General features: G+C 45.4%; 56 protein-coding genes, 1 tRNA gene and 1 pseudogene (1 of these 58 running past the window's edge). 5 read left to right on the top strand and 53 right to left on the bottom strand.

What is annotated here, in order from left to right; translation table 11 throughout:
• The 6 genes from ABGT54_RS06520 to ABGT54_RS06495 form a co-directional block, all read right to left on the bottom strand.
• Positions 1-60 carry the 5' end (the start) of a DUF1846 domain-containing protein gene (locus tag ABGT54_RS06520; protein WP_346663343.1) on the bottom strand. 1,434 nt of this gene lie to the left of the window's left edge, so 60 of the gene's 1,494 nt are visible here — the first part of the coding sequence; it begins with the start codon at positions 58-60; the stop codon falls past the left edge of the window.
• 255 nt (positions 61-315) lie between these two features.
• Entirely contained in the window at positions 316-1,245 is a 930-nt protein-coding gene (locus ABGT54_RS06515; RefSeq protein ID WP_346662884.1) for a DDE-type integrase/transposase/recombinase, read from the bottom strand.
• A 92-nt stretch (positions 1,246-1,337) separates the two neighbouring features.
• Positions 1,338-2,489: a UDP-galactopyranose mutase gene (gene glf, locus ABGT54_RS06510; RefSeq protein ID WP_346663342.1), complete on the bottom strand. Its 1,152-nt coding sequence runs from the start codon at positions 2,487-2,489 to the stop codon at positions 1,338-1,340.
• Between the two features lie 13 nt (positions 2,490-2,502).
• Complete coding sequence (locus tag ABGT54_RS06505; protein WP_346663341.1) at positions 2,503-5,652, bottom strand: SbcC/MukB-like Walker B domain-containing protein; 3,150 nt, start codon at positions 5,650-5,652, stop codon at positions 2,503-2,505.
• The gene (locus ABGT54_RS06500) at positions 5,649-6,800 is read right to left on the bottom strand and encodes an exonuclease SbcCD subunit D (RefSeq protein WP_346663340.1); all 1,152 of its coding nucleotides are present in this window, start codon (positions 6,798-6,800) and stop codon (positions 5,649-5,651) included. The genes ABGT54_RS06505 and ABGT54_RS06500 overlap by 4 nt, the downstream gene beginning before the upstream one ends.
• 22 nt (positions 6,801-6,822) lie before the next feature.
• A complete protein-coding gene (locus ABGT54_RS06495; RefSeq protein ID WP_346663339.1) occupies positions 6,823-10,035 on the bottom strand; it encodes a S8 family serine peptidase in 3,213 nt (1,070 codons plus the stop codon).
• Positions 10,036-10,188: 153 nt separating this feature from the next.
• Between ABGT54_RS06495 and ABGT54_RS06490 the strand changes: the two genes are divergently transcribed.
• Positions 10,189-10,836, top strand: coding sequence for a YkgJ family cysteine cluster protein (locus tag ABGT54_RS06490; protein ID WP_346663338.1), 648 nt, complete (start codon positions 10,189-10,191; stop codon positions 10,834-10,836).
• Positions 10,833-11,837 (top strand): asparaginase, encoded by a 1,005-nt coding sequence (locus ABGT54_RS06485; RefSeq protein ID WP_346663337.1) that lies wholly within the window; start codon positions 10,833-10,835, stop codon positions 11,835-11,837. Before ABGT54_RS06490 ends, ABGT54_RS06485 begins: the two co-directional genes overlap by 4 nt.
• On the opposite strand, the gene ABGT54_RS06480 is transcribed toward ABGT54_RS06485, so the two are convergent.
• The 33 genes from ABGT54_RS06480 to ABGT54_RS06320 form a co-directional block, all read right to left on the bottom strand.
• Positions 11,834-12,376 (bottom strand): ATP-binding protein, encoded by a 543-nt coding sequence (locus tag ABGT54_RS06480; protein WP_346663444.1) that lies wholly within the window; start codon positions 12,374-12,376, stop codon positions 11,834-11,836. The genes ABGT54_RS06485 and ABGT54_RS06480 overlap by 4 nt on opposite strands.
• Positions 12,328-12,846, bottom strand: a complete 519-nt coding sequence (locus ABGT54_RS06475) for a hypothetical protein (protein WP_346663336.1) — start codon at positions 12,844-12,846, stop codon at positions 12,328-12,330. The genes ABGT54_RS06480 and ABGT54_RS06475 overlap by 49 nt, the downstream gene beginning before the upstream one ends.
• A complete protein-coding gene (locus ABGT54_RS06470; RefSeq protein ID WP_346663335.1) occupies positions 12,843-13,082 on the bottom strand; it encodes an ATP-binding protein in 240 nt (79 codons plus the stop codon). Before ABGT54_RS06470 ends, ABGT54_RS06475 begins: the two co-directional genes overlap by 4 nt.
• A gap of 105 nt (positions 13,083-13,187) precedes the next feature.
• Complete coding sequence (locus ABGT54_RS06465; protein ID WP_346663334.1) at positions 13,188-14,201, bottom strand: PD-(D/E)XK nuclease family transposase; 1,014 nt, start codon at positions 14,199-14,201, stop codon at positions 13,188-13,190.
• 27 nt (positions 14,202-14,228) lie between these two features.
• Complete coding sequence (gene wecB / locus ABGT54_RS06460; protein ID WP_346663333.1) at positions 14,229-15,350, bottom strand: UDP-N-acetylglucosamine 2-epimerase (non-hydrolyzing); 1,122 nt, start codon at positions 15,348-15,350, stop codon at positions 14,229-14,231.
• Positions 15,351-15,446: 96 nt separating this feature from the next.
• On the bottom strand, positions 15,447-16,556 hold the full coding sequence (locus ABGT54_RS06455) for a DegT/DnrJ/EryC1/StrS family aminotransferase (RefSeq protein ID WP_346663332.1): 1,110 nt from the start codon (positions 16,554-16,556) through the stop codon (positions 15,447-15,449).
• A gap of 23 nt (positions 16,557-16,579) precedes the next feature.
• Positions 16,580-17,713, bottom strand: coding sequence for a tyramine oxidase subunit B (locus tag ABGT54_RS06450; protein WP_346663331.1), 1,134 nt, complete (start codon positions 17,711-17,713; stop codon positions 16,580-16,582).
• A gap of 11 nt (positions 17,714-17,724) precedes the next feature.
• Positions 17,725-19,086: an MmgE/PrpD family protein gene (locus ABGT54_RS06445; protein ID WP_346663330.1), complete on the bottom strand. Its 1,362-nt coding sequence runs from the start codon at positions 19,084-19,086 to the stop codon at positions 17,725-17,727.
• Between the two features lie 13 nt (positions 19,087-19,099).
• Entirely contained in the window at positions 19,100-20,353 is a 1,254-nt protein-coding gene (locus ABGT54_RS06440) for a hypothetical protein (protein ID WP_346663329.1), read from the bottom strand.
• 73 nt (positions 20,354-20,426) lie between these two features.
• Positions 20,427-21,533, bottom strand: coding sequence for a sugar-transfer associated ATP-grasp domain-containing protein (locus tag ABGT54_RS06435; protein ID WP_346663328.1), 1,107 nt, complete (start codon positions 21,531-21,533; stop codon positions 20,427-20,429).
• Positions 21,511-23,016 carry a lipopolysaccharide biosynthesis protein gene (locus ABGT54_RS06430; RefSeq protein ID WP_346663327.1) on the bottom strand — a complete coding sequence of 502 codons (1,506 nt, stop codon included), beginning with the start codon at positions 23,014-23,016 and terminating at the stop codon, positions 21,511-21,513. Before ABGT54_RS06430 ends, ABGT54_RS06435 begins: the two co-directional genes overlap by 23 nt.
• Positions 23,017-23,070: 54 nt before the next feature.
• Complete coding sequence (locus ABGT54_RS06425) at positions 23,071-24,030, bottom strand: glycosyltransferase (RefSeq protein WP_346663326.1); 960 nt, start codon at positions 24,028-24,030, stop codon at positions 23,071-23,073.
• Positions 24,031-24,049: 19 nt separating this feature from the next.
• The gene (locus ABGT54_RS06420; RefSeq protein WP_346663325.1) at positions 24,050-25,270 is read right to left on the bottom strand and encodes a nucleotide sugar dehydrogenase; all 1,221 of its coding nucleotides are present in this window, start codon (positions 25,268-25,270) and stop codon (positions 24,050-24,052) included.
• A gap of 89 nt (positions 25,271-25,359) precedes the next feature.
• Positions 25,360-26,598, bottom strand: coding sequence for an O-antigen ligase family protein (locus tag ABGT54_RS06415; protein WP_346663324.1), 1,239 nt, complete (start codon positions 26,596-26,598; stop codon positions 25,360-25,362).
• A 66-nt stretch (positions 26,599-26,664) separates the two neighbouring features.
• Positions 26,665-27,810, bottom strand: a complete 1,146-nt coding sequence (locus ABGT54_RS06410) for a hypothetical protein (RefSeq protein ID WP_346663323.1) — start codon at positions 27,808-27,810, stop codon at positions 26,665-26,667.
• 14 nt (positions 27,811-27,824) lie between these two features.
• Entirely contained in the window at positions 27,825-28,892 is a 1,068-nt protein-coding gene (locus tag ABGT54_RS06405) for a glycosyltransferase family 2 protein (protein ID WP_346663322.1), read from the bottom strand.
• Between the two features lie 24 nt (positions 28,893-28,916).
• The gene (locus ABGT54_RS06400) at positions 28,917-29,798 is read right to left on the bottom strand and encodes a beta-1,6-N-acetylglucosaminyltransferase (RefSeq protein ID WP_346663321.1); all 882 of its coding nucleotides are present in this window, start codon (positions 29,796-29,798) and stop codon (positions 28,917-28,919) included.
• Positions 29,799-29,836: 38 nt separating this feature from the next.
• On the bottom strand, positions 29,837-30,478 hold the full coding sequence (locus tag ABGT54_RS06395) for an HAD family hydrolase (RefSeq protein WP_346663320.1): 642 nt from the start codon (positions 30,476-30,478) through the stop codon (positions 29,837-29,839).
• 31 nt (positions 30,479-30,509) lie between these two features.
• Positions 30,510-31,484, bottom strand: a complete 975-nt coding sequence (locus ABGT54_RS06390) for an ATP-grasp domain-containing protein (protein ID WP_346663319.1) — start codon at positions 31,482-31,484, stop codon at positions 30,510-30,512.
• A gap of 21 nt (positions 31,485-31,505) precedes the next feature.
• Entirely contained in the window at positions 31,506-32,171 is a 666-nt protein-coding gene (locus ABGT54_RS06385; RefSeq protein WP_346663318.1) for a PIG-L deacetylase family protein, read from the bottom strand.
• Positions 32,168-32,821, bottom strand: coding sequence for a sugar transferase (locus ABGT54_RS06380; protein WP_346663317.1), 654 nt, complete (start codon positions 32,819-32,821; stop codon positions 32,168-32,170). The genes ABGT54_RS06385 and ABGT54_RS06380 overlap by 4 nt, the downstream gene beginning before the upstream one ends.
• Positions 32,822-32,847: 26 nt before the next feature.
• Positions 32,848-33,732, bottom strand: coding sequence for a DapH/DapD/GlmU-related protein (locus ABGT54_RS06375; protein ID WP_346663316.1), 885 nt, complete (start codon positions 33,730-33,732; stop codon positions 32,848-32,850).
• A gap of 3 nt (positions 33,733-33,735) precedes the next feature.
• Positions 33,736-34,986 (bottom strand): acetyl-CoA acetyltransferase, encoded by a 1,251-nt coding sequence (locus ABGT54_RS06370; protein ID WP_346663315.1) that lies wholly within the window; start codon positions 34,984-34,986, stop codon positions 33,736-33,738.
• 2 nt (positions 34,987-34,988) lie between these two features.
• The gene (locus ABGT54_RS06365) at positions 34,989-36,293 is read right to left on the bottom strand and encodes a 3-hydroxyacyl-CoA dehydrogenase family protein (RefSeq protein WP_346663314.1); all 1,305 of its coding nucleotides are present in this window, start codon (positions 36,291-36,293) and stop codon (positions 34,989-34,991) included.
• 26 nt (positions 36,294-36,319) lie between these two features.
• Positions 36,320-37,525, bottom strand: a complete 1,206-nt coding sequence (locus tag ABGT54_RS06360) for an aminotransferase class I/II-fold pyridoxal phosphate-dependent enzyme (RefSeq protein WP_346663443.1) — start codon at positions 37,523-37,525, stop codon at positions 36,320-36,322.
• A gap of 144 nt (positions 37,526-37,669) precedes the next feature.
• On the bottom strand, positions 37,670-38,176 hold the full coding sequence (gene loaP, locus ABGT54_RS06355) for an antiterminator LoaP (RefSeq protein ID WP_346663313.1): 507 nt from the start codon (positions 38,174-38,176) through the stop codon (positions 37,670-37,672).
• 209 nt (positions 38,177-38,385) lie between these two features.
• A complete protein-coding gene (locus ABGT54_RS06350; RefSeq protein WP_346663312.1) occupies positions 38,386-40,257 on the bottom strand; it encodes a nucleoside-diphosphate sugar epimerase/dehydratase in 1,872 nt (623 codons plus the stop codon).
• A complete protein-coding gene (locus tag ABGT54_RS06345) occupies positions 40,250-40,405 on the bottom strand; it encodes a hypothetical protein (protein WP_346663311.1) in 156 nt (51 codons plus the stop codon). The genes ABGT54_RS06350 and ABGT54_RS06345 overlap by 8 nt, the downstream gene beginning before the upstream one ends.
• Positions 40,406-40,463: 58 nt before the next feature.
• On the bottom strand, positions 40,464-41,918 hold the full coding sequence (locus ABGT54_RS06340) for an LCP family protein (protein ID WP_346663310.1): 1,455 nt from the start codon (positions 41,916-41,918) through the stop codon (positions 40,464-40,466).
• Positions 41,919-41,934: 16 nt separating this feature from the next.
• A complete protein-coding gene (locus ABGT54_RS06335; protein WP_346663309.1) occupies positions 41,935-42,654 on the bottom strand; it encodes an immunoglobulin-like domain-containing protein in 720 nt (239 codons plus the stop codon).
• A gap of 15 nt (positions 42,655-42,669) precedes the next feature.
• The gene (locus ABGT54_RS06330; protein WP_346663308.1) at positions 42,670-43,356 is read right to left on the bottom strand and encodes a CpsD/CapB family tyrosine-protein kinase; all 687 of its coding nucleotides are present in this window, start codon (positions 43,354-43,356) and stop codon (positions 42,670-42,672) included.
• Positions 43,357-43,390: 34 nt separating this feature from the next.
• Entirely contained in the window at positions 43,391-44,164 is a 774-nt protein-coding gene (locus tag ABGT54_RS06325) for a Wzz/FepE/Etk N-terminal domain-containing protein (protein WP_346663307.1), read from the bottom strand.
• Position 44,165: 1 nt separating this feature from the next.
• The gene (locus ABGT54_RS06320; RefSeq protein WP_346663306.1) at positions 44,166-44,888 is read right to left on the bottom strand and encodes a CpsB/CapC family capsule biosynthesis tyrosine phosphatase; all 723 of its coding nucleotides are present in this window, start codon (positions 44,886-44,888) and stop codon (positions 44,166-44,168) included.
• Positions 44,889-45,105: 217 nt separating this feature from the next.
• On the opposite strand from ABGT54_RS06320, the gene ABGT54_RS06315 reads away from it, so the two are divergent.
• The gene (locus ABGT54_RS06315; RefSeq protein ID WP_346663305.1) at positions 45,106-45,387 is read left to right on the top strand and encodes a helix-turn-helix transcriptional regulator; all 282 of its coding nucleotides are present in this window, start codon (positions 45,106-45,108) and stop codon (positions 45,385-45,387) included.
• A gap of 27 nt (positions 45,388-45,414) precedes the next feature.
• Here the strand turns inward: ABGT54_RS06315 and ABGT54_RS06310 are convergent, their stop codons facing one another.
• From ABGT54_RS06310 to ABGT54_RS06265, 10 genes are all read right to left on the bottom strand, one after another.
• Positions 45,415-46,728, bottom strand: a complete 1,314-nt coding sequence (locus ABGT54_RS06310) for an ATP-binding protein (protein WP_346663442.1) — start codon at positions 46,726-46,728, stop codon at positions 45,415-45,417.
• A 30-nt stretch (positions 46,729-46,758) separates the two neighbouring features.
• The gene (locus ABGT54_RS06305) at positions 46,759-47,433 is read right to left on the bottom strand and encodes a response regulator transcription factor (protein WP_204908961.1); all 675 of its coding nucleotides are present in this window, start codon (positions 47,431-47,433) and stop codon (positions 46,759-46,761) included.
• A 21-nt stretch (positions 47,434-47,454) separates the two neighbouring features.
• Positions 47,455-48,108 carry a phosphate signaling complex protein PhoU gene (gene phoU, locus ABGT54_RS06300; protein WP_346663304.1) on the bottom strand — a complete coding sequence of 218 codons (654 nt, stop codon included), beginning with the start codon at positions 48,106-48,108 and terminating at the stop codon, positions 47,455-47,457.
• Between the two features lie 3 nt (positions 48,109-48,111).
• A complete protein-coding gene (gene pstB / locus ABGT54_RS06295; protein ID WP_204908963.1) occupies positions 48,112-48,861 on the bottom strand; it encodes a phosphate ABC transporter ATP-binding protein PstB in 750 nt (249 codons plus the stop codon).
• Positions 48,862-48,873: 12 nt separating this feature from the next.
• On the bottom strand, positions 48,874-49,665 hold the full coding sequence (pstA, locus tag ABGT54_RS06290) for a phosphate ABC transporter permease PstA (protein WP_243416427.1): 792 nt from the start codon (positions 49,663-49,665) through the stop codon (positions 48,874-48,876).
• 94 nt (positions 49,666-49,759) lie between these two features.
• A complete protein-coding gene (gene pstC, locus ABGT54_RS06285) occupies positions 49,760-50,638 on the bottom strand; it encodes a phosphate ABC transporter permease subunit PstC (RefSeq protein WP_346663303.1) in 879 nt (292 codons plus the stop codon).
• A gap of 1 nt (position 50,639) precedes the next feature.
• The gene (locus tag ABGT54_RS06280) at positions 50,640-51,572 is read right to left on the bottom strand and encodes a substrate-binding domain-containing protein (RefSeq protein ID WP_346663302.1); all 933 of its coding nucleotides are present in this window, start codon (positions 51,570-51,572) and stop codon (positions 50,640-50,642) included.
• 195 nt (positions 51,573-51,767) lie between these two features.
• Positions 51,768-52,655: a YitT family protein gene (locus ABGT54_RS06275; RefSeq protein WP_346663301.1), complete on the bottom strand. Its 888-nt coding sequence runs from the start codon at positions 52,653-52,655 to the stop codon at positions 51,768-51,770.
• 113 nt (positions 52,656-52,768) lie between these two features.
• On the bottom strand, positions 52,769-53,449 hold the full coding sequence (locus tag ABGT54_RS06270) for a GTP pyrophosphokinase family protein (RefSeq protein ID WP_346663441.1): 681 nt from the start codon (positions 53,447-53,449) through the stop codon (positions 52,769-52,771).
• Positions 53,450-53,610: 161 nt separating this feature from the next.
• Positions 53,611-54,135, bottom strand: coding sequence for a cob(I)yrinic acid a,c-diamide adenosyltransferase (locus ABGT54_RS06265; RefSeq protein WP_346663300.1), 525 nt, complete (start codon positions 54,133-54,135; stop codon positions 53,611-53,613).
• 188 nt (positions 54,136-54,323) lie between these two features.
• Here ABGT54_RS06265 and ABGT54_RS06260 point away from each other — a divergent pair, with 188 nt between their 5' ends.
• The gene (locus tag ABGT54_RS06260) at positions 54,324-54,587 is read left to right on the top strand and encodes a hypothetical protein (RefSeq protein WP_346663299.1); all 264 of its coding nucleotides are present in this window, start codon (positions 54,324-54,326) and stop codon (positions 54,585-54,587) included.
• Positions 54,588-54,689: 102 nt separating this feature from the next.
• Here ABGT54_RS06260 and ABGT54_RS06255 read toward each other — a convergent pair.
• From ABGT54_RS06255 to ABGT54_RS06245, 3 genes are all read right to left on the bottom strand, one after another.
• Positions 54,690-54,760 (bottom strand) — tRNA-Gly (locus ABGT54_RS06255).
• 102 nt (positions 54,761-54,862) lie between these two features.
• Positions 54,863-55,192, bottom strand: a complete 330-nt coding sequence (locus ABGT54_RS06250; RefSeq protein ID WP_346663298.1) for an OadG family protein — start codon at positions 55,190-55,192, stop codon at positions 54,863-54,865.
• A 5-nt stretch (positions 55,193-55,197) separates the two neighbouring features.
• A complete protein-coding gene (locus ABGT54_RS06245) occupies positions 55,198-55,698 on the bottom strand; it encodes a helix-turn-helix transcriptional regulator (RefSeq protein ID WP_346663297.1) in 501 nt (166 codons plus the stop codon).
• A gap of 185 nt (positions 55,699-55,883) precedes the next feature.
• Here ABGT54_RS06245 and ABGT54_RS06240 point away from each other — a divergent pair, with 185 nt between their 5' ends.
• A complete protein-coding gene (locus tag ABGT54_RS06240) occupies positions 55,884-56,174 on the top strand; it encodes a GNAT family acetyltransferase (RefSeq protein ID WP_346663296.1) in 291 nt (96 codons plus the stop codon).
• Here ABGT54_RS06240 and ABGT54_RS06235 read toward each other — a convergent pair.
• Positions 56,171-57,671, bottom strand: a pseudogene (locus tag ABGT54_RS06235) (Na/Pi cotransporter family protein); the annotation flags it as partial. The gene ABGT54_RS06240 and the pseudogene ABGT54_RS06235 sit on opposite strands and share 4 nt — an antisense overlap.

The raw sequence follows: 57,671 nt of genomic DNA, 5'->3' as shown, positions 1-57,671 counted from the left end.
TTCCCGGATATGAGAAGACTGCATTTGTAAGTATTTGTCATTATCAAATCCTGTTTTCATAAATACCTCATTCCTCTGCTTATTTTTTATCACCAATATACCAAGTATACTACAAGACCAGTGGATTTTACAATCATTTCGTCAGGTTTTCTTGTGCCGCTTTGTATAGGTGTCAATGATTGGTAACACTTCACCCCGAAAGGAATGTCAAGGGTAAGGTGGAGATTCCCGCAGGGAATACTACCTGACCTTGACATTCCTTTGTGATATAATGGTGTGCGGCGGCAGCATCCTTTGCTGTCGCCCTTGTCTGCTTTAAAACATAACTCCCTGATACATTCTTACTATCGTATTCGGACTTCTCATTCCTAAACAGGTTTTGATATAAGTGTTTGATTTCTTCTGATATACGGCTAGCTGTTTTCTCCCATCTTCCAGATTATACATACGCATTTTTTTATAGAACCTTGCTTCATCTGTTCGATGCTGCCGTTCCACTTTCCCGTTGTGTCGCGGCGTTGCGATCTGAATCCGGTGATACAGGATTTCCAACTCCTTAAGTGCCTCTTCAAACATTGTTAAATGCGTACTTTTAATTACCAACAGCCGATTGGTGAACTCCGATCCGTTATCCGTCTGCACTTCCCGGATTGGAAAAGGGGCATGTTTGATTAGCTTCACCAGGAAATCTCTGGAACTATAGGTACTGTGTTCATCATACATTTCCCGATAAGTCCATCTGCTACATTCGTCTACCGCTGTATATTGATAGTATTTCCTGCCATCTGTCACGCAATAGGAAGGAACATACTTCACATCTATCTGTATTTTCTGCCCTGGGTAATCTGCACGCTGATAAGGCTTGATCTTTCGTTTCTTTTTCTTCTTTTTCACTGGTTTCAAGGCTTTCAGCCGGGCAGCGACTCGTTTAAATCCCCCGTAGCTGCGCCTATACCCATCTTTTTCTACCAGTTCCTGATATGCCAGGATCAGGTCTGTCCATTTATATTTTTTTAGGCGGCGCCGGATTTGCCGTAGTTCCAGCTCTGTATGACTTTTTGGCGATGTTTTAGGCCTGTGGCTGCGATCTTCCAGACTGGCTGTTGTCCCATCGTATCGAGAAAGCCATTTGTAGACCGTTTTTCGGCTTACTTTATAACGGATCGCCGTTTCTGTTACAGAATGATTCTGAGCATATTTAACAATACGTTGACGCTGATATTTGGGGTGTGATAAACTCGACATACAAGGATTCTCCTTTTGATCGGACTATTGGTTTCTCGACAATTCCAATATATCACATCAAGGTGGGTCCTTGTTTTTATTTTGTTACCTATCTATTGTACCCCAACATTCGTCAGGTTTTCTTGTGCCGCTTTCAGAGCCGCTCTCACCACCTGGTGCATGTCAAAATATTGATACATTCCCAGACGGCCGCCAAAGATCACATGCTCTTCTTTCTTTGCCAGCGTCCTGTATTTTTCATACAAGGCATTATTTTTCTCATCATTCATGGGATAATAAGGTTCTTTTCCCCTGCTCCAGGAAGCCGGATATTCCCTTGTGATCACCGTTTTCTCAGACACACCGGATCCGCTGCCGCCATAACCGCCCTGGCAGCCGTACTCAAAATGCTTATGTTCGATGATGCGGGTATACGGGATCTCATACTCTGTGTAATTCACCACCGCATTCCCCTGGTAATTCTCCATGTCCAGCACCTCTGTCTCAAACCGCAGGCTCCGGTACTCCAGTTCCCCGTAACAATAATCATAGTATGCGTCGATCATACCGGTAAACAGCAGATTTTCAGCCTCTTTCATCAATTCCTCTCTCTGGGTGAAAAAGTCCGTGTTCAGCCGGACCTGCACGCCATCCAGCATTTTTTCAATGATCCGGGTATAGCCGCCCACAGGGATTCCCTGATATTTGTCGTTAAAATAATTATTATCGTAGACAAACCGCACAGGAAGCCGTTTGATGATGAAGCTGGGAAGCTCTGTAGCCCTGCGGCCCCACTGCTTTTCCGTATACCCTTTTACCAGCTTTTCATAAATATCTTTTCCAACCAGAGAAATGGCCTGTTCTTCCAGATTCTGCGGTTCCCGGATGCCGGCTTCTGCGATCTGATTTTCTATGATTTCCTTTGCCTGGGCAGGCGTGTGGATCCCCCACATCCGGCTGAAAGTATTCATATTAAAGGGCAGGTTGTAGACCTCATCCTGGTAACGGGCCACCGGACTGTTGGTGTAACGGTTAAACTCTGCAAACTGCTGCATATAGTCCCAGACCTCCCGGTCCGAAGTGTGGAAAATATGCGCGCCATACTGGTGGACCTGGATCCCTTCGACCTCTCTGGTATAAATATTTCCACCGATATGGTCTCTCTTATCAATCACCAGAACCTTCTTTCCGGCCTTTTTTGCTTCATGGGCAAACACCGCTCCAAACAGGCCGGCTCCCACGATCAGATAATCATATGTTTTCATGATGGCTCTCCTCTCATTTTTCCCAACGGACCGTACTTCCCTGCTCCGTCTTTGTAATGACCAGCTTCCGGTCGATCTGTTCTTTCAGTTCATTGACATGGGAAATGACCCCTACCAGGCGCTCTTCTCCTGCCAGGTCTGTCAGCACCCGGATGGCCTGTCCTCTGGCCTCATCATCCAGAGCGCCGAATCCCTCGTCCACAAACATGGTGTCTATAGAGACCGCTCCGGCTGTGCGCTGCACAACATCCGAAAGCCCCAGTGCCATAGACAGGGACGCCATAAACGCCTCGCCTCCGGAAAGGGTCCGCACATCCCGGACTGCCTCGCCTGCCAGGTGGTATACGTCCAGATCCAGCCCGGCCTGCCCCTGACTGCCCAGATCGCCGATCTCCCTGCACTGCAGAAGAAATTCCCCTCCGGTCATCCGGATCAGTCTCTGATTGGCCGCCCGGATGATCTTTTTAAAATACTGGCGCTGGACATAGGTTTCAAAATCCAGCTTTGCCGTCCCGCTTAGCGTGCCGTTGGCAGTTTTGCTTAAGCGGCTCATGGTTTCATATTCCTTCCGGAGACTCTCCCCTGTGCTCTCGCAGCGGCGGATCGCTTCCAGAGCTTCCTGGTTTTTCTGATTGTCCCCGTACAGTTTCAGATGCTCCCTCTGCACCTTCTGTGAAAGTTCCTTTGCAGCCAGGATCTCTGACTTTATGCTCTCCAGATCTGCCGGTTTCCTTCCTTCCAGCTGTTCCCGAAGACTTTGGATCCTGCCTTCGGCTTCCCTGCAGTTTTGCCTGTAATCCGCAAGGCGCCTCTCCCACGCTTCCTTCTCTGTTCCGGTACATCGCGCGTCCTGATATGCCGCTTCATCCGCAAATCCCAGAGACCGGAGAGTTCTCTGATAAGCTTCCTCCTGCCGGTTCTCTTCCTCCTGCTGCCGCAGGACCATTTCCTCCAGCCTGTGGATCTGCCCTTTCAGATTGCTCTTTCGCCCTTCTGCTTTCTGCCAGACTCTTTCTGCCTCTGCAGCGGCGTCTGCGGCCTCTTTGATGGCGTGTTCCATGCGGGTCAGGGTCTCCCTGGCCACAGATTCTTCGGGAACCGGAAGTCCCTGTGATCTGGCCTTGCAGGCTGCGGCCAGCTCCCGGATCTTCAGCCGCAGCGTCTCCGTCTCGCCGCGAAGTTCTTCTTCCTCTTTTTGAAGCAGTTTCCCTCTCTCCTCTGCCTCTTTTTCTTCCCTGCAGGCCTTCCGGTACTGCTCCAGCTCGTTCCTGGCCTGATCTTCTTCCTCTGTTAGCCGGGCCGCTTCCTGTCTGCCTTTTGCTTCTTCTTTAAGCAGCGCTTCTTCGGCCTCCTCCTTATTAACTTCCATTCCGGGAAAAAACCTTTCCCAATCACTCTGGAAAACCTCCTCCAGGGTGCGAAGGCCGGACAGCGCCTGCTGGTAATCCTCTGCCGCCCGGTTTCGGACTTCTTCCGCCTCATCCCGGCTTATTTTTGCTTCCTCCACCTCCTGCTGGGCCGGCGCCTTCTCCTCTCGCAGGCAGGGCGACGGATGATGGACCGAACCGCATACCGGACAGGGAACGCCTTCCTTCAACCCTTCTGCCAGGATGCCTGCCTGTCCGTTAAAAAACGCCCGGTAAAGGTCCTCATAAGCATCGTGCAGGCTCCGGTAGCTTCTGGTTTTATCCTCCAGCTTCCGGTGTTTTTCCAGACAGTCCCTTTCCCGCAGGCAGATTTCCTCACGCCGCGCCTTCAGATCCCGGATCCCGGACCTTCGTTCCTCCAGTCTTTTCCTCCGGGCGTCCAGCATCTCCAGGACAGCTTCCCGGTTGCCATAAGCTTCCCGGATCTTTCCTGCCTCCTCCAGCTGTTTTTCCAGCGCTTCTTTGCTCTTCAAGACCTGATCCAGATGGTTCTGCCGCTCTTCCAGCTCGCTTTCTTTTTCCTTTCTCTCCCGGAGAAGAGCTTCCACTTCCCGATAAAGCGGCAGGGCATTCCGGTACCGGATCACTTCTTCTGCACAGGCCTCTTCGGTACGCTGCCTTTTCTCCCTGGCTTCCCGGAGGGCTTCCAGCGACTCCTTTGTTTCCCGCTCCGCCGTCGCAGCGCTTTCCCTCACCTCTGTAAGCTCCCTATCGCTCTCCCTCAGCCGTCCGGCCGCCTGCCGGAACTTTTCTTCTTCCACAACAACTTTTTCTGCCTTCCCGGCAAGAGCAATTTTCTCCTCCAGTTCCCGGTAAACTTCCGCCTGCCCTTCGTACACCCGCTTCTTTTCCAGCTCCTTTTCCAGCGCCCGGGAAAGGATCTCATACGTCTCGGCACTTTGCCGGACTGCTTCCAGTTCCCGGATCTTCTCCTCCTGGGACCCCAGACAGCTTAGAAGCTCCTGTTCCTTTCTGCGTCCTTCTCCCAGTATCTCTTCCAGCTCCTCTGTCACATCCTGCCAGGGTGGAAGTTCCATCCTCTTAAGCTCTTCCCATCTTTCCATAGCATGGAATGTATTTTCCACCCGTTCCATCTCGCTTTTCAGCCTTTTCTGATTCTCCTCCAGACCATCGTAAAGCCCGGTCACCCGCCTTTTTAACGTTTCCTGCGCCCTGGCGCAGACGCCGGTCTGAAAGATTCTGGAAAAGATTTTTTTTCGGTCTTTGGATTCTGCCAGCAGCAATTTGAGGAAATCTCCCTGCGCGATCATGGCCGTCTGCGTGAACTGCTCCGCCGTAAGCCCCAGGATATCGGTAATCTTCTGGTCTGTTTCCCGTTTTTTCCCCCGGAACACCTGTCCGTCCGGGAGCGTCAGCTCCACGCCGGCAGTCTCCTTTACCATGCGGATCTCCCCGTCCTTTGAGCGCCGCCTGGACGCCCGCAGGTACTCCGGATTTCTCCGGACCTGGTAAATCTCTCCCCTGTAAGAAAAGGTGTAGTCTACATAGGTGTCCGCGTCCTCTTTTGCATACTGGCTCCGCATCATCTGACCGTCTCTTCGGCCCCCGCTGGTACGGTCGTAAAGAGCGTAAGTAATGGCATCAAAAATCGTCGTCTTTCCCGATCCGGTGTCTCCGGTGACCAAAAAAAGCCCGCCTGACAGATCCGAAAAATCAATCGTCGTCTTCCCGGCATAAGATCCAAACGCCGACATTTCCAGCCTGACCGGCCTCATAGTTCTTCCTCCCTTGCCTGTTCAAATACTTCCTTCATGATCAACTGCTCCTCTTCTGTCAGTTCTCTTCCCTGCATCTCCCTGTAGAAATCCCCGAACACCTCCGGCGGGCTCTTGACCGTCAGCTCTTCCCCCATCCCTTCCAGGGCTCTTCTGGTACGGCTGTTCTCCACCCGCACCTCCAAAATGCGGTGGTATACCTGCTGCAGCTGCTCCTTTGGCTTATAGAGCTCTTCTTCGTCTGTCAGCGTCAGGCTGATATAGGACTCCCGCTCTTTTTCCGTGGCATGTTCCAGTAGCCCGGACAGAGAACCTTCTTTCTTACAGACATCCCTTAGGGGCGTAAGCTCCAGAAGGTCGATCTGCGGCGGCGTCCCTTTTTCTCCCAGGGTTACCAGGTGGAGGGCTTTCTTCTGGCCCGCCTCACTGACCGAATATTTTAACAGCGTCCCGCAGTACCGATACGCCTCGTCTCCCACCGCCTGGGCGCTGTGCAGATGTCCGAAAGCGCCGTAGTCAAAGCCACGGACCACCGAGACGTCCGCCTGATCCAGCCCGCCCACAGAAAACACTTCCGAATCACAGGTAAGGGGTTCGCCGCTTCCCCGGTAAAACTGATGGGAAACCAGTACATTTCTTTTATTTATAAAATCAATCTCTTCCCGGTCGATCAGCTTCTTCAACGCATCCGTGTAGGTTTCCGGCGGATCTTCCGAAAAGAGATGCCGGACATGGGACGGCTTCACAAAGGGAAGCAGATAAAAAACCACTTCCCCATATTCATCCTCCAAAGTCACCTTCTGTAAATGCTCGTCTCCCACGTCCCCGGCAAGATAGATCTGCTGGTTCTTCAGAAGCGCCGCGGCATACTGCAGACGTTCTGCAGAATCGTGGTTTCCACTGATGATCAGGACCGGGATCCTGGGACGGATCTCGGAAAGACCGGTAAGGAACTCATCCCACAGCGTTACCGCCTCTGCAGAGGGCACCGTTTTATCGTACACGTCTCCTGCGATCACCACGGCGTCCGGATGGATTTCCTCTGCATAGCGGATCACCTGTCCCAGGATGTGGATCTGATCCTCCCGCAGATTATAATGATGAAGCTGCTTCCCGATATGCAAGTCTGACAAGTGGAAAAATTTCATGAAAACAACCCTTTCTACTTTTTTACGATTCGTATAACTCCATAAACCGCATCATAATGGTAGCACATTCCGCACGGCTGGCATGGCCCCCCGGATCCAGCATGGTCTGGTCATATTTCCCGCTGATGATGCCGGTGCCCACTGCCCACTGCATGGCCTCTCTGGCAAACCGGCTGACTCTGGAAGCATCCTTATACCCGCTGAAATCTGCTCTTGCAGAGATATCATATCCTTTATATCCTGCATAGCGATACATCATCACCGCCATCTGTTCCCGGTTGATCGGATCTCCGGGGCCGAAATTGCCATTGGAATATCCGGTTACCACTCCGGTCTGCGCTGCCCAGAGAATCGCGTCTGTATACCAGATGCCGGCTCCCACATCTTTAAATTTCGCAGTATAGTTTACTGCCGGAGCATCATTCAGCCGATGGAGGATCACGGCAAACTGCGCGCGGGGCAGTGTTTCCAGCGGTCCAAACACATTCGAGTTCAGTCCGGTCATAATCCCCCTTGCATAGACGTACTCTACCGCATCCCAGTACCAGTCAGGCGTTGCCACGTCCCCATACGGACGATCCACTGATATATAAAATTCTTTGCTCGCCTCTGTCCCAAGTTCATCCTTTACCCAGAGCGTCATGGTATATCCGTTGATGTACATCGGGCGCCACTCCAGTTTATTATTGATGCTGTATTCCTGCAGAGTTACGACTTCGCCCCCAAATGGCATCACCGTAAATTTATACTGATAAGTTCCAAGTCCACCTTCCGCCGCAAACTCTACCGGGCAGGCTTCGCCAAGATCAACCCTGTCCGGACAGGTCAGATACAGTCTGATTGCTCCGGGCCCGACATTGATATAAACACTGTCAGAAACCGTTTCTCCACTGGAATCGGTAAGATAGACTGTGAAAACATAAGCGCCGGGAGCATCCAGCCATTCGTAGGTACGTCCTAACTCATTCTCAACAATCTCGGTCTCTACCCCGTTATAAGTATAAGTGAATCTGTAGCTATAGTCATCTTCTGTTCCGCCGCTGGCTTCCGCCTCCATATAATAACTTTTTCCGGAAACAACCTCTTCCCCTTCATCCAGGAAGTTCAGCTTCACTTTCAGAGGCGGTCGTTCTACTACTTCATACTCCATCTCATCGGACACGATGAGATAATTTCCCTCGTCTCTGTCCCGGCCTTCTGCATATACTCGCAGCGTATAGGTTCCCACCTTATCCGGAATCCACTCTACTTCATTTTCATACAGCGCAAAATCCGATATGATCTGCTCTTCCCCGCCTTCATAGCTCTGAGTGAATTTATAATCCGGCGCAAGAAAATTAGACTCTGCATATAAAGTAATCACTTCTCCCTTGCTCTGCGGAGCCTCAAGATCCGCTGTAAAGCTGGTAATCATATACTGACACTTTGTAATTTCGTATTCCAGGTCACAGTATGTCTCCTGCCCGCCTTCATCCTTTGCATAGACACGTAGGGTATAGATCCCTGCTTTTGTGCCGACCCATGTTGTGTCCGCCTTCTCATCATAATCCCGGATTATTGTCTCTCTGCCGTCAAAAATATAAGCAAATTTATAGCTCATATTTCCGCTTCCGCCGATCGTCTCTGCATAGAGCGTGATCCAGGTAGAATTGTCCTGCGGCGCGGAAAGACTGGTAAACAGTTTCACCTCCAGCGGTTCGTCCTGGATCACATAACTGATCTCCCGGGAAACCTCACTTCCGACCTCATCTTTTGCATACACACAGAGCGTATAGGCGCCGCCGCTCTCTGGCAGCCAGAGCGCTACATTGTCCCCATAGTCCTGGATCACTTCTGTGCTGCCCTTTGTAGCCGTAAATTTATAGCTGACCGTTCCAACGCCGCCTGCCGTCTGCGCCGTCAGACTGATCGTTGAGCCGTTGGGCTGTGGAGACGCTTTATCTGTAGTAAAAGAAAGCAGTTCCAGAGGTTCCGCCCCCGGAGTACCCTGCGCCTGTGCCACCGCCTTATCCAGCTGGATCAGGCCATATCCGTATGTATGATCTCTTCCGGACGCCCCCAGATCCCGCGTCGTATCCATCAGGATCTTTTCCACCTGCTCCACGGACAGATCCTGGTTCACATACCGGATCACGGCCGCCGCTCCGGCTGTGATAGGCGATGAGAAAGAAGTGCCGTTTGCCCAGCTGTATCCACCCTGATTATTTGTGGTATAGACCTCCTGTCCAGGCGCACACAAGTCCACCATGGAGTTGCGGTTAGAAAAATTGGCGGCAATATCGTTTTCTGTAGTTGCCCCGACAGATAGCACCCCTTCAAAAGACGCCGGATAATTATAGCTGGTATCTCCATCATTTCCTGCAGAGGCCACCAGCACCACGCCTGCGTCCCTGGCTTTCTGAATCGCGGCCTGTTCTACCGTGCTGCCTGAACTGGATCCATAACTCATATTTACCACCTGGATATCACCTCTTTGAACCACGTCCATAAGAGCAGACATGGCATAATCCAGACGGATCCCTCTGTCCGTAGAAGTTATGCCGCCGGTACGATAGGCAACCACCTTAATATCTGCAGCTCCAACCACGCCGGGAAATCCAATCCCGTTATTTGCTGTGGCGGCGATCGTTCCGGCCACCAGGGTTCCGTGACCTGCCACGTCACGCATAGACGCCCCGGTATCCGCCACATAATCATAACCAATCTCACATCGTCCGCGCAGATCCTCATGATTCATATTTACGCCCGTATCGATCACGGCTACCTTCACTGTCTTATGCGCCCCCAGCTGATTCCACACTTTATCCGCGCCGATCTTCTGGAACTGCCAGGCTTTGCTTACCCCTGGATCATTTGGCAGCGCGTCCACTTCCATGATCTTGTTTCTAGACGCCGCGGCTACTCCCGGTGTCTCTTCCAGCTCCTGAATCAGCGCGTCTGTATCCACTCCCTCCTCCGGCGTGATCACATCTACACTATCGCTGACAGACTCGCCTTCGGCAATCTCTTCCTCATCCAGACCAAGCGCTTTTACATTATTTTCCTCCGGTTCCTCATACAAGATAACAATCTGATCTTCAACCGGCGTCTCATCCGAGATATCCGGCACCTCGTCAAGACTGCGGACCACATCGCCCTCTGTCTCTTCCGGCTCCGCGGCCATCACAACTTCTGCCCCAAAGGTCTGAACCAAGAGCACGCCTGCCAGAAATACCGCCCACATTTTCTTTTTCATAACCATCCCTCCATTCCAAAATGTTTCAGGCGCGTTTTCAGGATCCAAAATATAACTTTTTGCTTTACATTTGAATCTATCTTACACTATAATCTTCTTAGCTATCAAGAGATATTCGCAGGAAATCTCTGTACCGGAAAGGATTTTATCATTATGCTTCGTGAGATAGATTTTGCAGAAGTTTCAGACGGAAAATTTTATCAGCCTGGCGACATGGTGAAGGCGGACTGCCAGGGATGTGAAGGCTGCTGCGACTGCTGCCGCGGCATGGGGACTTCCATTGTCCTGGATCCTCTGGATGTCCACCGGATCTCCACTGGCCTGGGGAAATCTTTTGAAGAACTTCTGGGCCCCCACCTGGAACTGCAGGTCGTAGACGGGATCATCCTTCCCAATCTTCGTATGGCAGGGCCAGACGAAGCCTGTACTTTTCTGAACAGCAGCGGACGCTGTTCCATCCATCCCTTCCGCCCCGGCATCTGCAGGATCTTTCCTCTGGGCCGCTACTATGACGGAAAAGGATTCCAATATTTTCTGCAGGTTCACGAATGTCCTAAGCCAAACAAGACGAAAGTTAAGGTCCGCAAATGGATCGACACTCCGGACGTCAAACGCTACGACGCCTACATTTCCGACTGGCATTATTATCTGAAAGGCCTGCAGGAACAGGCGGCAGCTTCCGAAGGACCAGAAACCATCAAACAACTAAGCATGTCCGTACTGACTGCATTTTATGTACGCCCCTTCCGGGCAGACCGGGATTTTTACGAACAATTTTACGAGAGGTTGAATGAACAATGAAGAAAATACTAATGATCGCAACCGGAGGCACCATTGCCTCCAAGGAAGGAGGAGACGGGCTGACTCCCGCCATGACAGGGGAAGAACTGGCGGCGAATGTGCCCGGCATTGAAGAGAAATGCGACCTGACTGTCCTTCAGTTAATGAACATTGACAGTACCAATATGCGTCCCAGGCAGTGGATCATGATCAGTGATACAATCCTGTCCCATTACGACAGCTTTGACGGCTTTGTGGTTCTTCATGGGACAGATACCATGGCCTACACTGCGGCCGCCCTGTCCTATCTGATCCAGGACTCCAGGAAACCCATCGTACTGACCGGTTCCCAGAAACCCATGGGCGACCCCTATACTGACGCAAAACTAAATATTTACCAGAGCATCCTCTATGCCCTGGACGACAACTCCTGCAGGGTCTCTATTGTATTTAACGGCAAGGCCGTGATCGGCACCCGGGCAAGGAAACAGCGCACCCGCAGCTTCGACGCCTTTGAAAGCATGAACTTCCCGCCCCTTGCCATCATCCACGACGACCGGATCATCCGCCACTACACCGGCCTGATCCCCGAACCTTCCGATCTGAAAGCATACCACCACCTGGACGACCGGGTATTCGTGCTGAAGCTGACCCCGGAGGTCAAAGCAAATATTTTCTATCTGCTAAAAGAAGATTATGACGCCATCATCCTGGAGACCTTTGGCATCGGCGGCATCCCGGAATATGACGACTCCTTCCAGAAAGCCATCTTTGACTGGGTGGATTCTGGAAAGACTCTGGCTGTTACCACGCAGGTGCCGGAAGAAGGCTGCGACCTTCAGGTCTACCAGGTGGGCAAAAAATACAGCGACTATCCGGGCATCCTTCAGGCCGGAGACATGACCACAGAAGCCATTGTGGCCAAGATCATGTGGGTGCTGGGGCAGACCCGTGACCGGGAGGAAATCCAGGATCTGTTTGAGAAAGTCATCAACCTGGACCGCCAGGAAGATATCCGTTAATCGAATAGCTTAAAACTGTCGGGCGCAGGATCGGGTATCTTTTCCCATCCTGTACCCGGCAGTTTTACAATCCATTGTCCTGATTTGCGGCTACCAATACGCTCTATTATCCCTTTTTCTCTCAGTTCTTTTATAACTCTTCTTATTTGCCTGTCAGAACGATTTAATTTTGTGGCAAGCTGCGCCTGCGTTATATGAGAATTTTCTTTTATTGCTGATAATACTATTTTCTCTAAAGAATTATCTAATAGGACATTTAATGGGTCTTTTATTAGGACATTTTGATCTTTTAAAATGTTCTGCTGTCCTAAAGGTGTAAATTTCATCATAATATCTTCTAAATGAAGCGTATATTCCGGCATTGGAACACCATGCTTTTTACAGGCTTCACATATTTTTTCTATCCCGCGCCCCCACGTTTCCACGTATCCTGCCCAGAAAAATCCATTAGCAATATTGGGATTATAGGGCTGCGACCTATGACGCTCCATCAATGTTTCCACAGTCCATCCGACCGGAAAAACGCAGTCATTACTGATATATACCGCGTCCTCATGTATCCGGATCTGTATCGGAACCAGCGCGGATAAGTCTCAATTCTGGTAACGTTATCGTAAGATATCATTGCTTTCATATATCTTAGATATATCAGTTCTATAACTCTATCTGCCTGGATAAACAGAGAACCATGAATCTCATCCTGATAACGCAGATCAGAGCCCTCGCCAAAATATCCGATTTTGATATATGCCCCCGTAACCCACTTTTCCGGATTTCGATGAAACAAGAGAATTGCTGCTCGTTTCAGCTTGCCATGTTCAAGAAGGCCGAGGTTATCCAAAAGCTGCTCGTTACTCATATTCAGATCTTTTTCTGTCATACGACCACTTCGCAGAGCTTCTCGCCGGAAAATGTCAAAACTCTCTTTGTCCAGATCGTCAACTGTAACGCCATCCACCGGAACTGCATCCCAGCTATATCCTGTTTTAGACAATAAAAACTCTGTCAAAGCAGCTCCTCTGAGAAGTTGCTTTGTACTGCCGCTGCGATAATACCAAGAATATCCCGCACTTTATTAGGGATATCTTCCAACAGCTTTTTACTATCCTTCACACCAATGACATTTCCATTGTCATCGGTTCCAATATATATCTTGCCGCCTTGAGCATTTGCAAAACCACAGATCCATTTCAGATACTCATCTCGCCAGGATTCTTTCCATTCTGTGTTTTGGTTTTCTGACATACATTTCCTCCCCGATTTAATTTTGAACTCTTATTTTTCACCCATTACTGTTTCCATGTATAATTGCTGCATATTTTCTCCAAAACACTTAGCAAGCTTTAAACTCTAGCCATTCTCCGTCTCGCCGGCCAGCCACTGCTGCACCACCGCAGCAGTCTCTCCCACCGCCTGGGCAATCTTATCTACTGTCATCCCCATACTGGCAAGATTGAAAGCAACTCTCTGCCTGCCACGAACTTCTCCTCTGGCTTCTCCACGAGCTTCTCCCCTGGCTTCTCCTCTGGCCTCTCCTCTTCTCTCAATTGCTTCTGTTAATTCACACATATATTCTATGCCCCCTTCCTCGCACTTCAGGTAATGGACTCTCCTGGACAGATCCCCCTGGCTGTCATCCTCCGGATCTGCCGTTTTAAAATACTTCATCAACGCCGCGATCTCCGACCCGTCGTCCACCTCGGTATTCACATAGGTGACACTGCTGCCGTCGTCATATGCCAGTCCCTCATCTCCCAGGTACTTCCGTACCGGATAAACTGTCTGAAATGCTTTCCAGATGTCTTTCTCACTGACGTAATAGATCTGCAGGCCGGGCAGTTCCTGGAATGTCCGTCCCTTATCCAGGAACTGACTGTCCGCCATAGCCCCGTAAAACCGGGTCCGGCGGGGCGGGTCCTTCTCTTTTCTGCGTTGGATCTCCACCACATAAAACTTCCCCTCTAGGTCCTCTGCAAATACATCCAGTCTTGCGCCTCTTCCCGCGCCTTTTTCTATCGTATATTGGGTCTTTATCTGCTTCAAAACAAGGTCTTTGTCTCCGCTTAAGATCCGCAGCACATGCTGGGCCGCCTTCCGATCCTCCAGCGCTACGGATAAAAAAGCATCGCTCAACAGCGTAAACTGCAGATTCTCCCGTATCCGTTCCTCTTTCGTAAGCTGTCGTGGTATTCTGCTGCTTCTGTTAATGATCTGATCCCTCTCTTTTATCGGTAAGTTGTAAACGGTTGCTCTTTGATTCCTATCATTGCCGGCAAATGATCTTACTGGTATTATGTCATATAACAGCGAAAAAGTAAAGGTGTGTTTATAAAAAATCGTCACTTCATTTGAAGTGACGATCATATTTTCAGTCAGCTATATGTAAAAGAGCTATTTTTTCGCTTCCCACGGTGTATACACGCCATTTCCCAGTATATCTGCAATTCTCTCACAGGCATGTCCGTCTCCATAGGGATTGCATGCATGAGACATCTTTTCGTACTCTTCCCTGTTTTCAAGGAGCAGCTTAAATGTACGGTAAATCTCCTCTTCATCTGTACCAACAAGTTTCAGCGTTCCCGCCTCTACACCTTCCGGACGCTCTGTTGTATCTCTCATCACAAGTACCGGGACGCCATAGCTTGGACATTCCTCCTGGATCCCACCGGAATCAGTCAGACAAAGATAACTGCGCGCCTCAAAATTATGACAGTCAAAAACTTCTATCGGTTCAATGATATGAATTCTGTCACAATCACCCAGCTCCTCATCGGCCGCCTGACGCACCACCGGATTCATATGGATCGGATAGACAGCTTTGCATTCTTGATGCTCATCCAGCACGCGTCGTATCGCCCGAAACATATGGTGCATCGGCTCTCCCAGATTCTCCCTGCGATGTGCCGTGATAAAAATAAGTTTACTGTCCCCTACCCATTCAAGTTCCGGATGCGTATAATCCTTCTTTACTGTATGCTGCATCGCATCGATTACTGTATTTCCAGTAATATATATGGTCTCTGGGTTTTTACCTTCCCGGGTAAGATGCTCTGCTGCAAGCTGCGTTGGTGCAAAATTATATTGAGAAATAATACCAACCGCCTGACGATTAAATTCTTCCGGATATGGCGAGTAAATATTATAGGTACGCAAACCTGCCTCCACATGTCCTACCGGAATCTGAAGATAAAAACATGCAAGCGCTGTCACAAAAGTGGTAGATGTATCTCCGTGAACGAGAACAACATCCGGTTTCACTTCCTCCAGAACCTCTTTGATCTTATCCAAAATATTAGTCGTAATATCAAATAACGTCTGTCGGTTCTTCATGATATCAAGGTCATAATCCGGCACTACACCAAATGTTTCCAGTACCTGATCTAACATCTGGCGATGCTGCGCCGTAACACAGACAATTGTCTGGATGCCTGAACGCTTTTTTAATTCATTTACCAACGGACACATTTTGATTGCCTCCGGTCGTGTACCGAAGACCAACATTATTTTTTTCATAAAATAGACATTCTCCTTCTAGACAAAAAAATTGATTCCATTAATTTTCCACAGAAATCAATTAAAAAATATATATTTTCTTTCATGCCAACATTATCAACCCTTGCACGCCATGATAATCTCGCAAATTCTATCTACATCTTTCATACTAAGATCTGCATACAAAGGCAACGTCAATACTCTCTTACTAATATGTAAAGCTACTGGAGTCTCCAATACATTAAACTGTCCGTGAAAAGCTGAAAATGTACTCGTTAGCGGATAGAAATACTTCCTGGCTCCTATACCATGCTCTGCCAGCTTATCAAACACCTCTGCTCTACTGGAGCCAAATTGCTTTTCTTCAATAATAATTGGGAAATATGAATAATTCGATTTCACATCTTTTTGTACTACATTTAATTGGAGACCTTCTACACCTTCTAACCAATCTCTATATCGTTCTACAATTTTCTTCCTTTTTTCAATTTCCTCTTCTACATGACGTAAATTACACAGCCCCATAGAAGCACAAAATTCATTCATCTTGGCATTTGCCCCAACTGCACTTACCTCTTCCGGGCCATGAATACCGAAATTCTTTAATTCATAAAGAGTTTCTCCAAGACGTTTATCCTTAAAGCAAACAGCTCCTCCCTCAATACTATTAAAAACTTTTGTGGCATGAAAACTAAAACAAGAAGCGTCCCCAAAGGAACCGATTCCTTTTCCCTTATAAGTCTCTCCAAAGGTGTGAGCCGCATCATATACAACCTTCAATTCATATTTATGCGCTATACGTTCTATTTCCTCTATATTGCAAACATTTCCGTAAACATGTACTGGCAAAATCGCACAAGTCCGATCCGTAATTAATTGTTCCAGCCGTTCCGTATCCATTGTAAATGTAACTGGATCAATGTCACAGAAAACGGGTTGCAGGCCGTTCCGCACAATTGCATGGGTTGTAGATGCAAAAGTAAACGGCGTTGTAATTACTTCTCCTTGCAAATTTAATGCCTGAAGAGTTAATTCCAACGCCATATGTCCGTTCGTTAGCAAATCTATATTTTCTACCTCCATAAACTTCTTTAGTTCATCCTGAAGAAGTTTATGCTTCGGTCCCATATTTGTTAGCCAATGACTTTCCCACAAATCTGCGATTTCATTCATATATTCGTCTAATTCTGGCATAGAAGAACGCGTTACCAAAATCGGATTATCCATTACTATTTACCTCCTTCCAGTATTTACAACATAGGTTTATCCCACAACTTTAAAGAAGTACCTATATTATTCTTTACGGCATTCATATAACAGTCATAGCCCCATGCGACGTCTTCAATTGGCATTCCGCCCACTGCATAAAGAATGATTTGCTGATCGTTATCTCTTCCGCTTTTTTCTCCCTTAAGTACTTCTCCAATTTCCGTAATGGAATCTCTTCTAATTTTTCCCTGGACAACCGCATCATAAAATCCCATTCCCAGAAGCGTGGATACATTTTTCTGCGTAGGTAAGGGTTGCCCCTCTCCCCATTCCTCATACATTTTATAGTTATCAGAAATAACTTTGACATCTTCATTGGACAGGAAATCTGTATTTACTAATAAGGCAGATGCTCCAATTACCAAGGAACCAGCCTTTAGCCATTCTTTCTGAACAGTTGGATTATCCTCATAGTTTGCTGCGTTAGTAGTTCCAAAAAAAACAATATCTGAATCCCCACAGGCATCTTCTATCTTATCGCATATTTCATAGCTTTTAATGATTTTAAAATTTTCTTTACAATAAGAAATAAAATCGTCGATTCCTTGTTTGCTCCTGCCCTTGATTTTAATTTTTTCTATGGAAGGATATAAAGTAATAAAAGAATATAAGGAATATCTGCTTACTGTTCCCGGACCAATAATCGTTACTGTTTTCGGATTTTTTACCGATAAGTATTTAGCTCCAACTCCAGATGTTGCCCCTGTTCTCATCGCACTCAATATATTTGCCGACATATACGCCAATGGAACACCAGTACAAACATCCATTAATGTCATCATCAAAACAGATCGTGGTAGCCCCAATTGAACATTAGCCGGGTTTGATCCATAACTTTTAATACCAAATGCTTTAAAACGGCCACCTAAATAAGCTGGCATTGCCATAAATCTATAATCTGGTTTATGAAGCGGCATTCCTACTATGTTTGATTCTTTGGGAAAAGACACGCGAATACCGTGTTCGTTTCCTTTTTCGCCTCCCATTCTATAATCTCCCTCTTGCAAAAGCAGAAACATATCTTCCATAGTCTGAATACATTTGTGCATATCTTTTACACCAGCTTTAATCATTGCATTTTCATCTAAATATAAAAAGCTAATCCCGTTATTCATAAATTTTCTCCTTATACATGTTTTACCTTTGGAATACGATTTTCTGCCGCACACCTTTGTATAGACTGCAAAATTTCTCTAAACGGCGCCTCATAATCTGTATACATAATTTTTGAAATCATCTCTTCGATATTCTTTTCTGACGTATACTCTGCATTCATTTTGTAAATTTTATCAATAATCTGATTCACACTTACATCTTTGTTATGATCACCGTCTGGTTCATAGGCATTTGATTTATATATCCTTCCGGATTTAACCGTAATCTCTGCTCTGCTTAGTCTTTGAGCCGGAAAAACTTTATCGTATTCTGGTTCATGATGAAATTCAATTAAATCAATATATTTTTCAACCCTTGGGTCAAACATTTTTTCTGTGCTGCTTTCTAACGGGCCGCAATTTCCAAACAATATTTGAGCAATAATAGGATAAATAATATTGTACTGTGCCTCATCTTCATTTTGTGGAGCCTCTTTATACAAAGTTCCTGCGTTCCCAAAAGAATAAATATCAACTTTAATAATGTCGGCTGCGTCAATGTTATATTGTGACATTAACTCTTTGACAGCTTTAATCGGGCTATGTGCCCATCTGCAGCAGGAGTAAAACTTTATATATAAATCATAAAAATAAAATTTGCTGCCTAAGCTATCAATATATCCTTTATATTTATCATCTAATATAACCGGATTTCTTCCGGTAATTCCACTTTTTGCCATCATTACTGCCTCTGCACCGGCATGCTGCCCCCAATATATTCCATCCTTATTCATGGATGGAATATAGCAGGATCTTTTAGCAGGAGTAACAGGCATAATAAAATCGGCAATCCCCAACGCCATTTCCATAGTTTCCCGGTCTAACTTTAACATTTTCCCAACAACGGCTGCTGTTGCAAAAGTACCATAACTTCCCGAACTGTGATCCCATCCATAGTAGTCGCGAATTATATACCCCTGACGTATTGACACTTCATATCCAACAATAATTGCAGATAAAAAATCTGCATATGTACATTCTGTATTTTCAGCAGCCGTTAGCAATGCTCCAAAAAAACCGGCTCCTGGGTGTCCCCTTAAAAGTGAATAGCCATCATCTAAATCCAACGCATTTGATGCCATTCCATTTGCCAATGCTCCCCCTACCAGATTAGTTTTTTCCCCCGTCCCAAGTATTGTATATGAACCCTTCGGATAATTTCTTTGTACATAATCTGCCATTGTTTGTGCTGAATTATTTTTAGCACCTGCACATATTGCACCAACCAAATCTAGAAACATTTTTTGAGATTGTTTTTGACATTCTAACGAGAACATATTAAAATCCGAATTAATAAAATTTAACAATTTTTCACAAGATTTTCTATTGTTCATTTTTCTCACTTCCTTATAATTCATATTTAGAAATAATCATAGATTCCCCATGTATATCTAAAACCTTATAAGTCTCATAAATTGTATCAACACATTTTTTGATTAAATTCTGATTTTCAATATAAACGCCGATCGCTGCAACTCTCTGTGCAATATCTCCCGTATTTGGAATAACTCCACCTTTTTCTATAATCTGTCTTGCATATACGACATATGGTAATTTTCTTATCTCGTCCATCCCAATAATTTCTCCTACGATTCCCGGTCTGGCAGAAAGTGTGAACAACAGCGCCTTTCCGCCATTTAAACGAAAGGCGTTTTCCGGATTTCCTACACTTTTAGAAAAATCCCCCGTAAGTGCAAATCTAATCCAGGATTTTACGGTGCTGAACCCGGTTACTTTTTCAAGAATTATATCGTAATCCCCTCCGGGCATTCTCTGAGCCGGATCATAATATCTGATTGTATTTCCATCCACGAATCCCTGTAAAAAAACAGGCCCAAATTTTATTCCTAAAGATTTAATCATTCCTTTAACGCGATTCAACACATACTTTTCAAACATGTCTGAACTGTCAGACGGTAATTGCGTACAAATAACCTGCTTTTCAAGATTATCTTCCTTTTTCCCCAAATGTCTGTCACCAAATTTAACTAAATAAGGTTCGCCGTTTACTACATAAAACGCCGAACCTATATCCTGACACTCTCCCATATATTTTTCACAAACAAATTTCCCATCTGCGGATTCTTGTTTTGCAACCTCAATTCCTTCTATCGCTTCCTTTTTTGTATAACAAATTGTTTGTCCCCTTGATCCTCTGCTATTTGTTGGTTTAATAAAAATAGGATATTCTACTTTCCCTGACTCTATATCTTCTGCAGAATACTCTGGAACCACATCTACGTCATGTTTTAAACAATAATCTTTAAATTTTCTCTTATCAGTTAATATTTCAAAAGATTCTTTTGTGCCTATACAAGGAAGATTTAATCTTTCACATATCTCCTGATATGGCTTCTGCGCCGGATCAATGCAGAAATTCATTACACCGTCAATTTTCTCTTCTTTACATTTCTTGACTATTGCATCGACATCGGTGATATTTATCATCCATGCCTCATCAGCAATTTTTTTTGCCGGAGAATCTTCTAAATAATCAGTAACTATAGTATAGATTCCCATTTCTTTTGCTGCCTTAACAACTTTAGTATGTACTCCTGCTCCAGCAAGAAGCAGCAATTTTTTCCCTCGTAAAGTCATCATTCTTTCCTTTCTTCCTGTTTATGATCAGGATACCGCCTTCTATCTGTCATTTCTCCAGCTACTATAATTGGACCTATTGCCACCAAAATCCATCTAATTTGAAATGGATTAATTCCTCAAACTCTCTTTTCATTCCTTTTTCGTAATATAGCTGCCACATAAAATCGCCATCATAATTAGCTTCTATGATACTCCACCCTTTAGGGGTAAGTGCAAAATCCCATCCTACATAATTAATATCTGGCAACACCTTAGCAATTTCTTTTGCTGTCGAAACCAGTTCGTTCCATCTGGGTATTTTAAATCCTGGTATTCGTATGTGTGTATCTGGATGAAATTCGTAGTTTTCACCATTTTCTTTATATCCATTAGTTTCAACAATTCCGGTATGCTCATTGATACCAGCATCCATTGTCCCGCAAACTGCGCTTGTTACAAACTGATGATTTGCACCAATCTTAAGCCATGGATTCAATATAGTTATCTTGTTATTATCTTTTACAGTAGTTATTCTCACACCATTTACAGAATCAGGATGTATCATTGCCATCCTTTCATCCTGCTCAATTATTTCCTCCAAAACAATGCTATCTGTTTTTGCCCAGATCACATCTCTTTTATTTCTCTTTCCGGACTCTAAAATACTTTTAAACAGTTCTTTGTAGTCCGTATAATCATTTTCTCTTACTACATATATCCCAAGGCCAAAGGCCAGATCTTTCGGCTTTACAACAAAAGATTTATGTTCTTGTACAAATTCAAGAAATTCTCCGTAATCTTCTTCGCCTGTTATCTCAATAACATCTCTCAAATAATAATCTTTAAATTTAAGATAAGTTTTATATTTATCAACAAACACACTGGCATCACCGGGATTCAAACGTTTGCAATATTTTTCTCTTAAGCGAAAGGTCATATATTGACTCTTTTCTTCATGCGTTTTTTCTGAAAATCTATAATAAAATTCTTCATCACAACTGTTTCCATATACCCAATAATCATAAATGGATCTATAAAGCAATTTCATTTCTTGCTCTGGTGAAATTCTCCCTAAATATTTATAGATCGTCGCTTTCAAAGTTGATATCATTTTTGCTGTATAAATTTCGGGATGACAATTCATAAGTTGTTCCCCTACAAACTCCATTCGTTCAACTTTATCTGTTATTTCGATTTCCATAAAGATTTTCCTCCTTGGTTTTCTTTTTTTCAAAATACTCTCTTATCATATTATAAATATAGCTAAAACTTTCCAATTTAAATATCCATGAACCGATTATGTATATGAAAGCACCACTCAAAATCTGAACAAACAATGTAATGCTCCTCTCAAAGCCAAGGAACTGAATACAATACACAATCCCTCCCATCACACACGACAAAACAATCTGAGGCAACATATCTTTTATCTGCGTGATGTAGCTATAGCCTAATAAATGACGATTTGGGAAGGCATTAATGATACTACTAAGTAATGTAGTCAACAATAAGCTATACGCCATCCAAAGCACCCCAAACCACATAGATATACTAAGAACAATCAGACCAATAATCTTCTTGATAACTTCCAACCTTAAAAAAATATCACTGCGTCCCATTGCCTTTATCGCATTCAGATTTGCGGTATGAATAGGATAAAAAGCATATGTAAAACAGAAAATTCTTAAATAAGGTACGCAAGGAAGCCAATTATCTGTCAGAATCAAACTAACTATTGGTTCTGCACACACAGCAAGTCCCACCATAATCGGCATCATAATGTAGCTACTTGTTTTAATCGCACGGCGAGTCATTGCACATACCCGGTCTTTATGGTATTGTTCTGCTGACATTGTGGGAAATAGTACACTGTCAATAGAAGTATTGATATTAGTTACTATGACATTGGGAAATTGATTTCCACGATTATAATATGCCAAATCTATCGGAGAATACATTTTTCCGATAATTAAAGATCTAAGTTCGTTGTATCCTCTTTCAAGTAAAGCAGATATTAATAATTTCCAGCCGTAGGAAAAGAGACTTTTTAAACGTTCAATTGAGAAAATTCTTTTAGGACGCCACTTTACTGCGAACCACAGAATCAAAGTGCCAATACCAGTATTGACTAATTGTTGTGCAACCAAAGCCCATACTCCAAAATCAAAGTATGCCATTACAATACCTATTACAGCAGATGCAACAGTTCCGCCAATTGTAGCGAAAAAGAATCTCTTAAATTGCATGGTCTTTGAAACATATGCCTGCTGAACATTTCGTACACCAGAAATGACCAGTGTAAGTGATAAGACACGAATAATTTTCGTCAAATCAGGCCGCTCATAGAACAGGGCAATCCATGGTGCAAGAGCAAACAAACATACATATATGAACACACATATGAATGTATTAAAGAAAAAAACTGTTGAGAAATCCAACTCATCAGCTTCCTTTTTTTGTATCAGTGCATTTGCCATACCACTATCTACAAAAACTTCTAAAATTCTTGTAAATACCGTTACGAGCGCTATTGTACCATAAGCTTCGGGCGCAATTAACCGCGCTAAAACCAGCGAAACAATAAATGAAACCCCTTGCGCTCCACAGCGTTCCATAAATCTCCAAAGGAAGTTTGACGCAACATCTTCCTTGTTTATTCTATTATTCCTATTATCTATCGACATTTTAAAAAATAAATTTCTCCTTTTCAGGCGTTGCAATGCAAAATATTTTACTCTTTACTGTCTCACAATATGCTTTCTGATCCAAGCAAACAAATTAGGAGAAAACTCTTTGATCCGTATTGCAACTCGTCTTTTCAGTTTCAGATCTCTATAGATGTCTCTATAGGGAGGTTTCCTAAGCTTTGAATAATTACCCTTCAATTGCTCGATGTGAAATTTACGTTTCAAAACTGCATGATACAATTGTTTATGGTATTTATAATCTGAATATTCATCTAATGCCAGAAGATTTCTAACTGCCACTTCTTCATGCTTTATATATTTTTCATTATTGTTTGCGACACGGTTAGTCCATGATCCACTGGTTCCCATGCGATACACAGACATAACACGGGGTATTACATATATTTTCCCTTCTATTGCAAGCATAATTTTCAACAAATAATCATAATATGGATGTGTTGTCAAAAATTCTTTATTTCTATAAAAAAAGTCTGTCGCAAACATCATAGATGCTGTTGGGAAAAACCATTGATCATTTATTATTTGATCAACACTTATCTCTCCATTTTTATGAAAATCATAATTTGTATATCTCTTTTCTTCTCCTGTTGACTCTATACTAATAATCGCTTCATGAGCAACCAATGAGCATTCTGGATGCGACTCCATATAATCCACTTGTGCTTGTAGCTTTTTTTTATCAGTCCAATAATCATCCCCTTCACATAGAGCAATATATTTCCCATTTGTAGCAGGTAGCATAAATTTATAGGTTCTATCTACTTTTTTTGAAAATAAATTCTCTTTTTGATAAATTCCTCTAATAATCGAAGGATACTTTTCTTCATATTCTTTTATTATTTTTGCAGTTCCATCCGTCGATGCATCATCATGTACCAGCACTTCAAATTGGAAATTTGTTTCTTGCATAACAAAGCCATCCAACGCATCCCTGATATATTTTTCATGATTATACGTCGTACAATAAACTGTAACCATAATATTATTCATCTATTGTCTCTCCTTATATCTAAATATGGTATACGCCTGGTAGACTAATAATATTGTGGCAATCAAGAACCACCTTGGATTTTAACTTATCAATACTATTTTTTATCTCATCATGCTTAACCATGATGACAATTATATCAATATCATTAAGAAAAGTATCAAGATTATGATATTGGTTTTCCACTACGTTATTTTTTATAAAAGGATCATAAACTTTCAAACCATTTGCAAGATGTCTCTCCTGACTCTCCAGTAACTGTAGTGTGGGACTCTCCCGCATATCATCTACATTTTCTTTGTATGTCAATCCATAAAGCCCAACTCTACTAATATCGGTCATGTCATTTTCTTTCATTATTTCGTATATACGATTGAGCACAAAATCAGGCATGCCATCATTGGTCTTCATAGACTCATCAATTACTTTTGCAAGGCTTGGATAATCTCCTACTAAAAACCAAGGATCTACAGAGATACAATGACCTCCAACTCCCGGTCCCGGCTGCAGGATATTTACTCGCGGATGCATATTACAGATCCGAATGATCTCATACACATCCATATTGTCATGACGACATATCTTTGCCAACTCATTAGCAAATGCAATATTCACAGCACGAAATGTATTTTCCACTACCTTTGTCATCTCTGCCGTACGGATATCAGTCACAACAATTTCTCCCTGGCAGAAAGACGCATAAAGCGCTTTAACTTTCTCACCTATAGCTTTGTCGTCTGCTCCAATTGTACGGTTGTTGTGAAGTAACTCATAAACCATATTGCCCGGAATGATACGTTCCGGGGCGTGAACCAGATTAATATCCTCACCTATAACAAAACCATTCTCTTCGATCACGGGACGTATATACTTGTCAATTGTTCCAGGTGATACCGTAGACTCAATTACCACCGTTGCGCCTTTCGGGCAAACTTTCATGACATCCTTAACAGCCGCTACCACATAGCAAGCGTCCACCTTCTTAGAAAACTTGTCGTATGGAGTTGGCACAGATACAATATAAGTATCTGTCACCTGATATTCTGTAGTGAACTTGATACCTGCTTTTACAGCTTCCGCAAAAAGGTCATCTAGTCCGTCCTCTTTAAATGTCGTGTGCCCTGCGTTTAACGTAGACACAAGCTCTTTATTGTAGTCTGTTCCAACAACTTTCACTCCATGAGAAGCTAACATTAACGCAGTGGGTAAACCTATGTATCCTAATCCTATTACATTCACCATTTTGATCTTCTCCTTTATCTTTTATCTGATTTGTTTCCTTCTATTTTGTTCGTTAATTATTAAAAAATATCCCTCTCTTTTGCTTATTTTTATACACATATTCTTATTCTTTTCCGTTTTCTATTACTAAACATACCCTCATAACAAACTCCAATACACAGCCAAAATCCTGGCTCAATCAGAAATGAACTACTCATAAATAACTTACCTATATAGCACAACGCTAATATAGAAAAAATAATCTTAAAATTAGCATCTTTTGCGGTACCTTTTAATATTTTAATTATTGCGAAAACAAGAAGTAAAAGCAGTATAGTTCCTAAAGCATATCCAAAATCACACCAAAACTCATAAATAAGATTGTGTACATAACTTCCTTCTGTTCCACCTATTCCGATAGCAGCTGTAGCACGACGATCTGAAAAAATCCCGTTCCCACGCCAGGGCTGTCTACTAATCATTGCAAATACTGCATCTGTCAGCCAATTCCTTCCATTATCATCTGTTAAATTCCTGCTTAAAAACATATCAAAGATTCGGGTATTAAATCCCATTTTATCCATTAATGATAGAATTCCTTCCATCACCAACCTTCCTATAGGCGAAAAGAATAGTACTAATAACAATATCAATGCCCCGCCATATACATATCGGTATTGCCTCTTAAGGAAAAATAATTGTAGTAGCATAAAAATCGCATATAATAATATGGGGCCTCTGGTAGCACAAATAAGTAAAAATGCAATGCCTAAAATCACAAAAAAAATGTCTTGCAATTTTTCTTCTTTCAGGAAGCTATATGAAACCAACATAATAGAAGGTAGGCAATTATATGCCTTCCCCATTTCGTAATCACCAGTACCCGAATCAGAAAAAAGAAGCGTTAGAAGCAGGAAAAAAACAATGATACAACGAGAAAACATCAACAACGTCTCATATGGGATTCGCACTTTACCAAGCATTGCACCCAAAAAGAAAAGCGGCAAAACAGATAAAAAGAAAAGTGAAAAATTATTATCCATAGCCCCTGCATTCAATGGATACACCCGATAAGAAATCATATATAAACCAAATATTACAATGTAAAACAACAAATGCCGCAATTTAATATATACAAAACAGGACTGAAGGGCTAAAAGCACTATTAGCACTGTAAAGCATCTGATTAGAATATGTGCTATTTGTTCTCCAATCCCAAGAATTCTACAGCCAAAAACAATCCCATAACTAATAAATGATGAATAAATCCAAAAGTATATAATTAACATTTGAATCCGGGATTCCGTATTAATCCTAATTTTAGTAAAATTTAATCTATCAGCAGTCACAATTGAAACCTTTCTTCCACATATCTTTAATTTACAAATGACAATATATGTTCTGTTGTCTGTTTTTTAAATCGTTTTTAAAATTCCAGAAGCAACTATTTTGGGCGAAAATTCTTCTACTGGTGTATGCTTTTTTTTGCTTTTTGTAATTTCAACTAACTTTTTGCGTATTTCATTTGAATCATTGCTGCAAAAGTCAAATCTTCCGTATTTTTCAAATTGTTGCATTATAACCTTTTGATTCCCGTCAAGAATAAATAGAATAGGTTTATCGGTCCCTGAATACTGATATATTTTACCAGGGATCTGCGTTCCAAAAAGATTACAAATCAACACCAGTATATCAGCACTATCTTCTATTCTAGATACTTCTTGATAAGGAACTCTCCCACTCACTTGAATATTTTCAACTGGGTTCAGTGTTATATCAGAATCTCCACAGATACGCATAGAATAGCCTTGCAAATTACTTACAGCATCATAGAGCGGAACAATATTTCTGATATGGCTTAGATAGTCACCACAATATGCGAGTTTCACCACGTTTGTGCTTTCATTTTCTCTCTGCACAGATATTACTTTTTTCAGATAAGGAATCGGCAAATAGTGCATTTTTTTTGAGGCATCTGGATATTTGTTCTTTTGTGCATCCAAAGTGGCTGAGGACACATATATAACGCTATCGCATTTAGATAATAAACGGTGCTCTTCTTTTTCAATTTTCTTCATATAGTTTTTACTTCCGCTTATTGTCATATCAGAAGCAAATGGATCGCCCCATATCTGTATCCACGCTGTTCTCTTTCCGTTTTTTTCAAATAATTTTTCCGCAAACAAGTGAGATGTTTTCGGATCCGATGAAGATATTACTAAATCATATTCTGATATGTCCACTTCGTCTACATGATTAATAATCTGCTTACTGCTATCATAAATTCTTTTACCACGAATCATTCTATACAATTTTGTGTGAAAGATATTAAATCTATTTGCAGTTTTAATTGCAGTCTTCATTGCAGACTCAAAATATATTCTTTTTATATTTACGTCTGCTATTTTATTATCATAATATTTCCCATTATTATCTGGTCTCATAGAACATAATGTTACATTATGCCCATTCTCTACCAACCCTTTAATTGTTGCTATATTTCTAATAGAAGACGAAGCATTAATTTCTATTGCTCTGGAAGTTATATACAAAATATTCATCATTTTCACCTGAACTACATTTTTTTCTTACTTCTTTGATTTTTTAAAACTGTCTTTATCTTTTTATAGATGGTGAGCGGATAAATCCATTGACCGGTTGTATATAGTGGAAGCATAAGCCTATGTGCAACTGACAAATATTTATTATTTGGCTTCTTCCAAAGAATTTTCCATGGACTTTTCCCTATCATTTCAGCTATATATACTTTTTTTTCTTTATTAGACATGGGGCACTCTTCCGATATCAAATCGTAAAAAGCAACACAATATAACATAATTGCTATATTCTCAAGGAAAATATTCTTATTAGTATCGCAAAACCCCTTATTTTCCAAATAAAGAGTTCGGATAAATAGTTCCCCTTTTTCCCGTCGATTGCCATGATACTTCCTTACAGCCGAATCATTATAAATAATATACTTATACCAACAAGCTCCAAGCACACACACTGTATTACATTTATTTAATAACCGAAGATTCCATAATTTATCTTCGCCCAACGGGACGTCCAAAGGAAATTCTGTATCCTTTGCTATTTCTGCCCGGATAAGCCGTTCGCATGGCCCCCCAGATATCGTTCCTTTCTCTGCAAGACTGTCTAATTTTAAAGAAGAAAAGCCCAGATATTTTCTTCTTAATTCGTCAAATTCCTCACTGTTTAAGATTGTATATTTGCTGCTTGATAAAGGTGTTATATCCATCCTCTGATTTTGATTTATCTCTATTTCGCGTGCAATCACCATATCCACACAAAATTTATGAATGTACTTAAGTCCCTCACTAATAGCTGTACTAACAAGATAATCATCCGCATCCATATACATGATGTAATTTCCGGTCGCTATCTGTGTGCCGCGATTTCTCGCGCTGCTTACCCCCATATTTTCCTGATGTAAACATTTTACATTATTTAACCGGGAGGCAAGCAAATCACACAAAAAACCGGTACTGTCTGTTGAACCATCATTGACTAAAATAATTTCTATATTTTTATGTGTTTGTTGTATCAATTCTTGAACGCATCTTTCTATATATTGTTCCGCATTATATACAGGTATCACAATACTTACCAAATCGTCCATCTTATAATCCTCTTCGATCTTTAATTATTCCATGGTGTGTTCCAGGCATCTTATTATTGCCTCTCTTGATGCTTCGCTTTCATATAATTCAAATTTCCTGGCGCAATACCAGTTCCCGGTTTCTATTTTCTTTAAGTCGTTAACCTTAACTGTACTTGGATGGTTCATTGTTCCGAAAGTCTTTCCAAAATTCACATACATAAGTTCTTCTGCAGTATCATTTTTATACGGCGAATTCATAATAATTGTATGAAAAAACATCAGATCAGCTGCTAAACTTTTTGCCCAGTACTTGATATAATCCGGATTCTTCTGTACATAATCCAGAATATATCTTATGACTTCTGTTTTCGCTATAAACCATGTATGGCCATCATAGAAATCTACTTTATTTTTTAATATTTTTTTATTTGGATATATATCTATACCAATACGATGAAGCATTTGAAATGCAATTCTTACAAAACGGTAAATATGAAAATCATTTCGGATCATCAGCTTTCTTGGCCACTCAATTTTATACCTTGCTGCGGCTCTGTCTCTTGTTTTTACTTTTCCATTTATATGAATATAAACACTCTTATTTGTCTTTTCTAAATGCTCATATAAGCCTTTCTTTACCAAAAAATCTTGTCCGGATCCAAAATACATATGAGTATAGTCAATTCCCGATTCAAGAGCCTTTTTCATTAAATACAATCCCGCCAGAACAATTTCAACGCTTCCCCATCTGACATCATATTTGCTATAACAATGAACTCTTTCATTACTATAAATTTTTTTTACTATTTCTTTATTTTTACTATCGACATGAATATACACATCGCAATCGCCATAAGAAAGCAATTGCTTAATAAACATATTTATTTGTTCAGGATTCTTATGGCATGTTAGTAAATATGCCATTTTAACATTACTCATTTATATCCGTATACCTTTCTATTCTAGTTTTTCTCTGTAACATACAACCCATCTTTGTTTTTAAACCAGATAACTTTCATTCCAAGTTTTTCTGGTGCTATAAAATCCTTTTTAATATTATCTCCAACATAACACATGGTTGAATATCGCCCTTTTCCGATTCTCTCTCCCATAAGCCGAAACGCTTTATCGCAAGGTTTTCGATATTCACCTCCACCCAGCTCATCTGTAATGATAATTTCATCAACCATCGTTTCTAATCCAAGGGCCTCTATCTTTGCTTTCTGTCCTTCCGGCCGGCCATCTGTAATAATACCTATATTTACTCCTCTTTCATGCAACTCTTTCAACATATCAATCACGCCATCGTAAAGAGAAATATCTGGTTTGTGCGTCCGGTATATAGTAAGGCAATAATTCTTTAATTCTTCTGTGTAAACACCTGCTTTTTTTAATACTGTATCTATCGCAGGATTACCAGCTGTAAAGGCTTCCCACAATTTTTTTTCCATATCGTTTATCTGTGGGATCACTTTTGCAACTGCACAATATCCACTACGAACATACTGTTTCTCACTATAAAGAGTATCATCCAAATCAAAAACAACTACAGACAATCCGTCTACATATTTTATTGTTTCTGTAATTTCTGTTATTTCAATCATGTTCTCTTTCTCATAAAACCAGTTTTAATAATTACTGACTCACACAAATGCTTTGATCGAATCGGCTATAAACAGCACCATCTTTCGCCGCCTTTTCCACATAGTTTAATTTTTCTCCGTTTAGCATCTGAATTACTGCTTTGGCGCTATCCGCTCCCGCCTTAATACTTAACGGCGCGCCACCTCCAAAACGCGGGTTGATCTCAATATAGTAATCTACACCACTTACTTCATCACGGATAAGCTGAACCGTAATTTGTCCACAAGGTTTAAAATCCTTAATTAGAACTTGCATCTCAGCTATCATAATATCATCCTGCGTGATTTTTGTTTTTAAGACTTCCCCTGCTCTGACAGCTAATCTTTCCCTTGGCGTAATATAAATCGGATTCCCTTCATAATCGCAAAAAATATCTATGGTATATTCTTTACCCGAAATATACGGCTGAATAATATACTCACCTATCTTTTCTGCATATACTTTTAAGTCTTCCATATCCTCAACCCTATAAGCATTAATGCTTGAACTGCCATCTTTCGGCTTGATAAAGGCAGGAAATCCTACTTTCCCCTCCTTTATTTCCTCTTCGTATTTTTCAACTGTGTTTACTGGCTGTGGGGATTGCAGTCCAAGCGAGCGAAAATAATCTGCAGTGTAATTTTTATCTCTGCACAACTTTACTTTTTCAATTGCTGAAATGAGCACTTTTGTCCCAACAGTCTCAAACTTCTCTTTATTCTCACTAAGCAAAAGCAAGTCAGTATCTATAGTAGGGATCAAACAATCTACTTTTTCATGTTCACAGATATCAAGAAGCACAGGTATGTATTGCTTGTTTTCAATCTTTGGTACAATTTTTATTTCATCACAAAAATATAATGCCGGGGCTGAGTCTACAATATCTGCTCCAACAATTGTCAACTCCGTGTTTAATTGTTCTGCTGCATTTCTAAAGCTCTGGATCAATTCCACTCGACGACCAATGCTTGTAAATAGTATTTTCATTTGAATTTTCCTTACCTAAATCTAATTTCTGATTTCTCTGATAACAATAAACGCCTCTGCCATTCTGACACCTACCATAGTTCCGCGGTATACTGCTAATGCCTGTATGCTTTCTATGGATCTTGGATTTGGATATTCTGCAATCTGCGATTTAAACATTTGCATTGCTTCAATCTTCTTACCAATGAAATCTTCTATTTCGTTATAACTCGTGGGTATAAACTCGTTTTCAACATTGGGAATATCCCACCCTGTTTCCGATAAAGTCTCATACGCATATACCCTTTTTACCACATGATTATATTTAGGCCGTAATGCGACCATTGTGGCATCAACCGTTATTTTATGATCTAATTGCATGTCACCCCTGTGTGGAAGATATAAAATATCCGGTCTAATTTCCTGTACAAGATTTATAAATGCTTCATTCAATTCATATCTTGGTACTTCCTCTAGCATTGAAGCCGGAAAATCCATGAAGATTGTCTTTTTTACTCCTAAATATTCATCTGCTTTTCTACATTCATTTCTCACCTGCTCCACTGATTCATCAGAAAACAAGGGCGCACGCCCTTTTGTCACTATAGCAACATATACGTCATCGCCTTCTTGCACATGCTTAGCTATCGTGCCTCCACATCCTAAAACCTCATCATCCGGATGCGGAGCTATAATTAAAATATTCATGCTTTCTCCTTTACATCTGTATATAGATTTTCCCCGTTGAATTCAGCTCTATTACCGCTCACCCTATATTCTGCTCCTTCAACAGCTTCATGCAAAACAGCAAATATCTCTTTTACATCAACCCAAAAGCTACAATTTTCGATATACCAAATATCATTTTCAAACTGATCATTCCATGACCACGTTTTCACCGGCTTTAGGGGAACACATGCAAAGCCTGGTCTTACCTCATGTCGCATCATATGACGCTTCGTATAAAATGGCAAATATTTAACCAAGAGTGGTCTTGGCCCAATAATACTCATCTTGCCTGTAAAAATGCAAAACAATTCCGGCAACTCGTCAAGCGATAATCTTCGGATTAATTTTCCAAATTTTGTTACCCGTTCATCTTCAGGTAATAAAACTCCATCCTCATCTTTTTCGTTCGTCATGGAGCGGAATTTATAAACTCTAAAAATTTTACCGTGAAGCCCCGGTCTCTCTTGAATATACATTATAGGTCGACCATGTATAAGCAACTCCAAAACAGAAATGACCAAGAATAATGGACTAAGTATAAGAATTGCTACCCCGCTAAGTACAATATCAAGCATTCTTTTTATATATTTTGTATAAACCGTATGTCTGACATTTGGTATTGCTTCCATATGTTTTTACCTGCTCCTCAAAATAACTATTTGGCCGGATTCCCCTTCACTATCGCTCCATGTCCAACATTTTTTACTACCACAGCACCCATACCAACTGTCGCTTTGTCTCCGATATGCCTTCCATCCCGAACCGTACTGTTTCCAGAAATAAACACTTGTTTCCCTGTAGATGAGCTACCAAACATAATGGATTCTCCAACTATAAAAGTATCCTCTCCTACAACAACATTATGCGAAATAAATGTACTATTATCTATTTTTGTACCGCGCTTTAGAATTGTATAATCTATGGCGCCTCTAGCAATTACTGTTAATGCACCAATCTTTACATCATCTTCAATTATAACGCCTCCAAACTGCGGCATAGTAAGAGCTCTACCCTCTTCATCACGGTCAGTAGATAATCCATCTGCGCCAATAACAGAATTTTCTCGAATTTCAACATTATTTCCGATATGGATTTCTCCCATAAGACGAACTCCTGATCCAATATAGCAATTATCTCCTATTTCTACGTCTCCACCAATATATGCTCCAGGAAAAATGTGACAATTCTCTCCTATCTTAGCGTTTTTACAAATATAAGCGCCATTTACCATCTCAAACATTTCGACTGCAGGAGGGTATGTAATTTTATTATCAAAGAAGAATCTGCAATATTCCTTATGTGGATCTTCACAAACATAAACCGCATGCCTTATCTTACATTCATCCAAAATTTGGACATCTTTCGGCCAAAAAATAAGACAATTACGACATTTATTAAAGGCAGAGACTTCATCCATACGGTTTGTAATAATAAACATCACAGCATTATCCTTAGGATTATTAAGTGATGCCGGTCTAACAACCTCAAAATCCTTTTCACTGACATATTTACTCACACATACTTTAAAATACTCTTTCATTTTTTACTCCGCCCCAATCACGAATACATAATTTGTTGTAGCACTTCCGCCGATGTTCAGCATCATGGCATTCTTTGCGCCCTGTACCTGATATGCGCCTGCAGTTCCTGTTACCTGCTTGTACAGATCCAACAGCATTCTTGCACCAGATGCCCCAACCGGATGTCCACATCCAATAAGACCGCCGCTGGGATTAATCGGTTTTTCCCCGCCAAAGGCAATCATTCCGCTTTCTACAGCTTCGTATTCTCTCCCCGGCTCTGTAATACCGAATGCACTTATCGCAGCATATTCAGAACTTGTGAAGCAATCATGCGTTTCAAACACATCAATATCATCAACTCTCAGTCCCGATCTTCTGTAAGCATCCAACACAGCCTGCCTCGTCCAAGGAAGAAGGTATTCAGAGTCCCGGTTATCAGCCATCTTCTTTTCAAACAACAGCGGCGCAACTCTGTGACCATAACCTTTGAGGATCGGTTTACTCTCAATTCCACGTTCATTTATAAATTTCTCACTGCACAGTACAACAACTGCCGCACCGTCAGTAACCTGTGAACAATCAGATACGGCAAGTTTTCCACCCACAATAGGGTTTGTATCTGTACCTCTCGTACTTGCCTGTTCGTAACTCATGAACCATTTTCTGGTTTGAGCCAAAGGATTCCTTTTTGCGTTGCTGTAGTTGATCACGCTGATCTTTGCCAGTGCATCCAGATACCTCTTTTCATCCAGTTCTGGATACTTCTTCAACGTCTCGTCCGCAAGTTTTCCGAACAGCTTCGGAAATGGCAGACTGACACCTTTCCCTTCTTTTTCGTAATAAGCCGCCCTTCCGAGAAAATCTCCGCCAACTGCAGAATCAACTGTTTTCATAAGCTCCCATCCAACTACAACAGCAACGTCATATTCGCCGGCTCTTATCTTTGTAGCAGCCGCATCTATTGCTACTGAAGAACTAGCGCAAGCAGCCTCGTACCTTGCCGATGGAACACCATAAAAAGACTCATTAACCTCGGTTAGAAATGCTCCCAAATGACCCTGTTCTGTGTATTTCTCTGCTATAAAGTTACCAACAAAGCAAGAGACACGGTTGTCCTTGTTTAGCTCTTCTATATCATCAAAGGACAGTCCGGATTCCCTGAGTCCATCAGCCATAATCTCTTTAAGAAGCGCCACCATGCCTTTTCCTTCTTTTGTCCAATTACGCTCGAAATCCGTCTGTGCTCCGCCCAAAATATATACTTTATTCATGCTTACCTCCCAGATTTAAAATACAGCCTGTAGTCATATTTCGATGGTTTCACCTCTTCAAGAAGCTCATCAGTATTTATCTGCTTACAAACATCAGCCAGATTTTCACGAATCAATGCTGGCACATCTGCGACTTTGGACAACGCCTGATACATTGCCAATGGCGGACACCAGTTAAATCCGGTAGCCATCACATCGTCTGCCGCCTCAATCGTATAGCCAACCTCTTTTGCCGCATATAGTGAGTACAAAATATAGTTCAGCAGGAAATGACGGCAGATATCTGCCTCCTGACTATGGTTATTCACCAACTGTCCAAAGGCTTTCTGATAATCGCCCTCTGCGAAGTATTTCTTCATCTTGTCAGCAAATGGGAACACATACGGGATCACATCGCGGTACATGCCTGTGTTGATATCCAATACTGTCTGACGCTTAAATCCATTATCATAACGTACCAGCTGATATAAGCCGCCGCCACTCTTGCGTCCCATTTTTCCTTCTTCTACCAACTTGTCTACAAACATTGGCAACACAAAAGTGTTATGTGCGTAATCATCTGTGTTTTTATAGATGTTATCCACTATTGCCTTGTGAACATCAAGTCCTACAAAATCCGACGTAATAAGAGGGGCCATTGTGCGCCCTGTGAATGAACCGAGAATTGCATCAATGTAATCAATTCCGCCATTATCCTTATACTTCTCCGCATACAGAAGCGCTTCGTTGATAAACTGGAAACCTATACGGTTCCCAAGAAACGCCGGAGAGTCTTTCACCTCAACAACTGTTCTGTGCAGCTTGCTATTCAAATATTCCGTAAGTTCTGCTGTCAGTTGCCTGTCTCCATATTGCGTAGGCGTCAGCTCGCAAAGTTGGAGAGTGTAAGGCGGATTAAACATGTGTATCCCGAAAAACCTGCCTCGCAATTCTTCCGGATAGCACTCTGCAATAGTGTTTATGGATAAACCGGAAGATCCGGTTCCAGAAATGGCATAAGGTTTCATAACTTTTCCAACCCTGGTCGCAATCTCTGTTTTGACCCGCATATCTTCTGCACAGCTTTCAAAAATCAGATCACTGTCAGCAACACTTTTTTCAAGCATGGAAAAATCAGCAGGAATCAAATTTTTCGCGATTGCATCAGCCCTTACGGACTTTACAATCCTGGGGATAGTCCTTTTTACTTTTTCTATATCACGACCAATACAGTATACCTTTGCATTTCCAAAGGACGCAAAAATCCCCGCAATGTTTGCGCCCATCGTACCAGTTGCACCGATAACAGTAACCGTTTGTATGTTCATCATTTTTACTCCTCTAATATTCAAATTTATTTAAAACACCTTCTGATAATCTCTATAATCTTCTCCTGCTCTTCCGCCGTCATCTTGTTGTCACTGGGGAGGCACAGTCCTCTCTGGAAGATATCCATTCCCACATCCAGCGGTTTTCCGTCTTTGCCCACAGCCCCGCCTCTGATATAAGCGTTGGTCTTTGCCCTTCCGTTTCCTTCCCTGGTCACAAACCCGTTCATCCGGTAGATCGGCTGCATGTGCATGGGCTTCCAGATCGGTCTTCCCTCTGCGTTATAAGACGCCAGTGTCTCCAGGATCTCTGTGGGGCAGGATTTCCCCGGCTCGCTGATATACAGAGCCTCCTGCTCTCCCCGCTCCTGACGGCACATGCCTTCCGGCTCAATGAGCAGGCAGGACAGCCAGAAGTTGGGCTCGCTGTTTTTCGCGTCATAGGGATTCATCTGCACCGGCAGATCTTTGAATCCTTCTTTGTATCTTTCATAAATGGCTTTTTTCTGAGCGATGTGCTCTTCCAGATAAGGAATCTGTCCCCGCACCACACCAGCAATCACATTGCTCATCCGATAGTTGTAGCCCAGTTCCTCATGCTGGTACCAGGGCGCGTTTTCCCTGGACTGTGTGGACCATTTCCGCACCTTATTGGCGGCTTCCTCATCATCCGTCAGCAGCATACCGCCGGCAGAACCGGTGATGATCTTATTGCCGTTAAAGGAGATGCAGTTATAAGTTCCAAAGGTGCCTGTCTGCACGCTTTTGTAGGAAGCCCCCAGCGATTCAGCCGCATCCTCAATGATGACCGCGCCGTGCCGGTCGCAGATTTCCTTTATTTCGTCTACTTTGCCCGGTGTACCGTAGAGATGGGCCACTACCACCACTTTAACGTCCGGGTAAAGCTCAAATGCTTTCTCCAGGGCCACCGGATCCATATTCCAGGTATCATACTCGGTGTCGATGAATACCGGCACTCCTCCTTCGTAAACCACCGGATTGACCGTGGCATCAAAGGTCATATCTGAACAGAATACTCTTTCGCCCGGCTGCACGCCTGCCAGTTTCACCGCCATATGGAGGGCGGCTGTACCGGCAGACAGAGCCACCGCGTATCCGCATCCCACCTTCTCGCAGATCATGCGCTCAGTCTCGTTGATATTTTCTCCTACCGTAGACATCCAGTTAGTCTCGTAGGCTTTCTTCACATATTCCAGCTCCGGCCCGTGCATGGTCGGACTGGCAAGCCATACTTTATTTGCAAAAGCTTCTTTGTTGTATTCCACGTTCAGACACCTCTCTATTTCGACTGATTTCCACAAAAATAAGAGCCTGGATTCAGGCTCTTATTTTTCTTATTGTCTTTGATACTTGATTTATTGTTTCCTTACGATCTCCAGCCCCACCTGCGTCTTTAGCTTCCGGCCGAACATGTCGATCTCCAGATAAGCCTTGCGTTTGTGCCGGTCTATTTTCCGGATCAGCCCTTCATTCCCCTGCAAGGGGCCGCTGGTGATCACTACCCGGTCGTTTTCTATGAAGCCTTCCGACATCTCCACCACCTGGTCTTCCCGGCCAAAAGCAGTCAGGAACCGGATCTCGTCTTCGCTTAGGGGTACGATCTCATCTCCTGTACCCAGGAGTTTTGTCAGACCGATCACCCGCTTTAACTGATAGAAAAGTTCCGCCTTATCTTTGCTGACCAGAAATACATAGCCAGGAAAAAGCACTTTGTATTCCCGGTGCCATTCTCCCTGGTACTTTCGTTCCTGTTCACTGTAGGGAACGAAGGCTCGTTCCAGTATCTCTTTATCAATGACAGTTTCGCATTGTCTCTGGATCTCCTCTTCTGTACCTGATCTCACCTGGATCACATACCACATAAGCAGTCCTTTCTGCTTTGCCTTCTAAAATGAGAAAAGGGTATGCTTCGCCATTTTGACCCTGTTGTATCCTCTGCCTTTTGACGGCTTTTCGGATACAGCAGGCTCAAACTGCGATGCATACCCTTATAACCCTTACTGGTTTCCAACGCGGCAAAGCGACGATTGGAAACCTGGAAAGTTCTTTTCTTCTGAAGCTCCTGTCTTCTTTAGCGCCCCAGATCCGGATGGTAGGTGGGCACGATTTCAGCCACGATCTCCTTGATCCTTCCGGATTCTTTTCTGCTCTCCTGGTCTAACAGTTCCAGTTTTTTCTTAAAGTCTTCATCATCCATCTTGATGGGCTGTCCGATGAAGATCAGCTCGTTTTCCGTCTCTTTCATTCCCTCTTCGTCCATCAACAGCTCTTCATAGAGCTTTTCTCCCGGACGCAGCCCGGTATAGACGATGGGGATGTCCACATCCGGCGTATAGCCGGACAGGCGGATCAGATTTCTTGCCATGTCGTCGATCTTGACAGGTTCTCCCATATCCAGGACAAAGATCTCTCCGCCTTTGGCATAGTAGGACGCCTGGAGTACCAGAGACACGGCCTCCGGAATAGTCATAAAGTAGCGGATGATATTCTTATCCGTCACTGTCACCGGCCCGCCTTCCGCAATCTGTTTTTTAAACAGCGGGATCACGCTGCCATTGCTTCCCAGTACGTTGCCGAACCGCACTGCCACAAAGTCTGTGCCCGGTGACTGCCGGTTCATCATCTGCACCACCATCTCACAGAGACGCTTGGAAGCTCCCATGATGTTGGTAGGGTTGACGGCTTTGTCAGTGGAGATCAGCACAAACTTCTTCACTCCATATTTTGCCGCGGCCTGGGCTACCTTATAAGTGCCCTCCACATTATTTTTGATGGCCTCATTGGGGCTGTCCTCCATCAGCGGCACATGCTTGTGGGCAGCCGCATGATACAGCACCTCGGGCCTGTACTTTTCGATCACGCTGTTGATCCGGTTGGTGTTCCGCACCGAGCCGATCAGCGTCTCCAGCCGGAGATCCGGATATTTCCGCTTCAGCTCCTGCTGGATGGCATAAGCATTATTTTCATAGATATCAAAGATGATCAGCTGCTTTGGTCCGGCCTTTGCGATCTGTCTGCACAGCTCGCTGCCGATGGACCCGCCTCCTCCGGTGACCATGATCACCTTGTCGTGCAGCGCCTTGAAGATCTCGCTGTTGTTGACCTTAACCTGGGCTCTTCCCAGAAGGTCGGTGATCTCTACGTCCCGAAGTCTGGTGACGCTGACCTCTTCATTGACCAGCTGCGCCACGCTTGGCACGGTCTGCAGCCTGCAGTTCGTCTCTTTACAGATATTCAGGATATCCTTGCGGTTCTTCCCGGTCGTGGCCGGGATCGCATAGATGATCCGGTTGATATTGTATTTCTTTGCGGCTTCCAGGATATCGTTCCGGTCTCCCACGATCGGCACGCCTTCCAGCACACGCCCCCATTTGTTGGGATTGTCGTCAATGGCGCAGCAGATCCTGGTATGGAATGCCTGGTTATTGATCAGCTCCTTGATCACCGCCTGTCCGGCTGTGCCGGCTCCGATGATCATGATACGGTCCTGATCTTTTTCCGCTCCTTCCCGTTTGCCCAGGTAGAACCTTAAGAAACGGAAGGAAAACCGCATGCCTGTAGTCAGCATAAAGGACAGCAGATATCCTATGAAAAAGTAGGATCTTGGCATATGCAGCTTCATAAAGAACATGCCGATCCCGTAGACCGGGATCAGGATGATATATGCGACGATGCACATCTGTAGCTCCGAGATGCTGGCCAGACGCCAGACGCTGTGATACAGCTTGCAGCCGTAGAATACCACGATCGTCGAGGCGATCCAGTAAGGCATGGACCACATATACCCTTCCAGGTACTCTCTGGGGATAAGGGAATACAGGAAGTCAAACCTTAGAATCAAGGCCATCATATAGGATACCAGGATGATCAGGCAGTCCAGAAATGCGATCAGGAATGCCTTGTGTACCCAGGTAAATTCTGGTCTCCCTATCTGCTTAGCCATGATTCTTCCTAAGCCTTTCCTGGATGTTCCGGCTGTTTCTTTTCAGGAAGATGATCCCCCCAACGATCAATGCTCCTGCCGCTGCTGCCAACGCCCTTCCGGGATCGATCATAGCGACCGATGCCAGTGCAAGTCCAATGTGTTCCATAGTGTTTCCTCTTTTCTTCTTCGCGCAATTTATCCTTACTATAACTTACAGAGAAACCTTAGTTTCCTTCCAGTACCTGGTTCATTCGTCTGGAGAGATCTCCGACGATGGCCTCGTCCGGCCACATCACATAGAGAAGCTGTGCTCCGGAAGAATAGCAGGCCTGGCTGTCTCCTGTGCCTGACACTGCCGCGGACTCGATGGTCCAAGACGCGCCGTCAGACAGCTGCATGTTGATGAATTTGGCCATTTCGTCCTGCGTCATGTTGGTCTGCACACAACTGCTAACCTCTGCCAGGACCTGATTCGCGCTGGTCAGGATGGCCGGAGACATGGCCTTTTGCAGGATGGCGGTCAGGACCGCTTCCTGGTTCTTTCCTCTCTGATTGTCTCCGCTCTGGAAGCTGTAGCGTTCTCTGGAGAAGGCCAGCGCAGCCTTCCCGTCCAGGCTGTTGATTCCCTGCTTGAAATCATAACCGCCCGCGCTGAACGCGTATTCGGAATTTACATCCACGCCGCCCAGGGCGTCCACAATGGTAATAAGGGATGTAAAGTTGACTCTTGCATAGTAGCTGATGTCAATGCCGTACAGGTTCTCCAGGGTAGCCATGGATGCGTCTACTCCGTAGATACCGGCATGGGTCAGCTTGTCCCGCTGTTCACCGGAGATGCCCGGGATGGTCACATAATAATCTCTGGGCGTTGTGGTGAGCAGGATCTTCTTGGTGTTCGGATTCACCGTCATAATGATATTGACGTCGCTGCGGCTGTTGGTGGTAATCGGTCCGGACACGTCTATTCCGCTGATGTATACATTAAACGGTTCTTCTACATTGGTTTCTTCCTGTTCGATCGGCGTCTCGATCCCGTACTGGTACAGAATCTTGATCTGATCGGTATAGCCTTCAATGCTTTCCTCGATGATGCCGTTGAATGCCTCGTTATAGATGGCAGCCTCCACCTGACCGGACAACAGTGCGTTTGCCAGGTCGGTCACGGTTCCATACTCGGTCAGATTCAGTTCTCTTCCGACCACCTTTTCCACATCGTCCATCATCATCTGATTATTTTTCTGATCTGTAGCGGTCTGGTAGCCGAAGCGGTAGTTGCCTGCATCCAGAATGCTTTCCGCAGGATCGCTGGCCTTTACGACAACGATCATATTATCGGTCTTATAAGTGGCGCCTCCCACTTCTTCCATGGTTTTTTGCACCCTTAGGAAATAAACGATTCCTATTGCCAGTACGATACTGACCAGGATACTGATCACCATGCCCAGATATTTGGATTTATTCTTTACATACTGCAGGCAGAAGGTGACGGCGAAAAGCAGAAACAGACCTCCGCCAAGCAGCGCCAGGTAGAGCCCCGGCAGCATGCCGCTGTTCCAGAGAATGATCAGGAATGCGGCGGACAGGATCAGCTGGATCATGGTGATCAGCTTACCCGGCATATTGTTATTCTTACTTTTTTTCGACTGGTTCTTTGACGCATGTGAATGCTGATGTTCCATCTTCACTCTTCCTTTTCTATTGTACGATCAGCGTAAAGTTCAGCGGATCGGAGGTGTTTCCGGAGGTATCGGTCACAAAGTACTGGATCACATAAGTTCCCGGCACATTGGTGTCGTAGATGCCGTTGGCGCTGATGCGCTGATACAGGGTATCCCGGCTGTCCACATCGTCCACAGCGTCTTTGACCACGCTCATGGGATCAAAAGAAGTCCCCACCGGAATGGTCGTCTCTGTCGCGGTAAGAGCCAGCGCCGGACGCTGTCCGTTCGGCTGCAGCGGCTGCTCCTGCTGTTGCTGCTGTTGCTGCTGGGCAAGGGCTTCCTGCTGTTGCTGCTGGGCAAGAGCTTCCTGCTCTGCCTGTGCGTCCTGCTCCGTCTGACCATCTGTCTGAGTCTGATCTGTGCCGCTGGCCGGATAATACTCGATGGTACGCTTTCCTGTACCTACGTTGTTGCTTTTGTCCATTACGCCATAATAGACGATGGCACTGTTCTCCCCGGTCTGCTGGATCCGGTCGACAAATACCTGATCCGTCAGATCTCCGTCTTTGTTATCCTCAGCTGTTACGCCTTCCATCAGTACCGAGTAGTCTTCTCCCTCGGTATAGCTGATATCTGCTTTTTTTACTGTTATCTCCGGCGCCTGTCTGTCGCGCCCCATATACACCAGCGCTCCGGCCACTGCAAAGATCAGGCAGCCTGCCGCCAGAGCCAGGATTACTAACCGCTGTTTCATCCTTACTGTCCTCTCCTATTCTTCCCCGTAGGACCCATAGTATTTTCCATAATATTTTCCGTAATACTTGTTCTGTTTCATATTAACTTTGTTCAGCACCACTCCCAGGATCGGGCATCCGGCTTTTTCCAGCTGATCCTTCACTGTGCGGGCGAATTTATAGCTGATGGTGGACGCCGCGATGACCAGCACGGACGCGTCGCAGTGCTTGGCGATGATCGCCGCGTCGATGACGCTTCCAAGCGGAGGCGCGTCAATGATCACATAATCATAGGCCTGTCTGGCCCCGTCCAGCATCGCCTCAAACCGGTGATTGCCAAGAAGTTCCGCCGGGTTGGGCGGCACCACGCCTGCCAGGATCACGGACAGTCCCGGTGTCTGGGTCTTGCAGACCACATCCTTTAACTCTGCCTGCCCGGAAAGGAAATGGCTTAAGCCATTCAGCTTTCCCGTGATCTTGTGGCGTCCGATGATCACGGACTTCCGAAGATCCGCGTCTATGAAGAGCACCTTTTTCTCTCCCTCTGCCAGCGACGCCGCAAGCGACAGGGACACCGTACTCTTTCCTTCGTCCGGCGTACAGCTGGTGAATACGATCACCTGCTTGTCTGATCCGGAAAACTCGATATTGGTCCGGAGGGTCTTATAGGCCTCATTGCTCCGATAGTCTTTGGTCAGGTTGTTTAATTCAATTTCCTGCATCTATAGTATCTCCTTTATCCAACATTCCTCTGGTCTATCTCTTCAGATTTCTCATCATCTGTTTTTCCGGGATCCTTTTGACTTTCTTGCCCTTCTTCACGCCCTCGCTAAGAGGTATGGAGGTCAGGGTATTTAATCCCAGATAATGTTCAACGTCGTCCGGCGTCTTGATGGTGTCGTCCAGCACAAAGATCAGCACGATCACGCCCATGGCAAGCACCAGTCCCAGCAGCGCGCCGATGGCAATGTTTCTGGGCAGGCTCGGAGAAGAGGGAGTGGAAGGAAGGTTTCCTTCCTCCACCGTATTTACGGCGTCTGCGTCCATAATCTCCGTGATCTGGATGCTGACGGAATCCCGGACTGCGTCCGCGATCTCCTTGGCTTCTTTGGGATCTTCACTCTCTACGCTGATATTCAGGATACGGGTACCCTCCGGCGTCTCTACAGAGATCATATCCTGAAGATCTTCCGGCTCCATATCCAGGTTCAGCACTGCGATCACCTGCTCCAGGACCGGCCGGCTGGTCACCAGTTCCATGTAGTCCTGGGTCAGCTGTGTACCGGTCTGCAAGTCGTTATATGTAACGCCCGCATTGCTGTCAGAGCGGCTTAACACATACACCTTGGTTTCTGATGTATACATGGGGGTGATCAGAAGATTGGTCCCCACAAAGGCGATCAGCGCCCCCAGCACACCTGCCATCAGTATGATGTGCAGCTTTGACCACAGAGCGATAAACAGCTCTGTCAGATCTATGGTGATTTCGTCATTGTCCATTTCCTGAGTCATTAATCTTTCTTGATTCATCTTACTCTATTTCCTTCCTCAGCATCTTCTTTGCGTTATCGTAAAATATTTTTCTGGCGTATTCGTCGCCGTATTTTTTTCTGACATGTTCGGAAGCCTTCCGCATACGGGGCGCCCGCGTCCTGCAGCTGTGGGCGTCTGTACCCACACAAAAAACAAGGTCTTCATCCATCAGATATTTGACAAATTTTTTGACCTTGCGTCCGCTGTCTCCGGTGATACTTCCTGCATTGACCTGGATCAGTATCCCCATATCTCCGATCTGCTCGGCCAGCTCCGGCGAGTCAGTCAGGCAGCTGTAGCGCTCTGCGTGAGCCAGGATCACTTCGTATCCTTCCATCTGCAGCTGTTGCAGGCTCTGCTTGATATAAGCAAATGGTTCCGAGGGTGAAAACTCCACCAGCACATAGTTGCGCCGGTTCATTGTCAGAACCCGTCCTTCCTTCAGCTTGTCCGGAATGTCCTGACCAAAAAAAATTTCCGTCCCAAGATATATACGGAAATGTTCGTCGATTTCGTGAGCGGCGTCCCGCAATATGGCAGCCTGTCTCCGCAACACTTCCGGTGGTTCTTTTCCGCGTCTGGGGTGATGATGTGGAGTGGCTATGATGCAGCGGATTCCCTCACTGTATGCAATTTTCAGCATTTCTTTCATTTCGTCCACATCTTTTGCACCGTCGTCGACTCCCGGCAATATGTGGCAATGCATATCTATACAGTCCATACTGGTTCTTCTCCTGCCTTTTTTACCCGGCTTCTCCGGGCGGCTGTTCTTTACACTTAACTCATATTACCACTCGCATACCAGAAAGTCAATTCCATAAATGCAAACTGATTTTATCATTTATTGGTACTGTTGTCAATTTAAACCATCTTTTTGATAATGCAATGTCACGATAATTATTTTACGATACAAGGGAATAAATAAGAGGAGAGTTTGCATGATCGGCGATCGAATCAAACATTTACGAAACGCCTGCCAGATGACGCAGGCGGACCTGGCTAAAAAACTGAATATTTCGCGCAGCAGTGTCAATGCCTGGGAAATGGGATTTTCCTGCCCTTCTACCCTTTATCTGGTAGAACTTTCCCGTCTGTTTCATGTCTCCACAGATTATCTGCTCGGAGTAGAATCCGGCAGCACCATTGACACCTCCGGAATCACAGAGCGGGAGTATCAGCTGGTCTTTGAACTGGTTCAATACTTCCGCTCTGGTCATTAATCTGTTAAGTTTTTAAGATATAGGATCTTAGAAGATCAGCTCCATGCGGGTGCCTTTCCCCACCTTGCTCTCTACCTGGATGCGGGCGCCGTGCATGATGGCGCCGTGTTTGACGATAGACAAGCCCAGGCCGGTGCCTCCGGTTTCTTTGGAATGGCTTTTGTCTACCCGGTAGAACCGCTCAAAGATCCGATCCTGCTGATCTTCCGGGATGCCGATACCGGTGTCTGTGACGATGATCTTCTTTCCCTGGAGGGTATCCCCCACCCAGACGCTGACCGATCCGCCCCGGCGGTTGTATTTGATAGCGTTTTCACAGATATTGTATACCATCTCGTCCAGGATCTGGCGCACGCCGTGATAGATCACATTTTCTCCGGTAACTTCCACATGTACGGCCCGTCTCTCTGCCTGTGGAGACAGGCGGCTGACGATCTTCCGGGTCAGATCATAGAGATCCACATCTTCTTTTTCTATCTCGATCTCTCCTTCGTCCAGCTTGGACAGTTTGATGATGTCCTCCACCAGAGTGATCAGACGACTGGCCTCGTTGTAAATGCGTTCCGCAAAGCCTTTCATATCCTCCGGTTTTACCAGTCCGTTCTTCATGATCTCCGCATAGCCGGAAATGGAAGTCAGGGGAGTCTTCAGCTCATGGGATACATTGGCGGAAAACTCTTTTCGCATATCCGCAATGGCGTCTTTTTGTTTGTTCTGTTCATCGATTCTTTTCAGCAATGGCGTTAATTCCTCATACATCTCATTCTCCAAAGGAATATTTAAGTCCAGTTCATTGATGGGCCGGATCAGTCTTCTGACCTGCCACCTGGAAAGAAGGGCGGCAAGAACCAGCATACAGACGCCGATCACGCCCATGCCGGGCAGGACCTCCACAGCGGTCCGGAAGGCCGTGTCCATGGTCTTGGAGACCCGCAGGATGCTGCCGTCAGAAAGCTGCACGGCGTAGTAGTACATTTCTTCATTCAGGGTGTCGGAGCGGCGCACGTTGCTGCCCGTACCGTCCCGGATGGCTTCCCTGACCTCCGGCCTGCCGGCGTGATTTTCCAGATCCGCCTCATAGGCCTGGTCGGAATCATAAAGGACCTCTCCCTGCTCTGTGATCAAGGTGATCCGGGTGTCTTTATCTGCGGCGTCCAGCTCTGTCAGATAGCCCTGCCCGCTGATCTCGATGGCAGCCCGGATGTAACCGGCTTCCTGACGCACTTCCTTTTCCATCACGTCTACCGTCTGGCGGTAGACCAGCAGTGTGGTCACGGCGTAGGCGATGGCCAGGGTGACCAGGATGATCAGTATCATATTTTTCTGGATTTTTGTCTGCAGCCTCATCCGCTGTTCTCCTGTTCGTCTCTTTTATTCGCTCATCCGGTAGCCCACGCCCCGGACGGTCTCGATCATTTCCCCGCAGCTTCCAAGCTTCTGGCGCAGGGTCCGCACGTGGACGTCTACGGTGCGGGTCTCGCCGTCAAAGTCATAGCCCCAGATGTCTTCCAGAAGGCAGTCTCTGGTCATGACAATGCCCCGGTTCTTCATCAGCCGCTTTAGCAGCTCGTATTCTTTGAGGGTCAGGTTTACCACTTCTCCATCGGCTGTGACCTCGTGTTTTCTGGTGTTGATCTCGATGCCGCCTGCGCGGATCACATCCTGGGGATCCTGGGACTCTTTTTTGGTGCGCCTTAAGACCGCCTTGATCCTGGAGACCAGTTCCATCATGCCAAAGGGTTTGGTCACGTAGTCGTCGGCTCCTAAGTCCAGGCCTTTGACCTTATCGTATTCCGCGCCTTTTGCGGTCACCATGATCACCGGGATCTCCCGGGTCTTGGGGGAAGATTTTAACCGCCCAAGAAGCTCCAGTCCGTCCTCGCCGGGGAGCATGATATCCATCAGCACCAGCTCCGGGGTCTCCAGAGCCAGGGCTTCTAAAAATTCTTTTCCATCCTCAAAACCACGCGCCTTAAAGCCCGTGGTTTCCAGTGTGTATACGACAAGTTCCCGGATGTTGCTGTCATCTTCTACACAAAATATCATTTGGTTTCTCCTTGTTCTACTCTATACCTGGCTGTCCTTGTGGATGCCTGTGATGGAGAATTCCACCCACTCCGCGATATTGGTGGCGTGGTCTCCGATACGCTCCAGGTATTTGGCAGCCATGATAAGGTCGATGGCTTCTTTTCCCTGGTCGCCTTTATTTTCTGCGATAGACTCGATCAGTTCTCTCTTGGTATCCTCAAACATCAGATCCACATCATCGTCTGCTCCCATCACCTTACGGCAAAGCTCCAGATCTTTTTCTACATAAGAAGTTACGCTGTCTCTTACCATCTTTGCCACAGCTTCCGACATGGCTCCGATCTTCTTCAGATCCGGTACTTCGGATTTTTTCTCGGAAATAATGATCTCGGCGATGTCGCTTGCCTGATCGCCGATCCGCTCCATATCCGTGATCATCTTAAGAGCCGCGGAGATCTGGCGAAGATCTCTTGCCACCGGCTGCTGCTGCAGGAGAAGCTTTAAGCACAGTCTCTCGATGTCCTTTTCCATCTGATCGATCTCCTGATCGGCGTCGATCACATGCTTTGCCTCTTCGATGCTGCCTTTCTGCAGAGCCTTGGTGGCTCGGTTGATGGCCAGCTCGCACAATTCTCCCATGTGGATCAGCTGTTCATTTAACAAGCCCAGCTGCATATCAAATTTATTACGCATAATTTAACCGAACCTCCCTGTGATATAATCTTCTGTTCTCTTATCTGACGGTATGGAGAATAATTTTTCTGTGTCATTATACTCTACCACTTCGCCCAGAAGGAAGAAGGCGGTATTGTCGGACACACGGACTGCCTGCTGCATGTTGTGCGTTACCATGACAATAGTATAATCTTTTTTCAGCTCCATCGCAAGGTCTTCGATCTTGGATGTGGAGATGGGGTCAAGGGCCGAGGTAGGTTCGTCCATCAGAAGGACTTCCGGCTGTACGGCCAGGGCTCTGGCAATGCAGAGTCTCTGCTGCTGCCCGCCGGACATGCCAAGGGCGCTTTTTTTCAGCCGGTCCTTGCACTCGTCCCAGATGGCCGCGTCGCGTAAAGACTTCTCCACGATCTCGTCCAGCTTTGCCTTGGAGTGGATGCCGTGGGTCCTGGGACCGTAGGCGATGTTATCGTAAATGCTCATGGGAAACGGATTGGGTTTCTGGAATACCATTCCCACCCGTTTTCTTAACAGGTTGACGTCAATTTCTTTGAAAATATCTTTTCCGTCCAGAAGGATATCGCCTTCAATGCGGCAGCCTTCCACCAGATCGTTCATCCGGTTGATGGATTTTAACAGTGTGGACTTTCCGCATCCGGAAGGCCCGATAAATGCTGTGATCTTATGCTCTTCGATCTCCAGATTTACGTCTTTGAGCGCCTTGAAGTCGCTGTAATACAAATCCAGATTCTTAATGCTTATTTTTGACATGGTTCTTCCTCTCTACGCTTTCGTTAATCTCTTTGCCACAACGCCGGACAGGGTATTGATCCCTACCACCAGCACCAGCAGGATGACTGCGGTTGCATAGGCCTGATCCATGTACAGACCTTCACTTGCCAGGTTGTACATGTGGACCGCCAGGGTACGTCCGGAGCTTAATACGCTGCTTGGGAAGTCAGCTACGGTTCCCGCCGTATAGATCAGCGCCGCTGTCTCTCCTACGATACGGCCGATGGCCAGGATGACGCCGGCCAGGATACCAGGCACTGCAGACGGCAGTACGATGCGGAATACGGTACGCAGTTTTCCTGCACCCAGTCCGAAACTTCCTTCCCGGTAAGAATCCGGCACAGCCTTTAAGGCCTCCTCAGTGCTTCGCATGATCAGCGGGAGCACCATGATGGACAGGGTAAAGGCGCCGGCCAGGATGGAGAAGCCCCATCCACAGGTCGTTACAAAGAACAACATTCCGAACAGTCCGTATACGATGGACGGGATTCCCTGCAGCGTCTCCGTGGTCAGACGGATCACTTCTACGAACTTATTTCCACGTTTTGCATATTCTACCAGGAAGATGGCAGAAAAGATTCCGAATGGAACGGCGATCACCAGTGACAATGCGGTCATGATCACGGTATTGGCAAGCGCCGGCATCAGCGATGCATTTTCCGAGGAGTACTCCAGGGAAAAGAGTGACGGCTGAATATACGGCACGCCGTGGATCAGGATGTAGGCGATCAGGAAGATCAACACTGCAAATGTGATGATCGCTGCTAACATGACCAGGAGCATGACGATCAATGATCCCGGAGTTCTGGTATAACTTTTCAGCTTCTGTCCCAGCGTAACTTCGTTGCTGGCCGGGCGGCGGCTGTCTTTGGTTGTATTACTCACGGCTCTTGTCCCCCCTGTTCAGTAGTGCTACGCAGAAATTGATGATCAGGATGAATACGAACAGCACCACGCCTGTGGCGATCAGCGCCTCTCTGTGGAGATCTGTGGCATATCCCATCTCAATCACGATGTTTGCGGTCAGTGTCCGGACGCCTTTGAAAAGTCCCTGGGGCATCCAGGTCTGGTTGCCGGCCACCATGATGACGGCCATGGTCTCGCCGATGGCGCGGCCTACGCCAAGAACGATGGCTGCTACGGTACCGGATTTGGCCGCCGGGAGAACGACCCGGAAGATGGCCCGTTCGTGGGTGGCGCCCAGGGCTACCGCGCCTTCATAATACTGGCCCGGCACGGCCCGCAGGGCGGATTCGGTCAGCCCGATAATGGTAGGCAGGATCATCATTCCCAGGATTAATGAAGCGGTCAGCATGCTGCTTCCATTTCCTCCGAATCCCAGATCTCTGCCCAGCTGGCGCACTAGCGGCACCAGCACCACCAGGCCGAAGAAACCATACACAACGGAAGGAATGCCGGCCAGAAGTTCAGTGGCGGTTTTCAGTGGTTTGTATATCTGTTTCGGACAGTAGAACGCCATGAATACGGCGGTCAGGATGCCGATCGGGACGCCGATGACGATGGCGCCCGCTGTTACGTACAGGCTGCCTACGATCATCGGGAGGATCCCGTAAATGTCATTGTTCGGCTTCCACATGGTGCCGGTCAGGAATTCCACGAATCCGATCTCTGACATGGCAGGGAGACCATTTGCAAATAAGAAGAAGCAAATGAGAGCTACCGCCAGCACCGAAGCGCAGGCGGCAATGAAGAACACTCCCCGCATGAATTTTTCAGTCCATGCATTTGATTTCATATTACTCTACTACCTCATCCCATGTAAGTGCTTCGCCAGTGTAGATGGATTTTACCTGGTCGCTGCTAAGTTCGTCTGTCGGGTTATTGTTGTTGACAACAACTGCGATACCGTCGGTTGCGATCACCTGTGCCTCCAGGCCGCCTGCGATCTCTTCATCCTTGACTTCTCTGGAAGCCATGCCGATATCATAAGCTCCGCTGATGGCAGACTCCATACCTGTGGTCGAATCTGTGGTCTGAAGCTCGATCTCTGCGTTCGGATTTACCTCTGCGTAAGCTTCGATCAGTTTCTCCATCAGAGGAGATACAGAAGAAGATCCGCCTACCACTGCTTTTCCTTCCGGAGCCTCGCCTGCGTATGCTTCTGCTCCGTCAAGCGGGATATAGCCTTCTGCAGTTACCACTTCCTGTCCTTCCTGGCTCATGATAAATGTGATAAAGTCATCTGCCACCGGATTGTTGAGGTCGGACTTTGTGGCAATGTTGAACGGACGGGATACTTTGTAGTCACCGCTCTTGATGTTGTCCGCAGTTGCCTCTGCGCCGTCGATCTTCAGAGCCTTTACGCTGTCGTCCAGAGTTCCAAGAGAAACATAGCCGATGGCATATTCATCGCCGGCCACAGTCGTCATCATAACAGAAGTACTGTTGGTGATCTGCGCGCCCTCTGTGGTCATGTCCACCTTCTCGCCGTTCACTTCCTCTTCAATGCCGAACAGCTCGATGAACGCGCCTCTGGTACCGGATCCGTCCTCACGGGAAACGATGGTAATGTCCATGCTGGAATCCCAGTCTCCGCTTGCTTCTCCTTCAGCCGCTGCATCTGTGCCTTCCGCAGAAGTATCTTCCTCAGAAGAACCACCGCATCCGACTGCCATGCTTGCAACCATACCAAGTGCTGCCATAACTGCAATAAACTTTTTCAATTTCATAATCCTAATCTCCTTTGTCGTTTTAGAATTTGTTTAGCTTCTTCACAAGACACATCATACGAAAGGAATGTAAAATCTGAAACGGGCTGAATGTTAAATTTATGTAAAATGGGACGTAGACCTTTTGCAAAGGTCTACGTCCCAAATTGCGTTTTGCCCTGTACCTTTTTGAATTTTACCCTGTACCCGAATGGATCACAGCCGCTTTTCAAAGTTGCCGTCTACCGAGCATCCTTCGGTAAAGATCATGAATGCGTGTGGATCGATGCTGTGTACGATCTGTTTGATCTGGTTGACTTCGTACTTGGAGATCATGACGAAGAGGATATAAGATGTCTTATTGGTGTATGCGCCTTCTCCGTCCCAATTGGTGACGCCCCGGCCGGTCTGTTCCATGATGGCTTTGGAGATGCCGGTTTTTTTGGTGAAGATCATAACGCTGGTGTTGATGTTCTGGATATGTACCCTGTCGATGGCGATGGAGAGTACTGTCGCGTAGATCAGGGAGTATACCACGATCTCTATATTAAATAGGAAGAGACAGATGCCGTATACCATAAAATTCATCAGAATGTTGATCTTGCCCACGCTGAAATTGGGCCATTTTTTGGAGCAGCATACGCCGATGATGTCCTGGCCGCCGCCGGAGCTTCTGCCTCTTAGGATCAGGCCGGTTCCGGTTCCCGCTACGATGCCGCCGGTGATACAGGCGGTCAGATAATCGCTGATGATGGGCTCGGAAGGGATCGGCACCAGCATCATAAAAATACTCTGGATGGCTACGGTTATCAGGGTTTTTACGGCAAAAGGACGCCCCATGACCCGATATCCCAGGTAAAACAGCGGAATATTCATAATGAAGTAAATGGTACCGGCAAGATCGGTGCCTGCCGGCACAGGTACATGCAGGAAATCAACGATGAACGTCCGGATCAGCTGCGCGATACCCATAAAGCCTCCGTTGTAGAGGCTTAAGGGTACAATGATCAGATTGACTCCCAATGCAAACAGCAGGCTTCCCACCAGGGAATATAATGCCTGGATCAGCCCGGTTTTTCTCTTAGCATCTAAATTTTTCCACATGTCTCTTCCCTTTCTCTTCCCGATTCCTCATTCTTTCCCGGATTCCTTTCCCGGATTCCTCCCCGGGTTTTTCTTCCTGATTCCTTGTTCTGACTGTTCGCTGCGCCAGGTCTCTACTGACTGACATGCCGTCTTCTTAGCTTTTTCTTTTCCGACTCCTGCTCCTCCAGACATTTCTGGATCGCCTCGTTCAGGGACAGCATCTTTTCGTCCAGAGACGATACCATCTCCGCACATTCCCGCAGATCCCGGCTGATATACTCTGGAGCGTTGCCCTCAAATTTGTAGTAAATCTTATGTTCCAGACTTGCCCAAAAATCCATGGCAATGGTCCGGATCTGGATCTCTACTTTGGTGTCCACCACGCTGTCTGACAGAAAAATCGGCACAGACACCAGCATATGGTAGCTCTTATAACCGCTCTCTTTTGGGTTTTTTATGTAATCTTTGATCGAAAGCACCTTCAGATCGCTCTGATTTCCGATCATCTCGGCCAGCTGGTAAATGTCTGACGTAAAAGAACAGATCAGCCGTACCCCGGCGATATCATTGACATATTTCACCATATTTTCAATGGAAATCTCATATCCGTTCTTCCGCAGCTTCTTTACAATACTCTCCGGAGTCTTGATCCGCGTCTTGATATGCTCTATAGGATTGTACTGATGGACATGCTGAAATTCGTCGTTTAAGATCTCCAGCTTGGTTCCGATCTCCTTTAACGCCGAAGTATACAGAAACATTATGGTCTTCCAGCTATCCACATCTTCATAGTTCTTGATCGCATTTTCCAGGCTCACTGATCATCTCTCCTCTACCATACATCACATGCGATTCCTTTCACTTCCCCGCCAAGCAGGAGCTAATCGCATCACATGCGATTAGTATACCACACGCGCATATATGTGTCATGGTTTTCATACTTATTTTATAAATATATCCGTCCTTTGTTGCACTAATATTCAATTCCCTCCCGGGCGGATATTCCTTTGTCGTAGGGATGTCTGATCTTGGTCATGAGGGTGGCGTAGTCCGCTGTTTTCAGGATCCGGTCCGATACCGTATGTCCGGTCAGGATGACCTCCAGCCCTCTTGGCTTGTGCTCCAGGAAGCTTACCAGCTTTTCTTCGCTTAAGACCCCAAGCTGCACGGCGCAGAGCGCTTCATCCAGGAAAAGGAGGTCAAAAGGCGAACAGAATTTGACGATCTCGTCCAGCGCTTTGTTGTTATAATGCCGAAGCTCCGTCTTTTCCCGGCTGTTCATATGGCTGACGAACTTGATCTGCTCCCTTCCCGGCAGACAGGTCACCGTATTCATCTGCTCCAGAACTTTACGCTCGCTGGAAGTATTATCTTTTAAGAACTGAAACACCAGCACCTGAAGGCCCGCGCCTGCCGCGCGGATCACCTGTCCCACTGCCGCCGTTGTCTTTCCTTTTCCGTCTCCGTAATATAGATGGATCCTCCCGGTTCCCAGCATATCTCTTCCTCCTGCTCTTTCCCATTGCAAAAATGTCTTTGCGTTTCTTTTTCTTTCTTCCCAGAATCTATTATAATAAGAAGAAATTATATAGTAAAGTTTTAATCTGTCAAAAATTGGGCTTTACATGCTCTCCCAAACTTCCTATACTGTGATTATCCGGATAGCTTCACAGAAGGAGGATGTGTATGTTTCGTTTATGGGGAAAAGAATTTAAAGAAAACCGGCTGCTTCGGGATACGGTCGTCTGTGATGATTCCGACGACACCCGGACCCATAAGGTCTTTCGCGCTCTGGATGAGATCTGCTATGAATTTGACTTGAGCAAGCCGATCTGGCTGGATTCCACGATCGAAGAATTTCAGAGACATTCCAAAGCCCGTTTCACCCAGGACCATTTTGTAGATTCCATTGATTTTGATTACCTGGAGATCCAGGTCATTGAAGAATAACATGGGCGCGCCATTTTTTATTGACGCCTTCTTTGATAACTTCTTTGACGGCCTTTGGATGACCGGATATGAAAAAGTCCCGTAAATACGGGACTTTTTAAGAGCAGATGACGGGAGTCGAACCCGCCTCCCCAGCTTGGGAAGCTGGTGTTCTACCGATGAACTACATCTGCATGAAAAATATTATAATACATTTGCCCCAAAAAAGCAAATACAATCAGCAGATTTCTCATCGATTTCTCATCAATTTCTCATCGAAGTTCTCCCGGAACTTCTCAGCGGATTTCTTTTACTGCGCTGATCTGATCTATCCGCAGGATCTTTTGCACCTTCTTCTTTTTTTCCATACATTCCAGTTCCATCCATTCCTCATCCAGATCCGTTAAGATTCCTTTCTGGCTGTGGATGATATCAATAGAAAACATGGGGGTTTTTACAGTGATCTCTATCGTCCTTCCCAGGTATTCCGGCAGGACCGCTCCCCAGCTCTCCCCCGGATCTTCTGCCGGATTTTTCTTTTTTTCTTCCCGTTTTTCCAGATAAGTGACCAGCCCGTAGACGGCAAATCCCAGGCATATGATTGCAAGAAACAAAAAAACTGTCATGTTGTTCATTCTCCCTCTACCTCCATGGCCGCTCCGGTCAGCAGCCGGGTCTCGATCTGCCTTGTTACGGTTTCCTTCTGAAATAATTTCCCATCTTTGTTTCTTTCATAGGAGATTTTGCTCCACACATTTCCGGCTTCCAAAAACTGCACGTCCCCATTTCCGATCAGTCCGTCTATCACTGCATCCATCACAGCAGATTCCTCGTCGGCAAATTCCAGGCGGCAGGATCTGCCTTCTAATTTTCGCAGAACGTGCAGATCTTTTTCCGGCTGTTCCAGGAAAAGATCCTTTTGCAGCCCTGCAAGCCCTGCAAGCTCGTCAAGACTGATCCCGTAAAGCCACGCCAGCTCTGCCGCCTTGTCAAGAGGAGGCGCGCCCTGACCTGTTTCCCAGTTGGAAATGGTCTGCCTGGTGACGTTTATTTTTTCAGCCACTTCCTGCTGACTGTATCCATTTTTCTTGCGGAGTCGGATCAGCCGCTCTCCCAACATATGTTTATCCATGCTCTGCTTCCCTTCTGCGCCGTGTTTTCTTTTATTTAGCATAGCATAACTGTATCCGGTATTTCCAGCAAATAAGCCTGGAACTTCCGCAAATATTTTTGCAGTCTTTGCAATCCCCCGCATTTCGTGGTACATTTAGTTACAATGACAGGTTTTTTATCCGGAAACAAAAAGGAGGTATTCCTATGATTTCTGCCATCGGCTTAAATGTAAACGCATTAAAAAAAGAACCGTTCTCCGGTTCTCATCAGGGTATGCGCTATTATCTGCGCGCAAAGGACGACGTCCTTACTGTATTCCTCTATCCGGAGCCCTGGTCTTTTGAACGGACTCCGGATGAGGATAAGATCCAGAAAGAATTTCCTTTTACACAGGACGGGCTTGCAGAAGCCCTCGCCTGGATCGAACAGTCCTATACCGAACAACAGGCCTTCTGGAACCGGCGCCGGGAGGACCGGATGCATCTGATCCTTTAAGCGTTCTTTTCCAGCACTTCCTCCGCAATGTTGCGGGCATGGTCTGAGATTCTCTCCAGGCAGACCAGAGTATCCAGATATACCACGCCGGCTTCTGCCTGACACTGATTGCTGGCCAGCCGTTTGATGTGCTTATTCCGCAGGCTGATCTCCAGGTTGTCTGCCTGGGTCTCTTTTTCAATGACTTTGAGCGCCATGGCATGATCTTTGTCCACAAATGCCTTAAGCGCATACCGATTAGCTGTCTGTGCAGACCTCCAGCATTTCTTTGATCTGTTCTGTGCCGATCTCTGAAAATGAGGCCTTTTTCTCGTGAAGGGTCTCTGCAAATTCAGATATATTTTCGCAGTAGTCGCTGATCCTCTCCATATCGGAAATGATCTGAAGCAGATGCGCGATGTCCTGATGCTCTTTTTCGCTGATCTGCAAAGCGCCCAGTTTAATGGCATAGTTGGTGATGCCGGCGCTCAGCCGGTCTACCGTGGCTTCTTCTTCCTTCAGGAACTGGATATCGCTTTCTTTTAAGGTAAACAGCACATCTTTTGCCCAACCAGGGAATCTTCCACGATCTTACCCATACGGGCCACTTCATTGACCGTAGACTGAAGCGCAAGGCCGGGAGTCTGCAGTACACGCTCGTCCAGCTGTACCTGGCTTTCGTCCTTCTCGCTCTCTTCCACGCGGCCGATTTTTTTGGCCAGCTTGATGATCCAGTCAGATACCGGGAAGAGGAGGGACCGTGGTACAGATGTTAAATGCTGTGTGAACCACACTGATCTGGGTCTGATTGATCAGGCCGTCCGCCCATACCGGCTGGAAGATCTGGAAATAAAGGATGGCAAGGGTGCTGAAAAATAATGGTTCCTATGATGTTGAACAGCAGGTGCATCAGAGCCGCGGTCTTTGCCGTCCGCTTTGCTCCAAGGCTTGACAGGATCGCGGTAACACAGGTACCGATGTTCTGTCCCATGATAATGTAGATCGCCGCGCTGAAGGGCACCAGACCTGCCGCCGCCAGACTCTGCAGGATCCCCACGGATGCAGAGGAACTCTGAATAATGGCGGTAACCAGCGTGCCGGCAAGAATACCAAGCAGCGGGTTGTTCCCAAGGGTTACAAACAGGCTGGTAAAGCTTTCGGAATCCTGCAAAGGCTCTACAGCTGAGGACATGGTGGTAATCCCGATAAACAGAAGACCAAAGCCTACGATGATACTGGCAATTTCCCTGGAAGAGCGGCGCTTTCCAACCAGCCATCAGGATCACACCGGCCATCACCGCGATGGGCGCAAGTCTGGCCCGGACTTAAAAATTCGGCCCACTCCACAGAAGACACCAGCCAGCCGGTGACAGTGGTACCGATATTGGCTCCCATGATCACGCCCATAGCCTGGGTCAGATTCATGATACTTGCATTGACAAAACCAACCACCATAACTGTGGTGGCAGAAGAGCTCTGGATCACGGCGGTGATGCCGGCAACACGCGATTCTAGTGT

Origin of the sequence: uncultured Merdimonas sp., assembly GCF_963929015.1 — a bacterium.
Classification (GTDB): domain Bacteria; phylum Bacillota; class Clostridia; order Lachnospirales; family Lachnospiraceae; genus Merdimonas.
The sequence above is the reverse complement of the archived record's forward strand: the minus strand, read 5'-3'. Positions and strand labels throughout refer to the sequence as shown.

What these genes read in the sequence shown, in the direction of transcription:
- ABGT54_RS06465 (WP_346663334.1), bottom strand. Translation starts at nt 14,201, where the DNA reads ATGATCGTCACTTCAAATGAAGTGACGATTTTTTATAAACACACCTTT.
- ABGT54_RS06320 (WP_346663306.1), bottom strand. Translation starts at nt 44,888, where the DNA reads ATGGACTGTATAGATATGCATTGCCACATATTGCCGGGAGTCGACGAC.
- ABGT54_RS06420 (WP_346663325.1), bottom strand. Translation starts at nt 25,270, where the DNA reads ATGGTGAATGTAATAGGATTAGGATACATAGGTTTACCCACTGCGTTA.
- ABGT54_RS06340 (WP_346663310.1), bottom strand. Translation starts at nt 41,918, where the DNA reads ATGGAACATCAGCATTCACATGCGTCAAAGAACCAGTCGAAAAAAAGT.
- ABGT54_RS06345 (WP_346663311.1), bottom strand. Translation starts at nt 40,405, where the DNA reads ATGGAACACATTGGACTTGCACTGGCATCGGTCGCTATGATCGATCCC.
- ABGT54_RS06315 (WP_346663305.1), top strand. Translation starts at nt 45,106, where the DNA reads ATGATCGGCGATCGAATCAAACATTTACGAAACGCCTGCCAGATGACG.
- ABGT54_RS06365 (WP_346663314.1), bottom strand. Translation starts at nt 36,293, where the DNA reads ATGAACATACAAACGGTTACTGTTATCGGTGCAACTGGTACGATGGGC.
- ABGT54_RS06440 (WP_346663329.1), bottom strand. Translation starts at nt 20,353, where the DNA reads ATGATGACTTTACGAGGGAAAAAATTGCTGCTTCTTGCTGGAGCAGGA.
- ABGT54_RS06435 (WP_346663328.1), bottom strand. Translation starts at nt 21,533, where the DNA reads ATGGAAATCGAAATAACAGATAAAGTTGAACGAATGGAGTTTGTAGGG.
- ABGT54_RS06495 (WP_346663339.1), bottom strand. Translation starts at nt 10,035, where the DNA reads ATGAAAAAGAAAATGTGGGCGGTATTTCTGGCAGGCGTGCTCTTGGTT.
- ABGT54_RS06445 (WP_346663330.1), bottom strand. Translation starts at nt 19,086, where the DNA reads ATGAACAATAGAAAATCTTGTGAAAAATTGTTAAATTTTATTAATTCG.
- ABGT54_RS06350 (WP_346663312.1), bottom strand. Translation starts at nt 40,257, where the DNA reads ATGGCTAAGCAGATAGGGAGACCAGAATTTACCTGGGTACACAAGGCA.
- ABGT54_RS06375 (WP_346663316.1), bottom strand. Translation starts at nt 33,732, where the DNA reads ATGAAAGAGTATTTTAAAGTATGTGTGAGTAAATATGTCAGTGAAAAG.
- ABGT54_RS06250 (WP_346663298.1), bottom strand. Translation starts at nt 55,192, where the DNA reads ATGACAGTTTTTTTGTTTCTTGCAATCATATGCCTGGGATTTGCCGTC.
- ABGT54_RS06280 (WP_346663302.1), bottom strand. Translation starts at nt 51,572, where the DNA reads ATGAAATTGAAAAAGTTTATTGCAGTTATGGCAGCACTTGGTATGGTT.
- ABGT54_RS06400 (WP_346663321.1), bottom strand. Translation starts at nt 29,798, where the DNA reads ATGGCATATTTACTAACATGCCATAAGAATCCTGAACAAATAAATATG.
- ABGT54_RS06390 (WP_346663319.1), bottom strand. Translation starts at nt 31,484, where the DNA reads ATGAAAATACTATTTACAAGCATTGGTCGTCGAGTGGAATTGATCCAG.
- ABGT54_RS06385 (WP_346663318.1), bottom strand. Translation starts at nt 32,171, where the DNA reads ATGAATATTTTAATTATAGCTCCGCATCCGGATGATGAGGTTTTAGGA.
- ABGT54_RS06485 (WP_346663337.1), top strand. Translation starts at nt 10,833, where the DNA reads ATGAAGAAAATACTAATGATCGCAACCGGAGGCACCATTGCCTCCAAG.
- pstB (WP_204908963.1), bottom strand. Translation starts at nt 48,861, where the DNA reads ATGTCAAAAATAAGCATTAAGAATCTGGATTTGTATTACAGCGACTTC.
- ABGT54_RS06335 (WP_346663309.1), bottom strand. Translation starts at nt 42,654, where the DNA reads ATGAAACAGCGGTTAGTAATCCTGGCTCTGGCGGCAGGCTGCCTGATC.
- ABGT54_RS06380 (WP_346663317.1), bottom strand. Translation starts at nt 32,821, where the DNA reads ATGGAAGCAATACCAAATGTCAGACATACGGTTTATACAAAATATATA.
- pstC (WP_346663303.1), bottom strand. Translation starts at nt 50,638, where the DNA reads ATGAAATCAAATGCATGGACTGAAAAATTCATGCGGGGAGTGTTCTTC.
- glf (WP_346663342.1), bottom strand. Translation starts at nt 2,489, where the DNA reads ATGAAAACATATGATTATCTGATCGTGGGAGCCGGCCTGTTTGGAGCG.
- ABGT54_RS06430 (WP_346663327.1), bottom strand. Translation starts at nt 23,016, where the DNA reads ATGTCGATAGATAATAGGAATAATAGAATAAACAAGGAAGATGTTGCG.
- ABGT54_RS06330 (WP_346663308.1), bottom strand. Translation starts at nt 43,356, where the DNA reads ATGCAGGAAATTGAATTAAACAACCTGACCAAAGACTATCGGAGCAAT.
- ABGT54_RS06425 (WP_346663326.1), bottom strand. Translation starts at nt 24,030, where the DNA reads ATGAATAATATTATGGTTACAGTTTATTGTACGACGTATAATCATGAA.
- ABGT54_RS06260 (WP_346663299.1), top strand. Translation starts at nt 54,324, where the DNA reads ATGTTTCGTTTATGGGGAAAAGAATTTAAAGAAAACCGGCTGCTTCGG.
- ABGT54_RS06360 (WP_346663443.1), bottom strand. Translation starts at nt 37,525, where the DNA reads ATGCACGGGCCGGAGCTGGAATATGTGAAGAAAGCCTACGAGACTAAC.
- ABGT54_RS06275 (WP_346663301.1), bottom strand. Translation starts at nt 52,655, where the DNA reads ATGTGGAAAAATTTAGATGCTAAGAGAAAAACCGGGCTGATCCAGGCA.
- ABGT54_RS06455 (WP_346663332.1), bottom strand. Translation starts at nt 16,556, where the DNA reads ATGGATAATCCGATTTTGGTAACGCGTTCTTCTATGCCAGAATTAGAC.
- wecB (WP_346663333.1), bottom strand. Translation starts at nt 15,350, where the DNA reads ATGAAAAAAATAATGTTGGTCTTCGGTACACGACCGGAGGCAATCAAA.
- ABGT54_RS06490 (WP_346663338.1), top strand. Translation starts at nt 10,189, where the DNA reads ATGCTTCGTGAGATAGATTTTGCAGAAGTTTCAGACGGAAAATTTTAT.
- ABGT54_RS06470 (WP_346663335.1), bottom strand. Translation starts at nt 13,082, where the DNA reads ATGTCAGAAAACCAAAACACAGAATGGAAAGAATCCTGGCGAGATGAG.
- ABGT54_RS06395 (WP_346663320.1), bottom strand. Translation starts at nt 30,478, where the DNA reads ATGATTGAAATAACAGAAATTACAGAAACAATAAAATATGTAGACGGA.
- ABGT54_RS06240 (WP_346663296.1), top strand. Translation starts at nt 55,884, where the DNA reads ATGATTTCTGCCATCGGCTTAAATGTAAACGCATTAAAAAAAGAACCG.
- ABGT54_RS06405 (WP_346663322.1), bottom strand. Translation starts at nt 28,892, where the DNA reads ATGGACGATTTGGTAAGTATTGTGATACCTGTATATAATGCGGAACAA.
- ABGT54_RS06500 (WP_346663340.1), bottom strand. Translation starts at nt 6,800, where the DNA reads ATGAAATTTTTCCACTTGTCAGACTTGCATATCGGGAAGCAGCTTCAT.
- pstA (WP_243416427.1), bottom strand. Translation starts at nt 49,665, where the DNA reads ATGCTCCTGGTCATGTTAGCAGCGATCATCACATTTGCAGTGTTGATC.
- ABGT54_RS06515 (WP_346662884.1), bottom strand. Translation starts at nt 1,245, where the DNA reads ATGTCGAGTTTATCACACCCCAAATATCAGCGTCAACGTATTGTTAAA.
- ABGT54_RS06305 (WP_204908961.1), bottom strand. Translation starts at nt 47,433, where the DNA reads ATGATATTTTGTGTAGAAGATGACAGCAACATCCGGGAACTTGTCGTA.
- loaP (WP_346663313.1), bottom strand. Translation starts at nt 38,176, where the DNA reads ATGTGGTATGTGATCCAGGTGAGATCAGGTACAGAAGAGGAGATCCAG.
- ABGT54_RS06325 (WP_346663307.1), bottom strand. Translation starts at nt 44,164, where the DNA reads ATGAATCAAGAAAGATTAATGACTCAGGAAATGGACAATGACGAAATC.
- phoU (WP_346663304.1), bottom strand. Translation starts at nt 48,108, where the DNA reads ATGCGTAATAAATTTGATATGCAGCTGGGCTTGTTAAATGAACAGCTG.
- ABGT54_RS06410 (WP_346663323.1), bottom strand. Translation starts at nt 27,810, where the DNA reads ATGAATATTTTGTATATAACTTCCAGAGCAATAGAAATTAATGCTTCG.
- ABGT54_RS06245 (WP_346663297.1), bottom strand. Translation starts at nt 55,698, where the DNA reads ATGGATAAACATATGTTGGGAGAGCGGCTGATCCGACTCCGCAAGAAA.
- ABGT54_RS06370 (WP_346663315.1), bottom strand. Translation starts at nt 34,986, where the DNA reads ATGAATAAAGTATATATTTTGGGCGGAGCACAGACGGATTTCGAGCGT.
- ABGT54_RS06505 (WP_346663341.1), bottom strand. Translation starts at nt 5,652, where the DNA reads ATGAGGCCGGTCAGGCTGGAAATGTCGGCGTTTGGATCTTATGCCGGG.
- ABGT54_RS06265 (WP_346663300.1), bottom strand. Translation starts at nt 54,135, where the DNA reads ATGCTGGGAACCGGGAGGATCCATCTATATTACGGAGACGGAAAAGGA.
- ABGT54_RS06450 (WP_346663331.1), bottom strand. Translation starts at nt 17,713, where the DNA reads ATGAATAACGGGATTAGCTTTTTATATTTAGATGAAAATGCAATGATT.